50 protein-coding genes and 7 pseudogenes (2 of these 57 running past the window's edge) are annotated in these 57,671 nt (G+C 34.1%); 22 read left to right on the forward strand and 35 right to left on the reverse strand.

Annotated features, from left to right (window positions below):
- Positions 1-1,587: the 3' portion of an alpha-amylase family glycosyl hydrolase gene (locus BSU00_RS03665; RefSeq protein WP_158254388.1), read on the forward strand. Its footprint begins 933 nt before the window's first position; only the last 1,587 of its 2,520 coding nucleotides appear in the window; its start codon lies off the left edge, out of view; its stop codon occupies positions 1,585-1,587.
- A gap of 63 nt (positions 1,588-1,650) precedes the next feature.
- On the opposite strand, the gene BSU00_RS03670 is transcribed toward BSU00_RS03665, so the two are convergent.
- The 5 genes and pseudogenes from BSU00_RS03670 to BSU00_RS03690 all read right to left on the reverse strand — a co-directional run bounded on the left by BSU00_RS03670 (position 1,651) and on the right by BSU00_RS03690 (position 6,885).
- Positions 1,651-2,799: a flavohemoglobin expression-modulating QEGLA motif protein gene (locus BSU00_RS03670; protein ID WP_105003159.1), complete on the reverse strand. Its 1,149-nt coding sequence runs from the start codon at positions 2,797-2,799 to the stop codon at positions 1,651-1,653.
- A gap of 7 nt (positions 2,800-2,806) precedes the next feature.
- Complete coding sequence (locus tag BSU00_RS03675) at positions 2,807-3,649, reverse strand: N-formylglutamate amidohydrolase (protein ID WP_105003160.1); 843 nt, start codon at positions 3,647-3,649, stop codon at positions 2,807-2,809.
- 11 nt (positions 3,650-3,660) lie between these two features.
- Positions 3,661-4,497 (reverse strand): sulfurtransferase, encoded by an 837-nt coding sequence (locus BSU00_RS03680; RefSeq protein ID WP_105003161.1) that lies wholly within the window; start codon positions 4,495-4,497, stop codon positions 3,661-3,663.
- A pseudogene (gene gshB / locus BSU00_RS03685) lies at positions 4,487-5,517 on the reverse strand (glutathione synthase). The gene BSU00_RS03680 and the pseudogene gshB overlap by 11 nt, the downstream one beginning before the upstream one ends.
- Before the next feature lie 42 nt (positions 5,518-5,559).
- Entirely contained in the window at positions 5,560-6,885 is a 1,326-nt protein-coding gene (locus BSU00_RS03690) for a dicarboxylate/amino acid:cation symporter (RefSeq protein WP_105003162.1), read from the reverse strand.
- A gap of 128 nt (positions 6,886-7,013) precedes the next feature.
- Between BSU00_RS03690 and BSU00_RS03695 the strand changes: the two genes are divergently transcribed.
- On the forward strand, positions 7,014-7,661 hold the full coding sequence (locus tag BSU00_RS03695) for a DUF937 domain-containing protein (RefSeq protein ID WP_105003163.1): 648 nt from the start codon (positions 7,014-7,016) through the stop codon (positions 7,659-7,661).
- A gap of 73 nt (positions 7,662-7,734) precedes the next feature.
- On the opposite strand, the gene fabG is transcribed toward BSU00_RS03695, so the two are convergent.
- The 8 genes and pseudogenes from fabG to BSU00_RS03735 form a co-directional block, all read right to left on the reverse strand.
- Positions 7,735-8,481: a 3-oxoacyl-[acyl-carrier-protein] reductase gene (gene fabG / locus BSU00_RS03700; protein WP_105003164.1), complete on the reverse strand. Its 747-nt coding sequence runs from the start codon at positions 8,479-8,481 to the stop codon at positions 7,735-7,737.
- 128 nt (positions 8,482-8,609) lie between these two features.
- Positions 8,610-9,485, reverse strand: a complete 876-nt coding sequence (gene sucD / locus BSU00_RS03705) for a succinate--CoA ligase subunit alpha (protein ID WP_105003165.1) — start codon at positions 9,483-9,485, stop codon at positions 8,610-8,612.
- A gap of 71 nt (positions 9,486-9,556) precedes the next feature.
- Positions 9,557-10,477 carry a UDP-3-O-(3-hydroxymyristoyl)glucosamine N-acyltransferase gene (locus BSU00_RS03710; protein WP_105003166.1) on the reverse strand — a complete coding sequence of 307 codons (921 nt, stop codon included), beginning with the start codon at positions 10,475-10,477 and terminating at the stop codon, positions 9,557-9,559.
- 32 nt (positions 10,478-10,509) lie between these two features.
- A pseudogene (gene efp / locus BSU00_RS03715) lies at positions 10,510-11,075 on the reverse strand (elongation factor P).
- 10 nt (positions 11,076-11,085) lie between these two features.
- A pseudogene (lpxA, locus tag BSU00_RS03720) lies at positions 11,086-11,870 on the reverse strand (acyl-ACP--UDP-N-acetylglucosamine O-acyltransferase).
- Between the two features lies 1 nt (position 11,871).
- Positions 11,872-13,263 (reverse strand): bifunctional UDP-3-O-[3-hydroxymyristoyl] N-acetylglucosamine deacetylase/3-hydroxyacyl-ACP dehydratase, encoded by a 1,392-nt coding sequence (locus tag BSU00_RS03725; RefSeq protein WP_105003167.1) that lies wholly within the window; start codon positions 13,261-13,263, stop codon positions 11,872-11,874.
- 1 nt (position 13,264) lies between these two features.
- Positions 13,265-14,296 (reverse strand): UDP-3-O-(3-hydroxymyristoyl)glucosamine N-acyltransferase, encoded by a 1,032-nt coding sequence (gene lpxD, locus BSU00_RS03730; protein WP_105003168.1) that lies wholly within the window; start codon positions 14,294-14,296, stop codon positions 13,265-13,267.
- A 67-nt stretch (positions 14,297-14,363) separates the two neighbouring features.
- Entirely contained in the window at positions 14,364-15,590 is a 1,227-nt protein-coding gene (locus BSU00_RS03735) for an HD domain-containing protein (RefSeq protein ID WP_105003169.1), read from the reverse strand.
- 149 nt (positions 15,591-15,739) lie between these two features.
- On the opposite strand from BSU00_RS03735, the gene BSU00_RS03740 reads away from it, so the two are divergent.
- From BSU00_RS03740 to BSU00_RS03755, 4 genes are all read left to right on the forward strand, one after another.
- Entirely contained in the window at positions 15,740-17,287 is a 1,548-nt protein-coding gene (locus BSU00_RS03740; RefSeq protein ID WP_105003170.1) for a bifunctional response regulator/alkaline phosphatase family protein, read from the forward strand.
- A gap of 101 nt (positions 17,288-17,388) precedes the next feature.
- Positions 17,389-17,808: a tRNA (adenosine(37)-N6)-threonylcarbamoyltransferase complex ATPase subunit type 1 TsaE gene (tsaE, locus tag BSU00_RS03745; RefSeq protein ID WP_105003171.1), complete on the forward strand. Its 420-nt coding sequence runs from the start codon at positions 17,389-17,391 to the stop codon at positions 17,806-17,808.
- Positions 17,808-19,007, forward strand: a complete 1,200-nt coding sequence (locus tag BSU00_RS03750) for an alanine dehydrogenase (RefSeq protein ID WP_105003172.1) — start codon at positions 17,808-17,810, stop codon at positions 19,005-19,007. The genes tsaE and BSU00_RS03750 overlap by 1 nt, the downstream gene beginning before the upstream one ends.
- Positions 19,008-19,115: 108 nt before the next feature.
- Positions 19,116-19,490 carry a DUF4258 domain-containing protein gene (locus tag BSU00_RS03755; RefSeq protein WP_105003173.1) on the forward strand — a complete coding sequence of 125 codons (375 nt, stop codon included), beginning with the start codon at positions 19,116-19,118 and terminating at the stop codon, positions 19,488-19,490.
- Here the strand turns inward: BSU00_RS03755 and BSU00_RS03760 are convergent.
- Positions 19,487-20,670, reverse strand: a pseudogene (locus tag BSU00_RS03760) (asparagine synthetase B). The gene BSU00_RS03755 and the pseudogene BSU00_RS03760 sit on opposite strands and share 4 nt — an antisense overlap.
- 142 nt (positions 20,671-20,812) lie before the next feature.
- Positions 20,813-22,339 carry a replicative DNA helicase gene (gene dnaB / locus BSU00_RS03765; RefSeq protein WP_105003174.1) on the reverse strand — a complete coding sequence of 509 codons (1,527 nt, stop codon included), beginning with the start codon at positions 22,337-22,339 and terminating at the stop codon, positions 20,813-20,815.
- Positions 22,340-22,465: 126 nt separating this feature from the next.
- Between dnaB and BSU00_RS03770 the strand changes: the two genes are divergently transcribed.
- From BSU00_RS03770 to pepT, 3 genes are all read left to right on the forward strand, one after another.
- Positions 22,466-23,527: a DUF3810 domain-containing protein gene (locus BSU00_RS03770; protein ID WP_105003411.1), complete on the forward strand. Its 1,062-nt coding sequence runs from the start codon at positions 22,466-22,468 to the stop codon at positions 23,525-23,527.
- Positions 23,528-23,536: 9 nt separating this feature from the next.
- The gene (locus BSU00_RS03775) at positions 23,537-24,109 is read left to right on the forward strand and encodes a hypothetical protein (RefSeq protein ID WP_105003175.1); all 573 of its coding nucleotides are present in this window, start codon (positions 23,537-23,539) and stop codon (positions 24,107-24,109) included.
- A gap of 105 nt (positions 24,110-24,214) precedes the next feature.
- On the forward strand, positions 24,215-25,450 hold the full coding sequence (gene pepT / locus BSU00_RS03780; RefSeq protein WP_105003176.1) for a peptidase T: 1,236 nt from the start codon (positions 24,215-24,217) through the stop codon (positions 25,448-25,450).
- A 55-nt stretch (positions 25,451-25,505) separates the two neighbouring features.
- Here the strand turns inward: pepT and BSU00_RS03785 are convergent, their stop codons facing one another.
- The 3 genes from BSU00_RS03785 to BSU00_RS03795 are packed head-to-tail and all read right to left on the reverse strand — an operon-like array spanning position 25,506 to position 27,901.
- Complete coding sequence (locus BSU00_RS03785) at positions 25,506-26,558, reverse strand: hypothetical protein (protein WP_105003177.1); 1,053 nt, start codon at positions 26,556-26,558, stop codon at positions 25,506-25,508.
- Between the two features lie 37 nt (positions 26,559-26,595).
- Positions 26,596-27,354 (reverse strand): hypothetical protein, encoded by a 759-nt coding sequence (locus BSU00_RS03790; protein ID WP_105003178.1) that lies wholly within the window; start codon positions 27,352-27,354, stop codon positions 26,596-26,598.
- Positions 27,341-27,901 carry an RNA polymerase sigma factor gene (locus BSU00_RS03795; RefSeq protein ID WP_105003179.1) on the reverse strand — a complete coding sequence of 187 codons (561 nt, stop codon included), beginning with the start codon at positions 27,899-27,901 and terminating at the stop codon, positions 27,341-27,343. The genes BSU00_RS03790 and BSU00_RS03795 overlap by 14 nt, the downstream gene beginning before the upstream one ends.
- Positions 27,902-28,214: 313 nt before the next feature.
- On the opposite strand from BSU00_RS03795, the gene BSU00_RS03800 reads away from it, so the two are divergent.
- A complete protein-coding gene (locus tag BSU00_RS03800) occupies positions 28,215-29,141 on the forward strand; it encodes a lysophospholipid acyltransferase family protein (protein ID WP_105003180.1) in 927 nt (308 codons plus the stop codon).
- A gap of 20 nt (positions 29,142-29,161) precedes the next feature.
- On the opposite strand, the gene BSU00_RS03805 is transcribed toward BSU00_RS03800, so the two are convergent.
- The 12 genes and pseudogenes from BSU00_RS03805 to BSU00_RS03860 form a co-directional block, all read right to left on the reverse strand.
- Entirely contained in the window at positions 29,162-29,779 is a 618-nt protein-coding gene (locus BSU00_RS03805) for a porin family protein (RefSeq protein ID WP_105003181.1), read from the reverse strand.
- 50 nt (positions 29,780-29,829) lie between these two features.
- Positions 29,830-30,780, reverse strand: a complete 951-nt coding sequence (locus tag BSU00_RS03810) for a transketolase family protein (protein WP_105003182.1) — start codon at positions 30,778-30,780, stop codon at positions 29,830-29,832.
- 52 nt (positions 30,781-30,832) lie between these two features.
- Entirely contained in the window at positions 30,833-31,405 is a 573-nt protein-coding gene (locus tag BSU00_RS03815; RefSeq protein WP_105003183.1) for a Maf family nucleotide pyrophosphatase, read from the reverse strand.
- A complete protein-coding gene (locus BSU00_RS03820) occupies positions 31,395-32,123 on the reverse strand; it encodes a hypothetical protein (protein ID WP_146104782.1) in 729 nt (242 codons plus the stop codon). The genes BSU00_RS03815 and BSU00_RS03820 overlap by 11 nt, the downstream gene beginning before the upstream one ends.
- 167 nt (positions 32,124-32,290) lie before the next feature.
- Positions 32,291-32,749, reverse strand: coding sequence for an SsrA-binding protein SmpB (gene smpB / locus BSU00_RS03825; protein ID WP_105003185.1), 459 nt, complete (start codon positions 32,747-32,749; stop codon positions 32,291-32,293).
- A 147-nt stretch (positions 32,750-32,896) separates the two neighbouring features.
- Positions 32,897-34,149: pseudogene (locus tag BSU00_RS03830) on the reverse strand (aminotransferase class I/II-fold pyridoxal phosphate-dependent enzyme).
- A gap of 71 nt (positions 34,150-34,220) precedes the next feature.
- A pseudogene (locus BSU00_RS03835) lies at positions 34,221-37,672 on the reverse strand (pyruvate carboxylase).
- Positions 37,673-37,857: 185 nt separating this feature from the next.
- Positions 37,858-40,011, reverse strand: coding sequence for a xanthine dehydrogenase family protein molybdopterin-binding subunit (locus BSU00_RS03840; protein WP_105003186.1), 2,154 nt, complete (start codon positions 40,009-40,011; stop codon positions 37,858-37,860).
- A 10-nt stretch (positions 40,012-40,021) separates the two neighbouring features.
- The gene (locus BSU00_RS03845) at positions 40,022-40,483 is read right to left on the reverse strand and encodes a (2Fe-2S)-binding protein (protein ID WP_105003187.1); all 462 of its coding nucleotides are present in this window, start codon (positions 40,481-40,483) and stop codon (positions 40,022-40,024) included.
- 90 nt (positions 40,484-40,573) lie between these two features.
- Positions 40,574-40,966: a glyoxalase gene (locus BSU00_RS03850; protein ID WP_105003188.1), complete on the reverse strand. Its 393-nt coding sequence runs from the start codon at positions 40,964-40,966 to the stop codon at positions 40,574-40,576.
- Positions 40,956-41,906 carry a phosphoribosylaminoimidazolesuccinocarboxamide synthase gene (locus BSU00_RS03855; protein ID WP_105003189.1) on the reverse strand — a complete coding sequence of 317 codons (951 nt, stop codon included), beginning with the start codon at positions 41,904-41,906 and terminating at the stop codon, positions 40,956-40,958. Before BSU00_RS03855 ends, BSU00_RS03850 begins: the two co-directional genes overlap by 11 nt.
- 129 nt (positions 41,907-42,035) lie before the next feature.
- Complete coding sequence (locus BSU00_RS03860; RefSeq protein ID WP_105003190.1) at positions 42,036-42,989, reverse strand: PhoH family protein; 954 nt, start codon at positions 42,987-42,989, stop codon at positions 42,036-42,038.
- 118 nt (positions 42,990-43,107) lie between these two features.
- On the opposite strand from BSU00_RS03860, the gene BSU00_RS03865 reads away from it, so the two are divergent.
- The 5 genes from BSU00_RS03865 to gldG are packed head-to-tail and all read left to right on the forward strand — an operon-like array spanning position 43,108 to position 47,160.
- Positions 43,108-43,971, forward strand: a complete 864-nt coding sequence (locus tag BSU00_RS03865; RefSeq protein ID WP_105003191.1) for an S-adenosyl-l-methionine hydroxide adenosyltransferase family protein — start codon at positions 43,108-43,110, stop codon at positions 43,969-43,971.
- 5 nt (positions 43,972-43,976) lie between these two features.
- Complete coding sequence (locus BSU00_RS03870) at positions 43,977-44,273, forward strand: putative quinol monooxygenase (RefSeq protein ID WP_105003192.1); 297 nt, start codon at positions 43,977-43,979, stop codon at positions 44,271-44,273.
- Positions 44,273-44,800 carry a GNAT family N-acetyltransferase gene (locus tag BSU00_RS03875; protein WP_105003193.1) on the forward strand — a complete coding sequence of 176 codons (528 nt, stop codon included), beginning with the start codon at positions 44,273-44,275 and terminating at the stop codon, positions 44,798-44,800. Before BSU00_RS03870 ends, BSU00_RS03875 begins: the two co-directional genes overlap by 1 nt.
- A gap of 7 nt (positions 44,801-44,807) precedes the next feature.
- Complete coding sequence (gene gldF / locus BSU00_RS03880; RefSeq protein ID WP_105003194.1) at positions 44,808-45,527, forward strand: gliding motility-associated ABC transporter permease subunit GldF; 720 nt, start codon at positions 44,808-44,810, stop codon at positions 45,525-45,527.
- Complete coding sequence (gene gldG, locus BSU00_RS03885; RefSeq protein ID WP_105003195.1) at positions 45,520-47,160, forward strand: gliding motility-associated ABC transporter substrate-binding protein GldG; 1,641 nt, start codon at positions 45,520-45,522, stop codon at positions 47,158-47,160. Before gldF ends, gldG begins: the two co-directional genes overlap by 8 nt.
- Here gldG and BSU00_RS03890 read toward each other — a convergent pair.
- On the reverse strand, positions 47,157-47,822 hold the full coding sequence (locus tag BSU00_RS03890) for an MIP family channel protein (RefSeq protein WP_105003196.1): 666 nt from the start codon (positions 47,820-47,822) through the stop codon (positions 47,157-47,159). The genes gldG and BSU00_RS03890 overlap by 4 nt on opposite strands.
- Positions 47,823-48,010: 188 nt before the next feature.
- On the opposite strand from BSU00_RS03890, the gene BSU00_RS03895 reads away from it, so the two are divergent.
- Positions 48,011-48,760, forward strand: coding sequence for a DUF2911 domain-containing protein (locus BSU00_RS03895; RefSeq protein WP_105003197.1), 750 nt, complete (start codon positions 48,011-48,013; stop codon positions 48,758-48,760).
- 59 nt (positions 48,761-48,819) lie between these two features.
- Here BSU00_RS03895 and BSU00_RS03900 read toward each other — a convergent pair whose 3' ends face one another.
- The 4 genes from BSU00_RS03900 to BSU00_RS03915 all read right to left on the reverse strand — a co-directional run bounded on the left by BSU00_RS03900 (position 48,820) and on the right by BSU00_RS03915 (position 52,445).
- Positions 48,820-49,275 (reverse strand): GNAT family N-acetyltransferase, encoded by a 456-nt coding sequence (locus BSU00_RS03900; RefSeq protein WP_105003198.1) that lies wholly within the window; start codon positions 49,273-49,275, stop codon positions 48,820-48,822.
- Positions 49,276-49,385: 110 nt separating this feature from the next.
- Positions 49,386-51,116 (reverse strand): sodium:solute symporter, encoded by a 1,731-nt coding sequence (locus BSU00_RS03905; RefSeq protein ID WP_105003199.1) that lies wholly within the window; start codon positions 51,114-51,116, stop codon positions 49,386-49,388.
- Positions 51,117-51,236: 120 nt separating this feature from the next.
- On the reverse strand, positions 51,237-51,920 hold the full coding sequence (locus tag BSU00_RS03910) for a DUF6503 family protein (protein WP_146104783.1): 684 nt from the start codon (positions 51,918-51,920) through the stop codon (positions 51,237-51,239).
- A 174-nt stretch (positions 51,921-52,094) separates the two neighbouring features.
- The gene (locus BSU00_RS03915; protein ID WP_105003201.1) at positions 52,095-52,445 is read right to left on the reverse strand and encodes a 4Fe-4S dicluster domain-containing protein; all 351 of its coding nucleotides are present in this window, start codon (positions 52,443-52,445) and stop codon (positions 52,095-52,097) included.
- A 70-nt stretch (positions 52,446-52,515) separates the two neighbouring features.
- On the opposite strand from BSU00_RS03915, the gene BSU00_RS03920 reads away from it, so the two are divergent.
- From BSU00_RS03920 to BSU00_RS03945, 6 genes and pseudogenes are all read left to right on the forward strand, one after another.
- Positions 52,516-53,577, forward strand: coding sequence for an acyl-CoA reductase (locus BSU00_RS03920; RefSeq protein WP_105003202.1), 1,062 nt, complete (start codon positions 52,516-52,518; stop codon positions 53,575-53,577).
- Positions 53,578-53,622: 45 nt separating this feature from the next.
- Positions 53,623-54,687 (forward strand): 3-phosphoserine/phosphohydroxythreonine transaminase, encoded by a 1,065-nt coding sequence (gene serC / locus BSU00_RS03925; RefSeq protein ID WP_105003203.1) that lies wholly within the window; start codon positions 53,623-53,625, stop codon positions 54,685-54,687.
- 43 nt (positions 54,688-54,730) lie between these two features.
- The gene (locus BSU00_RS03930) at positions 54,731-55,687 is read left to right on the forward strand and encodes an NAD(P)-dependent oxidoreductase (protein ID WP_105003204.1); all 957 of its coding nucleotides are present in this window, start codon (positions 54,731-54,733) and stop codon (positions 55,685-55,687) included.
- Between the two features lie 6 nt (positions 55,688-55,693).
- On the forward strand, positions 55,694-56,935 hold the full coding sequence (locus BSU00_RS03935) for a DUF1015 domain-containing protein (protein ID WP_105003205.1): 1,242 nt from the start codon (positions 55,694-55,696) through the stop codon (positions 56,933-56,935).
- Between the two features lie 11 nt (positions 56,936-56,946).
- Entirely contained in the window at positions 56,947-57,606 is a 660-nt protein-coding gene (locus BSU00_RS03940; protein ID WP_105003206.1) for a YggS family pyridoxal phosphate-dependent enzyme, read from the forward strand.
- A 33-nt stretch (positions 57,607-57,639) separates the two neighbouring features.
- Positions 57,640-57,671 (forward strand): annotated as a pseudogene (locus BSU00_RS03945) (exonuclease domain-containing protein) (it continues 1,068 nt past the right edge of the window).

Genomic DNA, 57,671 nt, shown 5'->3' on the forward strand with positions numbered 1-57,671 from the left:
TATGAAGCGGTTATTAGTAAATTAGATTACCTTGAAGATTTAGGGGTAAATGCGATTGAGTTAATGCCTGTAAATGAATTCGAAGGAAATGACAGCTGGGGGTATAATGTTTCGCACTTTTTTGCCCTAGATAAAGCCTATGGAACTAAAAACAAGCTCAAAGAACTAATCGATAAATGCCACCAGCGAGGTATTGCCGTATTGCTGGATGTTGTATATAATCATTCCTACAGTCAGTGCCCTTTGGTTCAGATGTACGAATATGATACCAACAATGGCTCTACGACTAACAATCCTTTTTACAACGATGAACATAACTTTGAAAATGAGGCACTGCAATTTGGATTTGATTTCAATCATGAATCTGCGTACACGCAACAGTATTTTAAAGATGTGATGTCGTATTGGATTAATGAATTTAAAATTGATGGATTCCGCCTCGACTTTACCAAAGGGTTTACCAATACTTTTTACCCAAATAGTGGTGACCAATGGGGCAATGGATACAATCAAGATAGAATCGATATTCTAAAAAATTATGCAACTCATGTATGGGAAAATCACGGTAGTGATTTTTATATGATATTAGAACATTTAGCAGATAACTCCGAAGAAAAAGAGCTTGCTAATGCTGGTATGTTATTGTGGGGTAATTTAAATTACAACTACAATCAAAATACCATGGGATTTTCAAATGACACCGACATAGCATGGGGGTATTACGAAGAAAGAGGCTATGATGAAAATAATCTAGTTACCTATATGGAGAGCCATGATGAGGAGCGTTTAATGTATAAAAACTTAGAATTTGGGAATACGCAAGGGAGTTATTCGGTTAAAGATCTTAATACAGCATTACAGCGACAAGAATTAGCAGGGCTATTTTTCTTCTCTATTCCTGGTCCAAAAATGATTTGGCAATTTGGAGAATTAGGATATGATATTAGCATCGATCAAAATGGTCGTACGGGAAGAAAGCCAGTAAAATGGGATTATTATGATGTAGAAGCACGAAAAAGCATCTATGACGTATGGTCTCAAATAATTTCTTTGCGAAAAGAAAATGAGGTGTTTGCTACAAATGATGTGACCTTAAACGTGAATAATTTGGTAAAAAGAATAAATTTAAACCATAGTACAAATAATGTAGTGTTAGTTGGTAATTTTGATGTTACACCAAAAAGTGTAGATCCTAATTATCCAAAAACAGGAACTTGGTACGATTATTTCGAAAATACAACAATTACCGTTTCAAACCCTAATACTTCGATTACTTTACAGCCAGGTGAATATAAACTGCTTAGTTCGGAACCATTCGATAACGCACTCTCAATTAGCACAGTAACTACAGATTCTAATTCCGTAACATTATACCCAATACCGAGTAATGACTATGTTTACTTAGCTTCAAAAAAGCAAATAGAAAGTATCGAAATTTTTGATACTACAGGAAAACTAGTACTGCAGCTAGCGAACTACAGTTCGGATAACCCGATACCTATCTCTACCTTAACGAACGGGTTGTACATTGTTAAAATACGTACGGAACAACAAGAACAAATTCTTAAAAAGTTATTAGTTAACTAAATACAAAAGCCCTGCTGTTCAGCAGGGTTTACTCTTGATTTTTAAGCTTGTTATTTTAACTTGTTATTTCAAATTGTCAAGAATGAAGTTTATGGTTTCATTGGTATTTTTATTTTTCGTAAAAGAATCTGTCAAAAATTTCGGTTTAACCGCATAAGATTCCTGTATTAAATACTCTATATCCTTAACATATTTTATATCGACTTTACCGGTGAGTAGTAGACTTAAATCTTTCTCTGCCTTATGATAATCATATACTTTTTTTAAACCCGTTAAATATAAATAATCTTTTGTTAATCCACCACCTCTGTGCACCCGAGTGGTAATATAAAAAGCTTTTTCTTTATCTAAATCGTAAAAATTATGTAACAGTCTAAAGGTACGGGAGAAAGAATATCCCTTTGCCAAACTATCTACCGCTATCACCCGATAGGCTAGTTCTTTTAATCTCTTGATGGTTAAATTTCCGGACATATATTCACTAAATACCGCCAAACCTTCTTGGGTTTCTACATTATTTGGAAATCCATGTGAGAATATTTTTAAAGGATGTCTAAGACCATTCATGGTAGTAACCATATGTACTCCAATTTCATGATTGGTCAGAATTCCCATTTCATTTTCTGAAAAAATATGGTTGCTATTTAGCACTAATGACTGGCTATGATTTAAAACCATTGCAATAGCGCCCATTGCAGAAGACTCCTCGATAGTGAATGAAAAAGAATATCTTTCACTATATGCTTTAAATATTTCAATTGCTTCTTTAGTAGAATATTTTGGTTTAAAAAGTAAAGATTCCTTTGGTTCTTCCTCAAAATGCAATATAAATCTTGCGTTTTCTACATCTTGCTCCGTAGGTGTTCCAAAGGAATGTAAACTGTTGTAATAAAATTGCTCTCCTTCTCCGATCGTTTCTATACATCGAACAACTCCAGAATAGAAGTAAATAATATCTTGGTATAAATTGCGAATCCTCTCGTCTTCAATGAACTCTATTTTATTCGAAAAAAACTTTCTGTGTATTTTAAATTTATCAAAATCTCGCAGAGGATATATAAAAGAAGGATCTTTCAAATATTTTGAAGCAAAAAACTTTTGTTTTTCCTCCTCAATATTCAAAGGATTAACATAGTTTAAAAGTTCTACTTTTTTTATCAGTTTATCAATCCTTTTGTCAATCTTTATAAGCTTCTTACTCCATTTTTCCATTCATTAATTATTTTTCAATGTTGGGTCTGTGATGTGCATAAAAAGTATCCGCATGATGTTTAATTGCATGAGATAAATATTGTTCAATACTACTGGTCACCTCCGGAAATATAACTCGTGATAATTCATCACAGTAAATTTTAGCCACTTCGGTGGCTAGTACTAAGGTATTGTTGAAATTACTAGTAATAAACTTTAAAAAATATCCATTTCCATAAAACGTATCATTTATTTTTGCTGTAGATTTTATAGCATTCGGAAGTGGAGTTTTTTCTAATGCAGATCGCCATGCTTCAATTATATTTTTATACCGGTCTTTGTCAATATTTTTAGTCCCTATATTCCATGTTGGAACCTCTCTTCCCCATCTTTTCCAGTTATAAGAATGCATATCATAAACAACACAAGTACCAAATTTTTTCTCGAGAGTTTCCAGCAGTGTATGTACTACTTTATAGAAGTTATTGTGCTTGATTAAACTAGAGTTAATCTCATTTTCTGACAAATTAGACTTCCATAATGATTTTCCCCATGCATCCGTATAGATTGCGGAATCTGGCGATCGATTTAAATCGTATTCAAAACGTGAGTCTAAACCACCTATTACAATTGGATGCCCTCCAATCATTTGTTTCGTAGCAGGATCTTCCTCGTACCATCGTTCATAGTCAGTATGCAAACAATTATCCCATAAATCCTTTCTAAATTGGTGTCCGTCGTGAATAGCAGCACAGACATATGGAACATATTTTTCAATTTTTAAGGTAAACGAATAATCTTCGGAGACTGCCTCAAAAATCTCTTGATTTTGAATTTTTAAAAGAATTCCTGCAATATCTAACCGCTTCATAAAATTAATTTTTAGCTTTCAATAGGTAAGTCTTTGTTACTTGCCCATTCCGTCCAAGAGCCGTCGTAAACACTATAATTTTCTATTCCTACGACTGAGGCTCCCAATGCAAGAATACAGGCAGTAATTCCAGAGCCACAGGAGAAAATGACTGGCTCTGAGGGAGAAGAATAATTAGAAAAAAGTGTTTGTAATTCTACCTCCGTTTTCATTTTACCGTTTACAAGTAGTTCTGTGTATGGAAGGTTTATAGAAGTTGGAATATGACCACCTCTAAGACCGGGTCTTGGCTCGGGTATAGTAGCATTAAATCTGCCTTCTGCTCTCGCATCCAAAATATTCTTTCCTTTCTTAATAGCCTCTAAAACATTGTTGGTGTTTGAAATTTTATTCGAATCAATGCTAATTTTGAAATTCCCTTTCAAATACGAATTAATTAACGTGCTAACTTCTGGAAAAAATAATTTTTGCCAAGCCAGAAATCCCCCATCTAAAACAGCTATATTTTTAAAACCAAAAACTTGAAACATCCACCATACTCTTGGAGAAGCATAAATACCATCATTCTCATAGACAATAATGCAACTATCTTGATTGATACCTAGTTTCTGAACCTCCCTTTGGAATTGTATAGAGGATGGTATTGTATTTGGAAATGGAGCATTATTGTTTGAGAAAACATTTTTTACGTCAAAAATACGTGAATTAGGAATATAACTTTCTTTATGATTAGTATCACTTGTGCCAACCTTTTGCAGTACCGCCTTTAAAACTATTAAATTAGAGGCATCTATATTTTGTCTTAAAAATTCTGCATCTACTAGTGGTTTAGTAACATTAAGCTTCATCTACTTTTCGCTTTAAATCTGTCATTCTTCTAAAAGCTGCATTTTTTTCAAGGACTTTACTTTCTAAAAAATCAATAACTTTTTCTTGGAGTTTCGTTTTGGAAACCTTGTTGATGTAGGTTATACCACCAGGACTCATTACATTTACCTCTACTAATTTACCTCCAATGACATCAATGCCTACAAAATATAAACCATCCTTTACCAACTTAGGGCCAATCTTTTTACACAATAATTTTTCAGCGGTGGTTAATTTGTGTCTTTCAACCCTGCCTCCTGCTGTAATATTACTCCTGTGATCTTGCTCACCAGGAATTCGTTTCATTGCTCCTATTGGTAAACCGTTCAACAATAAAATTCGTACATCGCCTTTCTCTGCCCCTTCAATATATTCCTGTAAAATTACATAATCTGAGGAGCCATCACTTTTTTCAATATAAAAATCTAGTAAGGAATTAATGTTACTCATTGCAGATTTTTCTATTAAAATTACCCCGGAACCTCCGTAACCATTTAACGGTTTCAAAATCATTTTATCTGAGTTTGACTCCTTTATTGTATCGATTAAATATTTTTTGTTTTTAGACACATGCGTTATTGGAATAATTTCATTATTTGGGTCCTCGAATACTGCGGTATAAAGTTTATTGTTTGCCTCACGCATTCCTTGAACTGAATTTATAATAAAGACATCATCTTTTACAGAATCAAGAAAGTTTAACATTAAGGGGTCTAAAGGTGGATTTCCACGCATGAAAATAGCATCAAAACCAGCCAAGGGAAGCATTTCTTCTCGAAGTGTGGTTTTTTATAAAAAGATTTTATACTAGAAGGAACTCTTTCAAGACGATTTAAAATAGAACAAAATGCATTTGTAACACTATTTCTAATAGTTAAATTAGAAGGTGTACAAATGGCAACACCATGCCCGCGTTTGGCACATTCATGAATAAGTGTTAGGGTTGAGTCTTTTTCTGGAATTATTTCCTCCCATGGGTACATTAAAAAACAAATATTCATAGTTATATTTTAGTAATTACAATATAAATTTAAATAAAAAAATCATCTTACCTCTTCTAAATTATCATTCCAGTTTTTAGGTTTTGGCGTGCCTAATTTCCCTACAGATTTGGCGACTAAAGTGGATACCGTAGCATCTCCTGTCACATTGATAACTGTTCTACACATATCTAAAGGCCTATCTACCGCAAAAATTAAGGCTAGTCCAATGGCGAGTTTATCGGAAGGAAAACCGACTGCCTCCAAAACTATGACTAACATAACCATACCTGCACCAGGGACTGCAGCAGAACCAATAGAGGCCAATAAAGCGGTTAAAATAATAGTTAATTGATCCCCAAAAGTCAGATCAAAACTCAAAGCTTGTGCTATAAAAACAGCCGCTACTCCTTGATACAAACTCGTTCCGTCCATATTAATAGTAGCCCCTACAGGCAAAACAAAACTAGAAACCTCTTTATCCACACCAACATGCTCTTCTACGCGTTCCATGGTTACGGGTAAAGTGGCAGCACTAGAACTAGTAGAAAATGCTAACAATTGTGCAGGACTAATCTGCTTGAGAAACCAAATAGGATTCTTTTTGGTAAAAACACTTACTAAAATCATATAGAATACAATTAGTAATAATAATCCACCAATAACTGTAGAGGCATATTTTAACAAAGCCAATAATAAGTCAGGATCATTGGAAGATACAACAACGTTAGCCAACAAAGCGAAAACAGCATAAGGAGCGGATAACATAATTAGATCAACCATTTTTAAAATAACCTCATTAAGAGAATCAAAAAAATCTTTTAATGGCTTTGATTTTTTCTCTCCAACCAATAGCATGGAAATACCAAGGAAAATAGTAAAGAAAATAACTTGAAGCATAGACTTGTTGCTTCCCATTGCTTTAATGGCATTATTTGGAACCATATCTACCAAAAACTGTAAGGGAGCACTAGACTGCTGTTTGTTTGCTTCGGCTAATTTCGCCTGAACGCCGCCACTATTTGCATACGTTTCTGTTAATCTTGTTATTGTTTCTTCAGAAATTCCTTTACCAGGTTGCACAACATTTACTAAAAAAAGTCCTATGGTAATTGCAACGACTGTAGTTCCCACGTAAATAACAATAGTGCGCAGTCCTATGTTCCTGAATTTTGAAATATTTTTTAAATCGGAGATTCCTTTTACCAAAGATGCAACAATTAAAGGAACCGCAATTAGTTTTAATAGTTTAACAAAAATGGTTCCAAAAGGTTTAATCCAATCTAAAACAAAGGTAGAACCACCCTCTAGAAATGTCATTCCTAAACCAAAAATAATACCAGCAACCATACCGATAAGTATTTGCCAATGCAACGCTAATTTTTTCATATATATTGTTATCGTTTCAAAAGCATAAATGTATTAATAATAATTAAAATATTTTGGTTAAAATTTCGTAATTTAGGCAGGCTTTTAAAAAAGCTTACATGTAAAAAAATAAAAAAAATTTAAAAAAAATGGCAGGAATTCTAGACTTATTAACTAGCAACATGGGAAAATCGATTATTTCCGGTGTGGCAGGATCAACAGGACAATCGACAGATATTACCAATAATGTATTAACTATGGCAATGCCTGTCTTGACAAAAGCAATGCAAAGAAATGCAGCATCTCCTTCCGGTGCAGAAAGCCTAATGGGAGCTCTTTCAAACAAGCATAATGGTGGAATTTTAGATAACCTAGGAGACTTATTTGAGGGCGGTGTTAATGAAGAGGTATTACAAGACGGAGGTAAAATATTAAATCATGTTTTAGGTAGCAAACAACAAGGTGTGGAGCAAATTATTGGACAAAAAGCAGGGATTGATGCTGGTTCTGTTACTACTATTTTACAAACTGCAGCACCGCTATTAATGGGGATGCTTGGAAAACAAACAAGAGATCAAGGAATAAGTAATTCCGGTGATTTAACCAATATGCTTGGTGGATTACTAGGTGGTAACTCTACACAAAATGAACAGAACTTTTTAGACCAAATCTTAGATGCTGATGGAGATGGCAGTGTTATTGATGACGTTGCCGGAATGGTACTTGGAGGATCACAGAAAGGGGCCTCAGGTGGTCTATTAGGAGGATTGCTCGGCGGCCTATTTGGTAAGAAATAAAAAGAAAAGTCTTTAAATAAAAAAGAAGCTGCAATGCAGCTTCTTTTTTGTTCTATCGATACAATTCGCTAGTTTATGTTAGCATTCCTCCATCTACAGAAAGTGTTTGTCCGGTTATATATGCACTCATATCTGACGCCAAAAAGACGCAAGCGTTTGCGATGTCTTTAGGGCTTCCGCCTCTTTTTAGGGGAATTTCGTTGCGCCACCCCTCCACTACTTTTTCATCGAGTTTAGCCGTCATTTCAGTTTCTATAAATCCAGGTGCAACCACGTTACTTCTAATATTTCTAGAACCTAATTCTAAGGCCACAGATTTAGAAAAACCTAAAATACCTGCTTTGGATGCAGCATAATTTGCTTGACCTGCATTACCTTTTAACCCTACCACAGAACTCATATTAATAATAGATCCTGCTCTTTGTTTCATCATAGGACGAATAACAGCTTTCGTCAAGTTGAAAACCGATTTTAAATTCACTTGAATAACTTTATCAAAATCATCTTCTGAAATACGCATCAATAAGTTATCTTTTGTAATACCTGCATTATTTACGAGAATATCTATAGTTCCAAATTCTTCTAAGACAGATTTTGCCAAATCTTGAGCAGCATCAAATTCTGCAGCATTCGATTGGTATCCTTTTGCTTTAACGCCTAAGTTGTTTAATTCATTTTCAAGAGATTTCGCAGCCTCTACAGATGAACTATACGTAAAAGCTACATTACAGCCTTGCGCTGCAAACTCTACTGCAATTCCTCTTCCGATTCCTCTGGTAGCACCGGTAATAATTGCTGTTTTATTTTCTAAAAGTTTCATGTTTTAGTTGTTTTAACCTTAAGCAAATATACTATTAATGTAGATGTGGTAAAACTTCAACTTAAAAATTAATTCACAAAAAAGCGCTGTAGTAATTACAACGCTTTTTTTATGTTATTTGTTAAATATTAAGACAATACTTTGGCTACCATTTCTCCAATTTTTGCAGGAGATTCTACAACATGTACACCATTTTCTGCTAATATTTTCATCTTAGCTTGCGCCGTATCGTCTGCTCCGCCAACAATCGCTCCAGCGTGTCCCATGGTTCTCCCTGCCGGTGCAGTTTGTCCTGCTATAAAACCAACTACTGGCTTTCGATTACCATCGGCTTTAATCCACCTTGCTGCTTCTGCCTCGAGATTTCCTCCAATTTCACCAATCATAACGATAGCCTCAGTTTCATCATCATTCATTAACAATTCAACAGCTTCTTTCGTAGTAGTTCCAATGATTGGATCTCCACCAATACCAATGGCTGTTGTAATTCCGTATCCTTGTTTAACAACTTGATCAGCTGCTTCGTAAGTTAAAGTACCTGATTTTGATACAATTCCGACTTTACCTTTCTTAAATATAAATCCTGGCATAATTCCTACCTTGGCTTCATCAGGAGTAATAACTCCAGGACAATTAGGACCTACTAACGTACAATTATCTTTGGCATCAATATATGCTTTAACCTTAACCATATCTGCTGTAGGAATACCTTCCGTAATACAAATTATAACCTTGATACCTGCTTCTGCTGATTCCATAATTGCATCCGCAGCAAAAGCTGGTGGTACAAAAATTATAGAAGTATCAGCTCCTGCTTTTTGAACTGCTTCGTCTACAGAATTAAATACTGGTTTCCCTAAATGTTCTTGGCCTCCTTTTCCTGGAGTTACACCTCCAACAATATTGGTACCGTATTCGATCATTTGGCCTGCGTGAAATGTACCTTCACCACCAGTAAAACCTTGTACTATAATTTTTGAATCTTTATTTACTAAAACACTCATTGGTTTGCTTTTTTATTTTTAAGATGGAACAAAAATAATCTTTTAATTGTGTTTGTACAATTAATTTTAAGTTACTTTTTATCCAACTTTGTTATGTTTTTTAAATGTATTACTTCCCTCAGTTTTTGTCTGTATTCAATGGCAGGAGTTCCAAAATAAATGCCTTTTTCAACAGAACGTGTTACTCCAGCTTGCCCCATTAAAACAGCTCCTTTTTTTACCGTAACGTCACTATTAATGCCTACCTGACCCCATATGGTAACTTCATCTTCTATAATGGTACAACCCGCAATTCCTGTTTGGGCTGCGATGAGACATTTTTTTCCAATAACAGTGTCGTGTCCAACATGCACTTGATTGTCTAATTTGGATCCAGCACCTATAATAGTAGCTCCTGAAACACCTCTATCGATCGTGCATGAAGCACCAAGATCTACATTATCTTCAATAATCACCATCCCGCCAGAAAGTAATCGATCAAAGCCTTCAGCTCTATTTTTATAGTAAAAGGCATCTGTTCCAAGTACCGTATTGGCATGTATAATTACATTATTACCGATACGACAATTATTGTGAATCACCACATTTGGATGGATAACACAATGATTTCCTATATGAACGTTTTCCCCAATAAAAACATTAGGTTGTATAACAGTATCTTCTCCGATTAAAGCCCTCGATGAAATAGTTTCCTCCGCGGGTGTAAAAGGATTAAATTTTTGTGTTAATGCATTGAAATCTCTAAAAGGATCTTCTGAAATTAATAATGATTTTCCCTCCGGACACGCTACTCTTTTGTTAATTAAAATGGTAGTAGCATTTGATTGTAAGGCTTTATCATAGTATTTTGGATGATCAACAAAAACAATATCTCCTTTTTCAACAACATGAATTTCATTCATGCCAAGTATTGGAAAACTTGGCTCTCCAACATAATCTACATGTAAAAATGTAGCTATTTCTTCCAGAGTATGTGGTTTATCAAATTTCATAATAAATTCCTACTTAGGGTAAATTACTGAATTTAACCCTTAATACGCTCTGAATAAGCGCCTTTATCCGTATCTATTTTGATTTTGTCTCCTTCATTGATAAACAAAGGAACATTAATACGTGCTCCGGTTTCAACGGTCGCTGGTTTTGTTGCATTGGTGGCGGTATTGCTTTAACACCCGGTTCTGTGTGTGTTACCTCTAAAATAACGTGTGAGGGCATTTCTACAGATAAAGGAGAGGCATCCTCAGTGTTGATTAATACCGTTACAATTTCTCCTTCTTTCATTAAATCGGGAGCATCTAAAACAGATTTTTGAAGTGTAATCTGATTGTAATCTTCGGTATTCATAAAATGAAAATCTTCACCTTCTGCATACAGAAATTGAAATTTATGTGTTTCTACACGAACATCTTCAATTTTATGTCCTGCAGAAAAGGTATTGTCAATTACTTTCCCTGTGGTAACACTTTTTAGTTTTGTACGAACAAAAGCAGGACCCTTTCCTGGTTTAACGTGTAAAAACTCTATGATTTTGAAAATATCATGATTGTATCTTATACACAATCCCTTTTTTATATCTGATGTATTCGCCATAATTATACGTTTAATTTGCTTTAAAATATCCTTTCATAATTCCCCTATGAGAGTCTTTTACAAATTGTAAAATCTCATCTCTCTCTGGGGTTGCCTCCATTTCGGCTTCAATAATTTCTATTGCCTGTGTATTATTGTAGTTCTTTTGGTATAAAATTCTAAATATATTCTGAATCTCTCTAATTTTTTCAGTAGTGAACCCTCTTCTTCGAAGTCCTACAGATTTATTCCCACATATGACAATGGCTCTCTTGCTGCTTTGACAAAAGGTGGTACATCTTTTCTTACTAAAGATCCTCCGGTTACAAAAGCATGCTTCCCCACAGAGACAAACTGATGTACTGCAACCATACCTGCTAAAACCACATCATCGCCAATAGTTACATGACCTGCCAAAGTAGTATTATTGGAAAAAATACAATTATTTCCAACGATACAATCATGCGCCACATGACTGTATGCCATTATCAAACAATTGTCACCTATCACTGTTCTCATCCTATCGGAAGTACCTCTATTTATTGTTACACATTCACGGATAGTAACATTATTTCCGATTAATACTGTAGTTTCTTCATCGTTAAACTTTAAATCTTGCGGGATAGCAGATATAACAGCACCAGGAAATATACGACAATTTTCGCCTATTCTTGCCCCTTCCATGATGGTCACATTAGATCCAATCCAAGTACCTTTACCTATTTCAACATTTGCGTGTATGGTAGTAAAAGGTTCAATTACCACATTTCGTGCTATTTTTGCTTGTGGATGAACATATGCTAAAGGTTGATTCATATTATTTTACTTTTGAAATTTGGGCCATTAATTCTGCCTCACAGACTAGTTTGCCATTGGCATATGCATATGCTTGCATATGACATATACCTCTTCGTATCGGTGTAATTAATTCCGCCTTGAAAATTAGGGTATCTCCTGGTAGAACTTTTTGTTTAAATTTAACATTATCCATCTTCATGAAATAGGTTAAATAATTTTCAGGGTCCGGAACCGTACTAAGTACTAATATACCTCCACACTGCGCCATAGCTTCCACTTGCAAAACGCCAGGCATAACAGGAGCGCCTGGAAAATGACCTACGAAAAAATCTTCATTCATGGTCACGTTTTTCATCCCAACCACGTGTTTATCGCTTAGTTCAAGTACTCTATCTACTAGCAAAAAAGGTGGTCGATGTGGAAGAATATTCATGATTTGATGAATATCCAATAAAGGTTGTTGGTTTAAATCGTAAGTAGGAACGTTATTCCTTTTTTCTTGCTTTATTATTTTTGCCAATTTTTTAGCAAATAAAGAATTCACTAAATGGCCGGGTTTATTGGCAATTACTTTTCCTTTAATTCGCGTTCCCACCAAAGCCAAGTCACCAATTACGTCTAGCAATTTGTGTCGTGCTGCCTCATTAGCCCAATGTAAGGTTAAATTATCTAAAATACCATTAGGCTTCACCGCAATATTATCTTTTTTAAACGCTTTTTTTAGCTTCGTCATCGTATCGCTAGATAATTCCTTATCCACATATACTATGGCATTATTTAGATCGCCTCCTTTGATCAGATCGTTTTCTAAAAGCATTTCTATTTCATGCAAAAAACTAAATGTTCTCGCTGCTGCAATTTCTTCCTTAAAGTCAGTAATTGTATTTAAGGTTGCGTTTTGAGTTCCTAAGATTTTAGTTCCAAAATCAACCATAGTAGTTACTTGGTATTCTTCTGCAGGCATCAAAATAATTTCACTACCTGTAGCTTCATCTTTGTAGGATATTATCTCTTTTACTTCGTAAACTTCAGCAACTGCATCTTGTTCGGTAACACCTGCTTCTTCTAATGCCTCAATAAAAAATTTAGAAGAGCCATCCATAATAGGAGGCTCAGAGGCATCTATTTCGATTATTAAATTATCAATTCCTAGGCCAACAGCTGCGGCAAGAACGTGTTCCGAAGTATTAATTTGAACTCCGTTTTTTTCTAAATTTGTACCTCGTTGTGTTGTGGTAACATACTCTGCTTTAGCCTGAATGGTAGGCTTTCCTTCTAAATCGACTCTAACAAATGAAAACCCATTGTTTACAGGAGCTGGTTTAAAATGCATTGTTACTTTATTACCGGTGTGTAAACCAACACCAGATAATGTTGTTTCTTTTTGAATGGTTGTTTGTTTTTGACTCATTTTATTTTGTTTGAGTATTCAAATCTTTTTCAATTTTATGTATACTTTTTGCTAGATCGGGCAATTTTTTGAAATAAACGTATGATTTATTGTAGTCGTTGTAGCCAAAAGCTGGAGATCCTTGCACTACTTCATCGTCCTTTAAACTCCTACCGATGCCAGATTGAGCTTGTATTTTAACATTGTTACCAATGGTTATGTGCCCTACGATTCCTACCTGCCCGCCAATCATACAATTTTCTCCTATCTTTGTAGAACCTGCGATTCCTGTCTGCGAAGCAATTACAGTATGTTTACCTATTTCAACATTGTGGGCTATTTGAATTTGGTTATCCAACTTTACCCCTTCTCTAATTATGGTTGAACCCAGTGTGGCTCTATCTATAGTTGAATTAGATCCGATATCTACATTGTTTTCAATTATCACATTTCCTATTTGTGGAACAGCCTTGTACTCCCCTTTTTCATTTGGAACAAAACCGAAACCATCGGAACCAATAATGCATCCTGAATGTATTTTGCAATTGCTTCCTATTTGTGACTCTGAATATATTTTAACACCCGAGTAAAGGATACAATTGTCTCCAATAGTCACATTATCTCCGATGTAAGTACTTGGAAAAATTTTAACATTTTTTCCGATAGTTACATTTTCACCGATGTAGGCATAGGCACCTATGTACTCTTCCTCTCCAATACTTGCAGATGCTGCAATGTGATGCGGTGTTTCTCTACCTAACTTATTGTTTTTAACTTGGTTGTAAAATTCCAATAATTTCGAAAAAGCCTTGTAGGCATCCTTAACTTTAATAAGTGTAGTAGCAACCTCTTTTTCTGGTTGAAAATCCTTATTGACTATAGTTATAGAAGCTTGGGTAGTATATAAAAAAGATTGGTATTTAGAATTGGATAAAAAGGTTAACGAACCCGATTCACCTTCCTCGATTTTTGATAATTTAGACACTTCAACTTCAGGATTTCCCAAAATTTCTCCATCTAAGATTTCAGCGATTTGTTTTGCTTTAAATTTCATTATTCGCAAAAGTAATTATTTTTGTTTAATTACGTTTTATATCCTAATTGTTTTTGGGATAATCCCTTTAGAACTTATCTTTTGGATAACACAAAAAATACTTAACAACTGGTTGTGCTAGTGCCTTTACATTTAATTGATCCGAAGCAGTTGCAATATCAATTAATGCCTCCTTTTTTGTATAAATTTTTATGGGCTTACTGGTGTGATAGGCCTGGTTTTGTATGGTGTTATTAAAGACAAAATAAGAAAGTTCTTCCTCGGATAAGTGTAGTTTATTCTGAACATTTTTTTGAATACCTGTAATATAATCTTTTGAAAACGGTGTATCTTGTATTTCAATTCTTAACAATTTTCTATCTATTAACATGTTAGATAATTTAGACAGGATAAAATCTTCATGATCTGTCCATCCTTTAATCGCCATTAACACATCGTAATCGTCTAGCTTGGAAAATTTGTGTAATATTTCATCAGAGAAATTCTCCGGAGTTATTGGGTGGTATAAAAAGTACTGAAGAGCTTTGCTTGCACTTACTGTTACACCTCTCGAGGCTAGAAACTTGGCTCTTTTTAATACCGAAACTAAAATGTTTTCAGCAACTAATCCTGTTTTGTGTAAATATACTTGCCAATACATTAACCTTCGAGCAATAATAAATTTTTCTACCGAATAAATACCCTTTTGCTCTATAACCAGCTCATCATTCACTACATTCATCATTGCTATGAGTCTATCGGAAGAAATATTTCCTTCTGCAACACCAGTATAAAAACTATCTCTTTTTAAATAGTCCAAGCGATCTATGTCTAGCTGACTAGTTATTAACTGATTTAAAAATCTCCTGTGGTATTTACCCTCAAAAACTTCTATAGCTAACGTTAACTGTCCTGCAAACTCTTCATTGAGTGCTTTCATGAAAAGCAGAGAAATTTCTTCGTGTGAAATTCCGCTTACAATACTGTGTTCTAAAGCATGCGAATAGGCACCATGCCCTATGTCGTGCAATAAAATTGCGATGTACAAAGCATTGGATTCCTCCTCTGAAATTAACACATTTTTAGACCGTAAAACCTGAACGGCTTTTTGCATTAGATGTAAACACCCAATTGCATGGTGAAATCTTGTATGATTTGCCCCCGGGTACACTAAATTAGACATGCCCATCTGGGTTACTCTACGAAGCCTTTGAAAATACGGATGTTCGATAATATCGAAAATTAAAGTATTTGGAATTGCTATGAATCCATAAATTGGATCATTTAAAATTTTTAATTTATTGGTTTTCTCCATGGTTTGCGTATGGGTCTATGGCAATATAAAACAAAAGATTCATATAATTTTTAGGGAAAAGAATTTACCGTTAATTATTTAACGTATTTTTAGCTATGCTTTAAACAACAAATTTAAAAACTAACGTTAGTTTTAAAGAAAACGAAATTATGCAAAATATAGATATACTTTGGGTTGATGATGAAATAGATTTACTAAAACCACATATTATTTTCTTAGAACAAAAAAAGTACAAAGTTACCACCTCGAATAATGGCACAGACGCCATTGAATTGGTACATGAAAACAACTTTGATATTGTATTCTTAGATGAAAATATGCCAGGGATATCTGGATTAGAAACCCTATCTGAAATAAAAAAAATAAACACCAATTTACCCGTGGTTATGATTACCAAGAGTGAGGAAGAATTTATAATGGAAGAGGCCATTGGTGCAAAAATTGCAGATTATCTCATAAAACCAGTAAATCCAAATCAAATTTTATTGAGCCTTAAGAAAAACTTAGATACCTCTCGTCTTATATCGGAAAAAACTACCGCGAATTACCAACAAGAGTTCAGAAAAATTGCAATGGATTTAGCAATGGTAAACACCTATGAAGACTGGATCGATATCTACAAAAATTTGATCCATTGGGAGTTAGAATTGGAGAATATAAACGATACAGGAATGCTAGAAATTCTAGAATCTCAAAAAACAGAGGCAAATTCTCAGTTTTTTAAATTCATTAAAAAAAATTATCAAGATTGGCTTACTGCTAGAGATAAACCTACCTTTTCGCATACGTTATTCAAAGATTACATCGTACCAAATATCGATACCGAAAACGGTACCTTATGGGTAGTAATTGATAACTTGAGATACGATCAATACCGTGTGTTAGAACCAGTGTTAAATACTTATTACAAAAAACAAGAAGAACTCTCTTACTTGAGTATACTTCCAACAGCGACACAATATGCTCGAAATGCAATATTTTCTGGATTAATGCCTTCTGAGATGGAAAAAATGCATCCAAATTTCTGGAAAAACGATACCGATGAAGGTGGTAAAAACTTGTTTGAATCTGGATTTTTAAGTGCACAAATAAAGCGTTTGGGGATGCAGATAAATCATAAATACTACAAGATAACTTCCCTTAAAAACGGCAAGGATTTGGCTGATAATTACAATGCTACCAAACAAAATGATCTAACCGTTATAGTGTATAATTTTGTAGATATGATTTCTCACGCAAAAACAGAAATGGAAGTAATCAAAGAACTTGCAAGTGATGATAAAGCTTACCGATCACTTACCGTTAGTTGGTTTAAAAATTCTCCCTTGTATGAAATTATTCAGAAGGCACAAAAATTAGGGCAAAAACTTATTCTTACCACAGACCACGGTACTATAAACGCCAAGACGCCCACAAAAGTCATTGGTGATAAAAATATCAGTGCAAATTTAAGGTATAAGACTGGAAGAAGTTTAACTTATGAAGAAAAAGATGTTTTTGCCATCCGAAAACCAAAAGACATCTTTTTGCCTTCCATTTCCATAAACAGCCCTTTTATTTTTGCTAAGGAAGATTTATTTTTTGCCTACCCTAACAACTACAATCACTTTGTCAAGTACTATAAAAACACCTATCAGCATGGAGGTGTTTCTTTAGAAGAAATGATTATTCCCTGCGCTATTTATAGCCCAAAATAATATTGTTGGTATAAAACTTACCTATCTTTATAACGTTATTAAAAAAGTTTTCGTGAAAGTAATTTTCAAAAAAATAAGAAAGTTACTTATTTTTGTACTCTATGAATAAAAACTATTCTCTAGAATTACTTTCCGACATTGCTAAAGAAATAATACAAGAATCTGAGAGCAAGATACTACTGTTTTATGGTGAAATGGGAGCTGGTAAAACTACGCTAGTAAAGGAGATTTGTAAAGTTCTAAATTGTATAGATACTGCTAGTTCTCCTACTTTTTCTTTAGTTAATGAATACAAAACTACGGATAACGAATCCGTGTATCACTTTGATTTTTATAGAATTGAAGATGAAGAGGAAGCCCTAGACATAGGAATAGAGGATTATTTATACAGCGATAACTGGTGTCTTATTGAGTGGCCTGATAATGTTAAAAATTTATTACCTTTAGGTGCGACTCGTTTAGAAATTTCTATTTTAGATAGCAGTACGCGAAATATTCAATTAAATCAAATCCATTCCTAATGAGCTCTATATCCTCTCCTTTTACTAAAGAACAATTAATTCCGCAACCGGAAATGCTTGAAATCAAAAAGCAAAGAGGAGAACTTTTTATAGGAATTCCGAAAGAAACTCATTTTGAAGAAAAGAGAATTAGTTTAACTCCTGATACTGTCTCAGCGTTAGTAGCGCATGGGCATAGAATAGTGGTTGAAACGGGAGCTGGCGAGGGTGCAAAGTATAGCGACAAGGAATATTCGGATGCAGGTGCTAAAATTTCTTATGATGTAAAAGAAGCATTTGCATGTACTATTGTTTTGAAAGTAGAACCACCCTCATTAGATGAAATAAAAATGCTTTCTCCACAAGCCGTTTTAATTTCAGCACTACAGTTAAAGACGCAAGAAAAGAAATACTTTGAAGCATTAGCAAAAAAGAGGATCACTGCAATTGCTTTTGATTATATTAAAGACGAGCACGGTGTTTACCCTATAGTAAAATCTTTAAGTGAAATTGCAGGAATTGCCTCGATGCAAATTGCTGCAGAACTAATGACTACTGCAAATAAAGGTAATGGCCTACTTTTAGGAAATATTGGAGGAGTACCTCCTAGTGATATCGTAATTATAGGTGCAGGAACGGTTGGTGAATTTGCTGCTAAAACAGCGGTTGGCATTGGTGCTAGAGTTAAAATATTTGATAATTCTATAACTAGATTACGAAAACTTCAAAACCATATTCACGCACCAATATACACATCCACCATACAACCAAAAACACTAGCAAAAGCACTGAGGAGATGTGATGTGGCGATCGGAGCACTTCGTGGCGTGGATAGATCTCCTGTAGTGGTAACCAAAGGTATGATTGAACAAATGAAAGACGGTGCAATTATCGTAGATGTAGGTATCGACAGAGGAGGTTGCTTTGAAACTTCTAAGGTAACTACACATAGCTGCCCTACATTTACTCATAATGGGGTTATTCACTATTGCGTTCCTAATATTCCATCGCGATATGCAAGAACCGCATCCTTTGCTATCAGTAATATTTTCACACCGTATTTATTAGATATAGCAGAAGAAGGAGGGTTTGAAAACGCAGCTCGCTTTGATAAAAGCTTAAGAAATGGCATGTATTTTTACCATGGAATTCTTACGAATAAAACGGTAGCAGATTGGTTTGATCTGCCGTATCGCGACATAAATTTATTATTTCTTTAAAAGATAATCTGCCCATACAACTAAAACTTACGAAACTATTATTTTAAATAGTACTTATATAACTTTAACACTGTTTTATTTTTATTTTTGTAACACTAAAGCTTTATTATGGGATTACTAAAACGTTTTGGATATTATTTAATTGGGCTAGCGCTCGGCAGTGTTGCTGTGCTTTACTTTTGGAAGAACAAAAATGTTTCTTTTGATTATGGTATGGACGCCAGAACCTTAAAAACAATTCGAATAAAGAAAAGAGTATACTCTAAAGAAGCCATGAAATTTATGCACTTAAATAAATTAGACTCTTCACATATTAACAGCATATTAAAACGTGGAGATGTCGATTTTGGTAAAAGCAAACCAAGGCTCAAACCTTGTGCAGAATATTATGTAACAGGAAATGACTCCCTTTCTAGCATTAGTCTTTACATTATACGATGTGATTCCTTGGCAACTGTTGAGAAAATAACGAGAATAAATTAAGTTTTTTGTTTTTTCTTTTTTGCAGCAGGAAATAATACGTTGTTTAAGATTAATCGATATCCCGGAGAAGTTGGATGTAGGTCTAATTCTGTTTTCGGGTCTCCTACCCGATGTTGGTAATCTTCTGGGTCATGCCCTCCGTAAAATGTAAACATTCCCTTACCTTTTGTACCGTGTATATATCGCGCCTCGCCATTGATTTTACTGTCTCCTAATATCATAACAGTCGACTTAATAGTATTTTTCGCAAAAGAGGTAGTTTGCCCCATAAAACCCTTTACGAGTTGCGTATGATTTTGTGTAAGCATCGTTGGAACTTGATCCCATTTAGCTGAGAACTCCTTTAACGAAAAATAATCTGTTTCTTTATTAATTTTTCGCTTTCGTGTCATGTCAATAGACGAAAATTCATAAACCACCGGATTTCGTATTAATTCAAAATCTTTAAAAGCGAAGGTTTTGTTAAAATCAATTTTAGATTGGTAATTTGGCTCCGATGGATCTCCGTCGAACATAGTTTCGCATATGTCTATGCCATCGGCTGCTAAAGCGATGTCGAAACTATCTGTTGCAGAACACATAGCAAACATAAAACCGCCTCCTATTACATAATCGCGAATCTTTCTAGCTACCGCACCTTTTTCGGTAGCTACTTTGTTATACCCAAGTTCCTTTGCTAAGGCCTCTGCTTCTTTTTTTGTTGAATGTACCAGGGTGCAGTTCGGTAATGCCCATAAAATCTTCCGTATTGTCCGGTAAAATCTTCGTGGTGCAAGTGCAACCACTCATAAAGTAATAACTCATCATTTAATACTTCCTTATCGTAAACAACATCAAAGGGAATTTCGGCATAGGTCAATACCATAGTAACCGCATCGTCCCAAGGCATTTTATCTTTGGGAGAATATACCGCAATTTTGGGTGCCTTTTCTAAAACTATAGCTTCTTGATTTTTAGATGGTGCGGAAATAGATTCTAATATTATTTGCGCTTTTACCTCTGAAATTATTTGATAGGAAACGCCACGAATTTTACATTCTTGTTCGATGGCTTCATTATTTTCCAATAAAAATGCACCGCCATCATAATTTAATAGCCATTTTGACTTCAATCCATTTTCTAGGGCAAAATAAACAATACCATAGGCTTTTAAATGGTTTTGTTGATTGTCATGACTCATGGGGATGTACAAAAAACTAGCCCATAAGGAATTAGAAACTAAGAAAAAAAGAAATATATAAATGAATTTATTCATAATGCATTTATAAAAGTACACAATTGAACCAAGTAATCCTTCTAATTACAATTTATTTTATAAACATTTAAAATGGAACGTCATCCATTCCGTTGGTCTCAGAAGTTCCGAAAGCATCTTCAGGAGAAGGAAAATTACTAGATGTTATTTCATCGTTAAACCCCTGATTCATACTCGACTGAAATTCACTACTAAAACTCTCTTCCAAATCAGAAAATTTAGCTAGGTGTCCGGTAAACTTTAAACGAATATTATCTAAACCTCCATTCCTGTGTTTTGCTACAATAAATTCTCCCTGCCCTTCACATGGTGTGTGATCGTCATCGTCCCATTCCGTCATACCGTAATACTCTGGTCGGAATATAAACGATACAATATCTGCATCCTGCTCAATTGCACCTGATTCACGAAGATCGGATAGTAATGGACGTTTACTCCCTCCTCTTGTTTCTACAGAACGAGAAAGCTGAGAAAGTGCAATAACAGGAATATTTAATTCCTTTCCTAAAGCTTTTAAATTTCGTGAAATGGTAGAAATTTCTTGTTCCCGATTGCCACCTGTTCCACCAGCTGTCATTAATTGCAAATAGTCAATCACTAATATTTTCACATCGTGTTGCGAAACTAATCTTCTTGCTTTTGCTCTTAAATCAAATATAGAAAGGGCTGGAGTATCATCGATAAAGATTGGAGCATCGGATAATTTTTTAACTTTCACGTTTAACTGCTCCCATTCATGCGGTTCTAAGTTACCTTTTCTCAATTTCTCGGAGGTTAGTCCTGTTTCCGAAGAAATCATTCTGGTTATTAGCTGCACAGAAGACATTTCTAAGGAAAATATTGCAACTGCATGGTTAAAATCAATAGCCATATTCTTTGCCATTGAAATCACAAATGCTGTTTTACCCATACCCGGACGGGCTGCAATAATAATTAAATCGGAAGGCTGCCAACCAGAGGTTAAAGCATCTAATTTAGAAAATCCTGTCGCCAATCCAGACATCCCTTCTTTGGTAGATATTTCTTGAATTTTAGTAATCGATTGCTGCACTAAAGAATCTGCTTTCTCTGCTCCTTTTTTAAGGTTTCCCTGGGTTACCTCAAAAAGTTTACTTTCTGCATCATCCAATAGGTCGAAAACGTCAATAGTTTCATCATAGGCATTTTCAATAATTTCAGAGGAAATGGTAATTAAAGTTCGTTGAATGTATTTCTCTAAAATAATCCTAGAATGGAACTCAATGTGTGCAGAGGAAGCTACTTTCTGTGTTAGTCCTATTAAATAAAAATCACCTCCCACAATATCTAACTTGCCTTCTTTTTTTAACTGATTCGATACCGACAATAAATCTATGGGTTCTGAATTCTGAAAAAGAGAATAAATAGCATGGTATATTTCTTGATGTCTTTTATCATAAAAAGCTTCAGGATGCAATATGTCAATCACTGTATCGATCCCCTTTTTATCTATCATCATTGCCCCTAAAACAGCTTCTTCAAGATCTAAAGCTTGGGGTGGTAATTTCCCTTTTTCTAGGTTTATAATTCTTGCCTTGTCTATCTTAGCACCTCTAACTGATTGTAGTTTTCCCATAGAACAAAAGTAAATTTTTAAGATGAAATTTTTAGTTTGAAAGACAACTTTTCTTTTTGAACAAATTTAACAACTAAATTGTTATTAACTTGTTAATAACCATCGATGTTTCTTATTTTTGAGGTAATGAATAGTTTTAAAAGAAATCTCCTGATAGCACTTTTGTTGCCCATTCAAATTCTAATCGTAAGATGTATAGGAACAAAAACTGCGTGGATTGAACACTATTACAGCAATGGTATTTACATTCCAATTTCAAAGACACTTCGATTTCTATTTGGTTGGATTCCTTTCTCCGTAGGAGATGTTTTGGGGCTTATATTATTATTTCTACTTCTTAAAAATATATGCAATTTAATAGCATCACGTTTTAAAAATATACTTCCAAAGACAATAAATTTCATTGCTGTATTATCTCTGTTACATTTTGTTTTTTACTTGTTTTGGGGCTTAAACTACTTTCGAGAACCGTTGTATAAAAGTCTAGAATTCTCTAAAAGTAAATATAGTACTGAACAATTATTTAAGGTTACGAAAAAGATTGCAACAAATTTTAATGAAGTACATCAAGAAATTACCAATAACGATTCTGTAGCAGTAAAAATTCCGATCTCTAGAAATTTGATTTATAAATTGGCTCCTCAAGGATTTGAAAACTTGGTAAAAATATACCCCCAACTTAGCTATTCTAATCCTTCGGTAAAAAGTTCTCTCGTAAGTCTTTTCCAATCCTATAATGGTACATCGGGTTATTTTAACCCCATTAGTGGAGAGGCACAAGTGAACCATCAAATTCCAATAACAAGTTATCCTGCTACTACCTGTCATGAAATCGCTCATCAAATTGGGTGGGCTGCGGAGAATGAAGCAAATTTCATAGGATTTTTAGCGTGTATCCACCACGACAATTTGTATTTTAAATACGCAGGGTATCGAATGGCTTTTCAGTATTGTATTGGTGAATTGCAAAAAAGAGATGCAAACTTGGCTACACAAATAAAGCGCCAGATAAACAGGGGAATATTCAAAGACTACAAAAATACCTACTCGCATTGGAAAAAATACGAGAATCCAATTGAACCTTATATAAAAAAGGGATATAATTCTTATCTAAAGGCCAATAACCAATCCAAGGGAATTAAATCTTATAATTATGTAGTAGATTTATTAATAGCCTACTACAACTAAACCATTTTTATGAAATATTTACTTGTACCATTTCTAGTTTTATTTTTAATATCCTGTACAAATGAGAAGCAACTAAAACTTCAAAATGATTTTGAATGCAATACAAACATAGTGCTTTGTAATCTTGAAAAGACAACCGATTACAAAGACTATTTTACGCTACATTTACCAAAAAAATGGAAAGTGAATTTATATTTTGATAATGGGCAAAGTTCTATATATGCAGCAGATACTACAGTAAATTTATCCAAATCAACCTTGATAGACGCCGCAGTCGTATATGCACCTATTGCGATAGACAGTACTTTTAAAAGTACCATAACCAATGACAACTCCTTTTTTGGTCTAAAAGAGTTACAAACGGATGAATTACAATACTTAAAAAAAAATTCGTATTACAGTCTAGCTAAAGGTGTAAAAGGTAAATTCAACTATCATATACTCAATGTGTTTACACCTTTAAATTCCGAAAAATTCCTAAGAATAAAAACTGAAATCTACGGAGATAGCCTTGTGGAGGAAAGACTTTGTTTCGCCACAGCCTTACTTAACAAGGTAGAATTACTTAAGTTTAACGAGTAACTAAACTATGTGATTTGGTAGCTTTTTTCTAATTTAGAATACCATGAGAATATAAGTTTTAAATTCCATTAGGTATGTGTATTTTTGAACTTTAAACTTACAGGTATGAATACAGAACACATAATAAACCGTTTTATAAAATATGTAACCGTAGACACAGAAAGTGACCCCAACAACCCAAACTTTCCGAGTTCAGAAAACCAATGGGATTTAGCCAGAATTTTAGAAAAAGAACTTAAAGAAATTGGTATGGAAGATGTCGAACTAGATGAAAACTGTTATATAATGGCTACCCTTCCAAGTACTATTAGTCATGAAGTTCCTACGATTGGGTTTGTAGCACACATGGATACCAGCCCAGATTTTACAGGGGCCAATGTAAAGCCACAAATTCATAAAAATTACGACGGAAAGGATATTGTCTTAAACAAAGAAGAAAATATTGTCTTGTCTCCAAATTATTTTGAAGATCTATTACAATACAAAGGACAAACTATCATAACCACCGATGGAACAACACTTTTAGGTGCAGATGACAAAGCCGGGGTAACAGAGATTGTCTCTGCTATGGAATATTTGATACAGCATCCTGAAATTAAACACGGTAAAATTCGTATTTGCTTTACTCCTGATGAAGAGGTAGGAAAAGGCGCCCATAAATTTGACGTTGCAAAGTTTGGGGCAGATTGGGCATATACCATGGATGGAAGTCAAATAGGTGAATTAGAATACGAAAACTTTAATGCTGCTGGTGCCAAAGTAACTATTAACGGTAAGATAGTACACCCTGGTTATGCTAAAGGAAAGATGATAAATTCGATGACTATAGCGAGTGAATTTATAAATGCATTACCAAAAAATGAAGTTCCTGAAAAGACAACAGGATACGAAGGGTTCTACCATTTGCATGACCTGCAAGGTTCGGTTGAAAAAACAACGTTACAATATATCATTAGAGATCATGATATGAATCTATTTAACGAAAGAAAAGACAAGTTTGCTGCCATTGCTAAACGCATTAATGACTCGTATGAGAAAGAGATTATAGAAGTGGAAATTAAAGACCAATATTTCAACATGAAAGAAAAAGTAACTCCGGTAATGCATATTGTAGATATAGCTGAGGAGGTTATGATAGAAATGGGCATTACACCTTTAATAAAACCAATTCGTGGAGGAACAGATGGTTCGCAACTTTCTTTTATGGGCCTACCGTGTCCTAATATATTTGCTGGTGGCCATAATTTTCATGGAAGATATGAATATGTTCCAGCAGAAAGTATGGTAAAGGCTAGCAAGGTAATTGTTGGTATTGCTCAAAAAGTAGCTACAAAATTTTAATAAAGTAAATTAGTACACTCTAAATTTACATTAGAGTGTACTTAACTAGTTTGAATTAATTAATGTCCCATCGAATTCCTAAGGATAAATTACGAGTTTCAGAATTTCTAAATAATTTATTTAAATCATATTTTACGTAAAACCCTAATCCACGATAGGCAGCATAAGTACTTAAACCATAGTTTAGCGTATTCATGTTAAAATCGGCCTTTTGAAGTTCTTCTACAGCAAATGCTTGATCCGATTCATATTCTAAATATTGTCTAGTACCCAATTTAAATCCCCAAAACCCACCAAAACCGAGACGCCATGAGCGATGTGTTCTGTCATAAACTTCTCCATTGCTATTTGAGTTCTTGGAAAAATCAAATTCTACATGCATTGGAAATAGCATTTGTACATGTCTTAATCTACTTTCTTCCAGTGGTAAAGGATACTTTTCTAAAACAGTTTGATCTTCATAAGATACGTGGTACTGGTTGTTTTTTGGTCTTAAGTTATTCCAAAGAAAAGAAATCCCATATTTGAAATATGTTGCAGAGGGTCTTTTAGAAAAACGTGTTTTGAATGTAAATCCGACCTCATAAAAATGAGATTGCCAAAATTTATAAGCACTAGTATTTAACGATTCTATATCATTATCCATTAAAACGTTATTTAATCCCATCGCCAAAACAAATTGTGTTGTTGTTCGTTTATCGTGATGTATTCTATTTTTTTTCTTTCTATTTCCTTCGAAAATGGTGATATCGCTATCAAAAATTTGAACTTTAAAGGCATCCGGTTCCTCACTGATGATTTTACCATCCATTTTATCTTGCACCAACTGTTGCAACTTATCTTGCTCCTTACTTACTTTAATTTCTATTTGTTTTGCATGATAACTAGCAATTTCCATTTTTAATGCATCCGCTTGTGTTACATTAATTTGCTTAGATTGCAGTTTTAAATCGATTTCTTTAATGGCAATTTTTAAAGAATCTTTATGAGCAATAGTAATTTGATCAATTTCATTAGAAATTTTAGAAACCTCGTCTTCAAAGTTTTTTTGTTGTGAAAATAGCGCAGTTGTACTCAACAACACTAGTATTAGTAGTATCCTCGTCATAATAATTTAATTTAATTTTTTGTGTTTTTAGGTTGGATTATTTGTTTCTTTCTGCTATTGCAATTGCGATATCCGAGATTTTTAGTTTAACAGTGTGCATAAAATTTCCTTCTAACGTTTCTTGTAAGATGTCATTCTCCACCGCTGCCAAAATAAGTTCAGGTGAAATAGTCAAATTTGCTTTATCTAGTTCAACGCGAATTGAGTCCATTAAAACTTCTCTATTGAGTTTATGCGCGGTATAATAAGCCATCACCTCTTCTCTATCATGGGTTACCGCGAATAATAAAGCTTTTGGATCTACCTGTATAGAGTTCTTATTTTCTTTTGTTTCTAATGTTTCTATAGGAGTTGGTATGACTTCTTTATTGGGTTTTATAGAAGACGAGGCCAAATTCTCTGTAGGTAAATTAGATGGCAACGTCTCTTCAAGAATAGTTTTTGGAATAATATTGGATTTGTTTGCTAAGGCTATCGATTTTACTGGCTCGGTTTTAGATGGTTTAACTATTATTTCCTTTTCGATAGTAACGTCGGAGGTGTCTTTTTTACTAATTGTAGTTTCTGCGATTTTAGAAGGCACTCTATGGATATTTAAAGTGTAAAAATATATAGATAACCCCGCAAGAACTAGTATGCTCGCTGCAGCATAATACTGCAGCTTAGTTCGTGTTACTTTTACCTTTTTCTTTTCCTCTAATTGTACCGCTATACGATCCCAAGAAGAGTTTGATGGCTTAATCTCTCTTGTTGCTAATGCCTCTCTTATTATCGAATCAATATTATCTTCCTTCATGTTCCAACTGGTTTAATTTAGTATATTTTTTTTGTAACCATTTTCTTGCCTTAAACAACTGAGACTTAGACGTGCTCTCTGAAATTTGTAGTCTTTTAGCTATTTCAGCATGTTTATACCCTTCTATAGCATATAAATTAAAAACTAATTTATATCCATCAGGTAGGGTATCAATCAGAGCTTGGATATCTGCAACGTGTGTGTTCTCCATATTGTAAGTTGCTAATTCTCCAAAAGCATAATCGTCATCGGTAAACTCAAACACTACCTTTTTTCTCAGGTAGGTTAAACAAGTATTTACCATAATTCTACGAATCCATCCTTCAAAACTTCCTGTTCTTCGAAAGGTATGCAGATTTAGAAATACTTTTAAAAATCCAGCGGACATCATGTCCTCTGCATGAAAATCATCCTTTACATATTGCCTACAAACTCCCAGCATTTTTGGAGAATACAAATCAAAAATTTCTCTTTGAGCCTCTCTGTCCTGCTGCATCGATTTATCTATTAATTTTAAAAGATGGTTATGTAGTTCTATTACTTTCAATCTATCCTTTATTAAGGTTGTTCAAATATATAGACTAATTCATCACTAAAATGGTTGCCTACCATAAAAAAACTTTACAATAAATCTTATTGTAAAGTCTTTCCTAAAATTAAAATATGTAATACGGGGGGTATTATATGACTTAAAAATAACTAATTGCCATAAAAAAAAGCATAGGAAAAGCACTGAAATATAAAAAAAATCATCCTTTAGTTTTCTATAACCACATATTTAAACACATTTAAATAATACTTTACTTACCCTTTTTATCTTGTGAATTATTGTTCGATATTTGTCATCATAAATTCAAAATATGCATTTTATATCCTACTATCTTGTATTTCCATTGGTGTGGCTTATTTCAAGACTACCGATGAAAATTTTATATTTAATTTCAGACCTTTTATTTCTAATTGTGTATTATGGAATTGGATATCGTAAAAAAACCGTTTTAAGCAATCTCAAATTGGCCTTTCCGGAAAAAGAGGATAGGGAAATTAAAAAAATAGCCAAAGAATTTTTCAAACATTTTACAGATTTATTAATAGAAAGTGTTAAAACTTTTTCTATTAGTGAAAAAGAGATATTAAAAAGATACCAGTATAAAAATCCTGAAGTGGTTAATGCCCTTGCAGAAAAGGGAAGAAGTATAGTTTTAGTTGGAGCACATCAAGCAAATTGGGAGTGGTCCTTTAATTTGTCATTCGTCTTAAATATTGATGTTTACGGGGCGTATACGAAACTTCAAAATCCTTATTTTGAAAATAAAATTAAGCAAGTAAGAACAAAGTTTGGAGTTAAAGGTGTGAAAACATCCGAAACAGTTAAGAAAATTCACACAAACCATCAAAATAACAAACAGGCCTTGTATCTACTACTAAGCGATCAATCTCCGATGTTACATAAAACGCATTATTGGAGTGAATTTATGGGAGTAAATGTTCCAATACATACCGGTGCTGAAATGCTAGCAAAAAAATATGATTTTTCGGTTGTCAACTATACGACAAAAAAAATTAAAAGAGGATATTACGAAACAGAATTTACACTTCTTTGTGAGGAACCTAAAGAAATTGAAAATTACGATATAACAGACCAATACTTAGCAATAACCGAGAGAGCAATACGGGAACAACCAAGTTTCTATTTGTGGTCGCATAAGCGTTTTAAGCATGCCAATAAGTATCGAGAATGGTTAGAAAAAAATAGTAAAAAAAATAGTAAAAAAAAGCCGCGTTAAACGCGACTTGTATTGTTTGTTTAGAACCTGTAAGATAGACCTACTATAATTTGATTAATTCTAGTATCAAAATCTACAGAAGTTCCATTATTAATAAAAGAAGACTCAACATCTGAAAAAGCTCTTTCCCAACGGACGTCCAAACCAAGCTTACCTAATTCAACTCCTCCACCTAACTGAAGACCTACTGTTAAACCGTCAGCTTCTGTTTTAATATCGTCAAAATTATTAATTTCTAAATCTCCATCAATTATATACTGAAAAGAAGGACCTCCAAAAATATGAGCAATACCTAATATTTTCTTTCCTAATAACACAGGGATGTCGATAGTTTGAAAATTGTAAGAAGCACTTGTATTAGATCCCTCTAATTGAAAGCTTGTATAGTCTGTCTTAAGTGAAGTATATATTAATTCGGGTCTTATGTACAATCCTACTATAGGAAGCTTAAAACGGGTCCAAACTCCAAAATGATATCCGGTTTTACTTTTAGCACCATCTGCAATATCTTCTGTTACATATTGAAAAGAATCCGAATTATAATTTAATCCTCCTTTTACACCAAAATGAATTTGTGCTTGTGTTGTCTGAAAAGCTGCTATCGAAAAAAGTACAGCAATAAATAATAGTTTCTTCATTTTTATTAATTTAAATTTAGTTTGTCTCTAAAAAAGATAGGTAAATATAGTTACTTTCTTTTAATTACCTTTTCCACAGCTGCAATAATAGCTTTATCATCTAAACCGTACTTAGCCATCAATTCAGCAGGAGTAGCGGATTCTCCAAAAGTGTCATTTACAGCTACAAATTCTTGAGGTGTTGGGTTATTCGTTGCTAAACAACGTGCAACACTCTCTCCTAGCCCACCGTATTTGTTATGTTCTTCCGCTGTAACGATACAACCTGTTTTTGCAACAGATTTCAAAATAATTTCTTCATCTAAAGGCTTGATGGTGTGAATATTAATTACTTCAGCACTAATTCCTTTATCCTCTAATTGTTCTGCTGCCTGTAATGCTTCCCAAACCAAATGTCCTGTAGCAACAATGGTAACATCGGTTCCCTCTGTAAGCTGTATTCCTTTTCCAACCTCAAAAGGTTGGTCATTCATAAAAACAGGAACTTTAGGCCTACCAAAACGCAAATATACTGGGCCATGGTGTTGTGCAATAGCTAACGTAGCTGCCTTGGTTTGGCTATAATCACAAGTATTGATTACAGTCATTCCTGGTAACATTTTCATCAATCCAATATCTTCAAGGATTTGATGAGTTGCGCCATCTTCACCTAGAGTAATTCCTGCATGTGAGGCACAAATTTTCACATTTTTGTCGGAATATGCGATAGATTGACGAATTTGATCATATACACGTCCTGTTGAAAAATTAGCAAAAGTACCCGTGAAAGGTATTTTATTACCAATTGTTAATCCTGCTGCTATTCCCATCATATTAGCCTCTGCAATCCCAACCTGATAAAATCGCTCGGGATGATTTTTCGCGAACTCATTCATTTTTAAAGACCCTGTTAGGTCTGCACATAAAGCAACAACATCAGGATTTGTTTTTCCCAACTCGGTTAACCCATCTCCAAAACCGGAACGAGTATCTTTTTTTTCAGTGTATGTATATTTCTTCATTAGTATGTGTTGTAAATATGGGTCAAAAATAGTTTTTTAAAAATTATTTAAGTTATAAATTTTGTAATTCTTTATAAAGTTTGTGAACGGGTAACCCCATAACGGTAAAATAACTACCTTCAATTTTAGTTATTCCAATTTTTCCAATCCATTCCTGAATGCCATAAGACCCTGCCTTATCAAATGGTTTAAAAGTAGTAACATAATATTCCATCTCCTGTTTTGACAACTTCTTAAAATAAACAGTTACGGTATCGTGAAATATTTTTTTGAAATCACTTCCTGTTAAGCATACAGAGGTAATTACCTTATGCGAAGTGCCGGATAACATACAAAGCATGTCTATTGCATCCTCATAAGACTTGGGCTTTCCTAATGCCTGATCATTCACCCATACAATAGTATCGGAGGTAATTACGATTTCATTTTTACGCAAAGTATTTTCGAAAGGCTTGGATTTTAAATCGGAAAGATAATCGGTGATTTGATGCCCTTTAAGGGCATCAGGATACACTTCCTCTACCTCTTTTATCTCTAGGGTAAAATCTAAACCAAGATCTTTTAATAGTTGTTGTCTTCTAGGAGAACTAGATGCCAATATGAATTTATACGAACTAAACCACATTTTTAAAGTAATAAGCTATTATTGGAACACTAAATATTGCTAAAGCATAGGCTACATACGATTTTTTCAAAAGTTTTTGGTAGTCACTGTTTGAATTAGCGGCTAAGAGATGATATATAAAATAGAGCTCCGGCAAAATACCGGTTAAGAAAACAGTCGTAAATATATATTTATTAGAACTAAAAAGTATCGCTAACGATAGAACGGCTAGACATCCTATAATAGATATAAAAAAAATAATTGATTTTACTCTTTTTCTTCCAAATAGTATTGGGATGGTTTTATGATTTAAACGATAATCTTTATCAATATTAATTATATCCATTAGCAAGGAATTGACAATAGTCGCAATAAATCCAATAGAGACATAAAATACCACGAGTAACTGTATTTTAAAAAACAAATTCCATTCCGACTCATTTAAACCGACTGGAGTATCCATCCACCATACCGTTAAAAAACAAAAAGCTTTTATGAATGAGGTTATCATATTCGTGGATAACGATTTTTTACCTCCAAAAAAATAAAAGTATATGAACAAAAAAAATACCAATGCAATACCGATAAAACTATAATAAGCTCTATCAACTACGAAAGAAACCAATACCCAGAGCGTTAAACCAAAAAATATCGAAAAATACGCCGTTTTTCGTAATTTTTGCCAGGGATATTCTTTTCCCCTATTTTCATGACTTACTGAAAATTTTATTGTGTTCATTCCCGCCAGAATAAGTACGACAGAAATTGTAAGTATAAAAAAATTAGGAAAGGAAAAAATGGTCTCAAAACCTTGGTAATAGAGCAAACATGTTTTTAGCAAAAATTGAATTGCGATAAAATAGAGTAAATTTTTCCATTTAATTATGTCTAAAAACATAAACCGCATTAGTTAAAATTCTTTTTAATTCTAGCTAAATTCTTTTGATTGTCTCGATCTTTCATCGTTTGTCTTTTATCGTGTAATTTTTTACCCTTTGCTAGGGCAATTTCTAGTTTAGCCCATCCATTAGCATTTATAAAAAGTTTTAGAGGCACTATAGAGTTCCCCTTAACATCTACCTCTTTAGCGAGTTTTTTCAGCTCTCGTTTTTGCAATAGTAGTCTGCGTTCACTTTTAGGCTTGTGGTTGAAATGATTTCCATATATGTATTCCTCAATATACATATTCACTACAAAAAGTTCTCCTTTATCATTAAATTCACAAAAACTCTCTGTTATCCTAGCTTTACTTTGTCTAATGGATTTAATTTCAGTACCTGTAAGTTGTATGCCTGCAGTATACTTATCTAGTATCTCGTATTCGAAACGAGCTTTTTTATTTTGTATGTTGATGTTTTTCTGCATATTGATTTGCAAATATATTATAAAAAATAAGTCTTTAACAGTAAAAACTTAATGCTTTAATGCTAACGGAAATTTACGGAATGTTTAGAAAAAAATAGACCCTGTATCAGTACAGAGTCTATTGGATATTTATAAGAAAACTAAAGGCTATTGCGTCATTAGTAGTTCTGCTGCTTTTTTGTAGGTTCCATTCTCAAGCTTCTCTCGAATTGCAGTAAAAGCTTCAATTGTTTCCTTTACATCTTCGATAGTATGTCTTGCAGTTGGAATCAATCGCAAAATTATTAAACCTTTAGGAATAACGGGATACACAACAATAGAACAAAACACACCATAGCTCTCTCGTAAATCATGTACCATTGCCATAGCCTCTGGAATTTCTCCTTTTAGGTACACAGGTGTTATACATGTCTGGGTAGTTCCCAAATCGAATCCAGCATTTCTCAATCCGGATTGCAATGCATTGGTTACCTCCCATAATTTGTCTTTTAACTCTGGCATTTTGCGAATCATATCCAGGCGTTTTAATGCCCCCTTAACCATTGGCATTGGTAATGATTTCGCAAACATTTGTGAACGCATGTTGTATTTAAGATATTGAATAATATCTTTATCTCCTGCAAAGAAAGCACCAATTCCTGCCATTGATTTTGCAAATGTTGCAAAATAAACGTCAATTTCGTCTTGAACTCCTTGTTCATATCCTGTACACGTCCGCCTTCACCAAGTGTTCCGAATCCATGGGCATCATCTACTAACAATCTGAAATTGTATTTCTTTTTTAAAGCAACGATTTCTGCAATTCTTCCTTGTTCGCCTCGCATTCCAAATACTCCTTCAGAGACCAATAAGATACCTCCTCCAGTTTTTTCAGCCATTTTAGTGGCTCTCATGAGATTTTTTTCACAACTCTCGATATCGTTGTGGCGATATACAAAGCGTTTTCCTGCATGCAAACGCACACCGTCTATAATACAGGCATGTGTATCTACATCGTATACAATTATATCATCTTTAGATACCAAGGCATCAATAGCAGATACCATCCCTTGGTAACCAAAATTCACAAGATAAGAAGCTTCCTTACCTACAAATTCGGCACATTCTTCTTCTAATTGTTCGTGATAATTCGTGTGACCAGACATCATACGAGCCCCCATTGGATAAGCCATTCCGTGTTCAGATGCTGAATCACCATCTATTTTCAAAACCTCTGGATGGTTTGCTAACCCTAAATAATCATTGATACTCCAAGTAATAACTTTCTTTCCATTGAAAGACATACGATTAGAAATTGGCCCTTCTAACTTAGGAAAAACATAATATCCTTCGGCTTTATCTGCCCATTTTCCTAAAGGTCCTTTATCTCCTTTGATTCTTTCAAATAAATCTTTTACCATGTTTACTTTTTGTTTTTGAATGTGCAAAATTAAGTTTTTTTATAACGATATCAAAACCCAATAATATAGCATTATTGTAACGCTAATACCAAATCATTTGCATCGACAAGTGTCCCTGCCTCTAGTTCTACATTTTGAACAATACCGGAAGCCACTGCGGTAACAGTTGTTTCCATTTTCATTGCCTCAATAATAAAAAGAGGTTGGTTTTCTTTTATTGCATCACCGTTTTTAACTAAAACCGCAGATAATAAACCTTGTAATGGCGCTCCTATTTGCTTATCGTCGTTCGCTTCAGCTTTACGCTTTTCTATTTTTTCAACAGAAACAGAAGTGTCTTTTATAAGAACATTTCTCATTTGTCCGTTTATCTTGAAAAACACCGATACAAATCCATCTTCATTTGGTTCCGTTTTTTGAATCAAAGAAACTAACACTCGTTTACCTGGTTCTATATCAATCATAATTTCTTCTCCCACCTCTAAACCAAAAAAGAAATTTTTGGTTGGGATGTGCATTAGATTTCCGTATTTGATATGATTATTATAAGCCTCTACAAATACTTTCGGGTATAATTTATACGATAAAAAATCTGTTATTTCCAGTTCTCTTCCCATCCCTTTTTTGAATTCATTTTTGAATTTTTTGAATTCTAGTTCAAAATCAATGGGTGCAAGATGTGCATTTGGTCTTTCAGTGTATGGTACTTCATTTTTTAGTACGATCTTTTGAAGCTTTGCAGGAAATCCACCAACTGGCTGTCCTAAATCACCTTTGAAAAAACTAATAACCGATTGCGGAAAAGAAATTGTATCTCCTTTCTCCATTACATCATTTACCGTGAGGTTGTTACTAATCATGTACTGCGCCATATCGCCTACTACTTTCGAACTCGGAGTTACTTTTACAATATCTCCAAACATTTTATTTACCTCTCCGTACATTTTGGTAACATCTGCAAATTTATCTTCTAAACCAAGAGCTTTAGACTGTCCAATTAAGTTGGAATATTGTCCTCCGGGTATTTCATGCGTATACACTTGACCTGTTCCTGCCTTCAAACCAGATTCAAAAGGGTAGTAGTATTCGCGTACTATTTTCCAATAATTTGAATACTCTGCAAGTTTTTCAAGATTAAGTTTATTCTCTCGTTCATTGAAGAGAAGCATTTCTGCCATGGAATTAAAATTAGGCTGTGAAGTTAACCCTGATAAACCACCTAAAGCTACATCTACTACATCCACGCCAGCCTCTATTGCTTTTAGATAGGTAGCAGACTGTACAGAAGAAGTGTCGTGCGTGTGCAAGTGTATTGGAATATTAATTTCTGATTTTAAAGCAGAAATCAGTTCATAGGCTGCTTGTGGCTTTAAAAGACCAGCCATGTCTTTAACCCCAAGAATATGAGCACCAGCATTTTCAATATCTTTTGCTAATTGCAAGTAGTAGTTTAAGTTGTATTTTGTTTTAGAAGGATTTAGGATGTCTCCAGTGTAGCAAATAGATGCCTCGGCTAATCCTTTCGTTTTATTTCTTACGTGTTGAATACATGGCGCTATGGATTTCATCCAGTTTAAAGAGTCAAAAATTCTAAAAACATCTACACCAGTCTCCCAGGATTTCTCTACAAATTTTTCTATCAGATTATCAGGATATGCTGTATATCCAACACCATTAGACCCGCGAATTAACATTTGTAGTAATACATTAGGCATTGCTTTTCGTAACAGTGCGAGACGTTCCCATGGATTTTCTTGAAGAAAACGTAAACAAACATCAAAGGTAGCCCCACCCCAGACTTCCATACTAAATATCTCCGGATGATTTTTAGCATAGCCTTCCGCAACTTTTAGCATATCCGTAGTTCGCATTCGGGTGGCTAATAAACTTTGATGCGCATCTCGCATAGTAGTATCTGTGAAATGAATTTTCTTTTCATTTTTTAACCATTGTGCAAACTTTTCAGGTCCTAACTCTGTAAGTAAATCTTTGGTACCTTTTGGATAACTTTCTAGCTTGGGATAATCAGGAATTTTTGGGGTAGTAAACTGGTGATTAGGATTTACTTTCTTAACATCTGGATTACCATTTACAACGACCTCACCGAGGAAATTGATAAGCTTATTCGCTCTGTTCTTAGGTTCTTTAAAATCAAATAATGAAGGTTCATCCTTGATAAAATTAACCGTTACTTTTCCTTCTCTAAAGGTTGGATGTTTTAGAATATTTTGTAAGAAAGCTATATTGGTTTTTACTCCTCTTACTCTAAATTCAATAAGAGCTCGTACCATTTTTCTACATGCTCCGTCTAAGGTTCTACTTCTCGCGGACACTTTAACGAGCATCGAATCGAAAAATGGTGATATTTTTACTCCCTGATAAATACTACCGGCATCCAGTCGAATACCAAAACCAGAGGCACTTCTATAGGTAGTTACAGTTCCATAATCTGGTTTAAAGTCATTTGCTGGGTCTTCGGTAGTTACCCTACATTGTAAGGCGAATCCGGTCACTTTAACAGCCTCCTGATTGGTGATCTTAATTTGCTTATCTGCTAACCTGTAACCTCCAGCTATGAATAATTGGGTTTTTACTAAGTCGATATTAGTTACCATTTCAGTAACTGTATGCTCTACTTGAATACGAGGATTCACCTCGATGAAATAAATACTATTATCTTCGTCTACTAAAAATTCAACGGTACCAATATTATTATAATCTACGGCCTTGCAAATGTCAATTGCATATTTGTAAAGATTATTTTTAACCTCCTCAGGTAATCCTAGAGAGGGCGCTATCTCAATTACTTTTTGGTAACGTCGTTGCACAGAACAATCTCTTTCGTATAAATGAACGATATTTCCATGAGTATCTGCTACAATTTGAATTTCAATATGCTTCGGATTTTCGACGTATTTTTCTAAAAATACCGTATCGTCACCAAAAGCATTTAAGGATTCTCTTCTAGCCTCCGGGAATGCTTTTTTTAACTCCACATCGTTCCTAATCACACGCATCCCTCTACCTCCACCACCTGAGGCAGCTTTAAGCATTATAGGATATCCTATATTTTTGCTTCTTGAAGCGCAATTTCAATGGAGTGCAAATCTTCCTTACTACTTTCTATTATTGGAACATTGTTGGCCACTGCAACTTCTTTCGCTGTTATTTTGTCTCCAAGTGATTTTAAAACAGAAACTTTAGGACCAATAAAAATTATACCATTTTCCTCACATCGTTTGGCAAAATTTGCATTTTCAGATAAAAATCCGTAACCTGGATGAATTGCATCTACATTGTTTTCTAAAGCCACTTTAATAATGGCTTCTATATCTAGATAAGGTTTTAAAGGATCGTTGTCATCTCCAATTTGATAACATTCATCTGCTTTATACCTGTGCAGAGAATAGCGGTCTTCATAGGTATACACACCAACAGTTTTTATACCTATCTCAACACATGCTCGGAAAACTCTAATAGCAATCTCTCCACGATTTGCCACGAGTACTTTGTTAATTTTCATTACTTGTTATTTAGTTTATGTTTTTTGATTTTGTTTCCCCAAATTTACTTTTTTTTTTAACATTTTATTATGAAATTAATAATTTGATTATAGTTTCAAAACAAAAAAAAACTAATTATTACTAATATGAATAAAAATTAACATTTTGCTAAATATTATAAATCAAAATTAGAAATCTATCCCTTTTACAGATTCAAATTCGCTGCAATTTCCGGCATAAATGGTTGATTGTATAGTCTTTTTTGAAAAGCCTTAAATATAGCATTTGAAACTGCTCCTCCGGCTGGAGGCAGCCCTGGTTCTCCCAAACCTGTTGGCGATAATTCATTGGATACAAAATGTACATCTACCTCAGGTGTTTCTTTCATTCGAATCAAGCGATAAGTATCAAAATTTTTAGCGGAGGGTGTACCTTTATCAAAAGTAAAATCACCATACATCGCGTGTCCTATTCCATCTATCACACCACCTTGTATTTGATTGATTGCACCGGTAGGATTTACAACAATTCCACAATCGACGGCGGCAATGACTCGTTTTACTACCGGCAAACCATTTTCTACTGCAATTTCTGCGACTTCTGCGACATGTGTGTTATGACTGTAATAGGCTGCAAAGCCCTGATAAATTCCTTTTTCAGGATTTCCCCAATTTGCCTTTTCTACCGCTAACTGTATTGTTTTCTCCATTCTTTCTCCGGAATATTCAATGTTCTTGTCGGTAGTATTTTTTACATTTTGGAGTAATTCAAGACGCAAATCAACCGGATCTTTATCCATTTCAAAAGCGAGCTCATCGAAAAAACTTTGTTCAGCAAAGGCCAGGAAATTGGTATATGGAGCTCGCCATGCACCTGTAGTGATAGCGCTTTCATAATTTTGCGTGGAAACTTTATAGTTTGGAATGCATCCTGCAGGAAAAAAATTTGGAATCGCATTGTACATATTTCCATTAATAGCTGCCTCTTTTAAATGATACCCGGTAACGCGTCCCTCTTTAATGGATGCTTTTATTCTGTATTTAATTGCTGGTCTGTAAATCCCATCGGTCATATCATCCTCACGAGAAAAAACAACTTTAATTGGCTTTTTTAATAAATTAGAAATCTCTGCAGCCTCTAAAGCAAAATCTCCATACAACCTTCTACCGAATCCTCCACCCATTCTGGTCATTTCTAACTCTATTTCCTCCTCCTTTCTTTGTAGCAACTCTGCAACTCTACCGGCTGTCCATTGCGGTGTTTGAATAGGTCCAACTAAATGAATCTTTTCGCTTGTTACATTGGCATAAAAATTCATTGGCTCCATACAATTGTGTGGTAAAAAAGGAGAATGATACGTTCGTTCAACAATTTTATCAGCTTCTCTAAATGCTTTATTTACATTTCCATCTTCTCTTCTGGTTTTTAATGCATTGCCGTCCAATATACCCATCAAAACCTCATCATGATCTGCAGTACTTTCTAACTTTTCAGTACTTTTCCAAACAGCATTTAATGCTTTTTGACCTTTCATAGCAGCCCAGGTATTAGACGCAGTTACCGCAATCTTATCACCGAATTGCACCACATCAATTACTCCAGATATTTTTTTTGTTGCTGCCGCATCAAAACTAGCCAAAGATTTCCCAAAAGCTGGAGGTCGAAGTATACAAGCATAGAGCATTCCTTCTACTTTAAAATCAAGACCATATAGGGGTTTCCCTGTTACAATTTTGCTCGCATCTACATTTATTTTATCCGTACCTATAATAGTGTACTCCGAAGGTTTTTTTAAAGTGACATTTTCTGGAACCTCCAGTGTTTTTGCTTTAGTAACAATTGCTCCATAATCGAGCTCTTCTCCTTTTGAATTTGTAACCACTCCTTGCGCTGCTCTGCAGGAAGAAGGATCTACCCCCCACTCTAGTGCGGCTGCGTTGATGAGCATTTGTTTTGCTGTTGCTCCTGTTTGTCGTAGTGCATCCCATCCAAAACGAATCGATTGACTCCCTCCTGCCACTTGTCTGGTGTACTCTTTTTTGTTGTATTTGGCTTGAACAACTAATACTTTTTCCCAAGGCACATCTAACTCTTCAGCAATAAGCATTGGCATGGATGTCTTTACACCTTGTCCTATCTCAGGATTTGGAGAATAAATAGAAACATAGCCATCTTTTGCAATTTTAATAAAGGCATTAAAATCGTTAAAATTTAATTTTTCGATATCAATTGCAGGAGTTGCATTTGGTTTACAGGCATTGAATAAATTGAAACCTATCATTATACCACCTCCTGCAATGGCCGAAGTTTTCAAAAAACCTCTCCTACTAAATTTATTCGAATTTGATGTTGTTTTCATGCTATACTATTTAAGACATTTTTTTGGCCGCCAATGCAACTGCTTTTTCAATTCTGTTATACGAAGCACACCTGCACAAATTTCCGTGCATGGCAGCTCTAATTTCTTCATTTGTTGGATTAGGATTATCCTTTAAGAAAGAAGCTGCTGTCATTATTTGTCCTGCCTGACAGTATCCACATTGAGACACATCAAGCTCTTTCCAGGCTTTTTGCAATGGATGATTCCCATCTTTCGACAGACCTTCAATGGTGGTAATTTCTTCTTGGCCTAGGATAGAAACAGATAACTGACAACTTCGCATAGCAATACCATCAAGATGGATAGTACAAGCTCCGCATTGCGCAATTCCACAACCAAATTTTGTACCAACCATATCCAAATGATCTCGTAAAACCCATAATAATGGTGTATCTGCATCCGCCTCAAAGGAAACCAATTTACCATTGATTTTTAGTGAATAGTTCGGCATTGTAGTATATTTTTTTGTTACGTTGAGTGAAATTTACAAAAAAATATAGTACTTGAAATTGGAAGAAACTATTTTAAGATACTTTTAATGTTATTCGCATGAATTTGACAGTAGAATCAATTCTTCTTTACTATCTAAAATACGCTGCTTAAGCATCCCTATTATTCTTTTGTTAAATTCAGAAGGATTCTCGCTGTACTCGTCGTATTCTTGTAGGGTAAATTGACCAATTACGATGCCTAAATATTGATTTCTAAAGGGAATATTTTTAGATAATATAGTAGTTAATTTAATCGATAATTGCGCAGAAGTAAAGTTAGTAAGTTCTATTTTATGTTTTGAGATTTCTCTCAAGATTAAACGAAGAATTAAATCGTGTTGTAATTTTAAAATTGGCCTTAGCGTTGTATTCTGAAAATTCTCGTCCGGACCCGTAGCATCTAACTCTAACTGCGGACGAATCGTTAATTTCCTATCTTTCATTTAAAAATTTAGTAACATTAGACTCTATGCGATGCAATACATCCGTTGTATTTGCTTTCACAAAAGTTTCTCCGGTAATCTGTTCATAAAGTTCAATATAGCGATTAGAAATCTCCAAAATTTTCGCATCATTCATTACCGGTATTTCTTGCCCTTCTTTTCCCTGAAATCCATTTTCAATTAACCATTGCCTAACAAATTCTTTAGAGAGCTGCTTTTGTTTTTGTTTTTTATCCTGACGTTGCTGGTATCCTTCACTATAAAAATATCTTGAGGAATCTGGCGTATGAATTTCATCTATTAAAACAATTTCTCCGTCTTTCGTTTTTCCAAATTCATATTTGGTGTCTACTAATAAAAGACCTCGTTCTTTTGCTATAGCTGTTCCTCTTTTAAAGAGTAATCGGGTGTAATTTTCTAATACTTCATAGTCTTCTTTTGATACAATTCCCTTAGCGAGAATTTCCTCTCTAGAAATATCTTCATCGTGGTCTCCATTGTCTGCCTTGGTTGAGGGTGTAATTATAGGCTCTGGGAATTTATCGTTTTCCTCCATCCCCTCTGGCATAGCAACGCCACAAAGCATTCTTTTCCCGAGCTTGTATTCTCTAGCGGCATGTCCTGAGAGATACCCCCTAATAACCATTTCCACTTTGAAAGGGGAACACAACTTACCAACAGCTACATTTTCATCAGGATTTGCTAGCAACCAATTCGGAACGATATCTTCCGTATCTTTCATCATTTTAGTTGCGATTTGATTTAAAATTTGCCCTTTAAACGGTATTTGACGTGGCATTATTACATCAAAGGCAGATAATCGATCAGAAGCTATCATAACCAATAAATCGTCATTGATATTATATACCTCTCGTACCTTTCCTTTATACACCGATTTTTGTTTGGGAAAATTAAAACTAGTCTCGTTGATTGTATTCATGTTACCTGTTCTTGTGTTGTAGTCTGCAAATGTAATTTTTTTTGCGTAACCAAACTTGATTTTTCGCAAACATCTACTGGATTATCTATATTTAATTGTCTTACTTTGTTTCGTAAAAAACTTTATAGATCAGTCGGTCTCAATACTTTTGTAAGCTTTAATAATTTTCTTAACCAAACTGTGCCTAATAACATCTTTATCATCTAAATAAACGTATCCTATACCTTCAATATCTTTAAGTGCCAATAAGGATTCTTTTAATCCTGAAACTTGTTTTCGAGGAAGATCTATTTGTCCTGGATCACCAGTTATGATGAATTTAGCATGCCGTCCCATTCGAGTTAAGAACATTTTCATTTGTGCGTGCGTGGTATTTTGAGCCTCGTCTAAAATAACAAAGGCATTGTCTAAGGTTCTTCCTCGCATAAAGGCCAACGGTGCTATTTGAATGGTTCCGTTTTCTAGATAAGACTGCAGTTTTTCATAAGGAATCATGTCTCGAAGGGCATCGTATAAAGGTTGCATATACGGATCTAGTTTTTCCTTTAAATCTCCTGGTAAAAACCCTAAATTTTCTCCAGATTCTACGGCAGGTCGTGTTAATACAATTCTTCGAACTTCCTTTTCTTTCAATGCTTTAACGGCTAAAGCTACTGCTGTATATGTTTTTCCTGTACCAGCAGGACCTACGGCGTATAACATATCATTTTTTTGCATTAACGAAACCATTTTACGTTGGTTTTCTGTTTGTGCTTTTATAAGTTTTCCGTTAACACCATGCACAAGAACTCCTTCATTTTGCTTTCCTCTTCGCAGTTCCTCCTCTTTGCCTGTAGAAGTTAAAATACGCTCAATACTATTTTCATCTAACTTGTTGTACTTGTTGAAATACTTTATGAGCATTTCTACTCGCTTTTCAAATTCGTCAAGAATATCGGCTTCTCCGTATATTTTAAGCGTATTTCCTCTGGCTACAATTTTTATTTTGGGAAAATATGTTTTTAGTTGGGTTATGGTACTATTTTGGGCACCAAAAAAATCGTTTGGATTAATTTCTGTCAATTCAATAATACGTTCGTTCAAATGCTGTGTGTTTTAATTATTCCTTATAAAAATAATGATTATTTTTAATGAAATGTTTAGTTTTGCTTACATTTTAGATACAATTTTTCAACAATATAATTAACACCTTTCTAAATTAATGCCGCTCATTACCTTAACTACTGATTTTGGAACGAAAGACCACTTTGTAGGTGCAGTGAAAGGAGCAATTTATTCAGAATTATCGGAGGTTACTATAGTAGATATTACACACAATATTTCTCCATTTAACATTACAGAAACTGCGTATATTCTTAAAAATTCGTATCGAAGTTTCCCGGAAAACACAATTCACATCATTGGAGTTGATTCAGAATTAAGCCCAGAAAACAAGCATATCGCTATTGCACTCGATAAGCAATATTTTATCTGTCCTGACAATGGTATTATTTCAATGATTGCTTCCGAGATTAAGCCTTCAAAAATTGTCGAGATTAATATTCATGAGCACATCAATTCAAGTTTTCCTGTATTGGATATTTTTGTAAAAGTTGCTTCACACATTGCACGAGGTGGCAATTTAAATATCATTGGTAAGGAAATTAGCGATTTCAAAAAATTAGTAGAAATTCAACCAAAAGTAAACCAAGATCAAAGCATTATTAAAGGAGGCGTTATTTATATCGATAATTACGGTAATGTTATTACGAATATCAATGAGAAATTGTTCCATGCTATAGGAAAAGGAAGAAACTTTACGATTACTGCAAAAAGAAATCAATTCGATAAGGTTTACAAAAAATACAATGAAATTATTGATTTTTCGGTTAGCACAGAAAAAAGGCAATATGATGGGGATAAGTTGGCGCTATTTAATGCCGCTGGTTTCTTAGAGATTGCCATATACAGAAGTAATTTAGATACGGTTGGAGGAGCGTCAACTCTATTGGCTTTAAATTACAGAGATACTATTACTATTGAATTTGAAGAAATAGTAAAACCTGAATTTATAACTATACCTTAAGTAATATGTTTATTCGCATTGTAAAACTCAGTTTTCAACCCGATAAGATCGACACGTTTGTACAAAATTTTAATAGCAAAAAACGAGACATTCGAAATTCACCTGGATGTCGTTTGTTAGAATTATATCAAGACAGAAATAATCCAGAAGTTTTTTTCACATACAGTTATTGGGAAACAGAAAATGATTTGGAAAATTACAGAAGTTCAGAACTTTTCAAAACCGTATGGGCAGAAACAAAAGTAATGTTTAATGACAAACCACAAGCTTGGAGTGTAGACAAGCTTGCAGCAATGCCTTAATGAACTTAAAATTTCAAAATCTTCCTAACCTAAGAACAAATAGAGTGCTTTTAAGAGCCATATCAAATCGGGATACGGATGCAGTCTTTGCGTTAAGAACAGATAGAGAGGTAAATCAATACCTAGATAGAAAAATACCGACGACACACGAACAGATAAGAACTTTCATCGCCAAAACTAAGGCTTTAGTAGCCTCAAAAAAAGCTATTTATTGGGTATTGGAAACAGAGGATGAGATGATAGGATCTATTGGATTAAGAAATTACAAACCAGAAGATCTTTCTGCTGAAATAGGGTATGAACTTCTTCCGACATATATGGGTATCGGTATTATGAGCGAGGTTTTACAAGAGATACTCAGCTATGCCTTTGAAGAACTTAGTTTACAAGCCATAATAGCTTTAACCCATAAAAATAATCAGAAATCTATACAATTACTTCGTAAATTTGGTTTTCGGATTCAAGTAAAAGTAAATACTAAAACCTGTTTCAATTCGTATATATTAAACAAACCTAAACCACAGTAAAATATTTATGTTTTCTATTTTTAAAAAAGAATGTAACACTTTTTTTTCGTCTTCAATTGCATATCTTGTAATTGGTGTCTTTCTTCTCGTAAACGGTTTGTATTTATGGGTTTTCGATAACGATTTAAACCTTTTAAATGCAGGTTTTGCCGATTTAAATAATTATTTTTTCTTAGCACCTTGGTTATTTAGCTTTTTAATTTCTGCTATTACGATGCGAAGTTTTGCCGATGAATACAAAAATGGAACCATGGAAATTTTACGAACAAAACCAATTACTAATTGGGAGATTGTGTTAGGTAAGTTTTTTGCGACTGTCGTTCTTGTTGTTATTGCGTTACTACCCACTTTGGTCTATATTTACAGTATATATATTCTAGGAGCTCCAGTTGGAAATATAGATATCGGAAGTACTCTTGGATCTTATCTTGGCTTATTTTTTCTAATTGCTAGTTTTTCTGCAATTGGCCTATTTGCTTCTACACTCTCTACCAATCAAATTGTAGCATTCATAATTGGGAATTTACTAATCTTTACAGTATTTATCGGTTTAGAAACAATTGGAAAAACCATCGGTAAGAAGGGGTATTTTTTACAAAACCTCGGCGCTTTTTATCATTACGATAGTTTCCATAAAGGGGTATTAGATACTAGAGATCTTTTGTATTTCGTATCCCTAACCTACGTATTTTTATTTCTAACCAAACAAAAATTGAAAAATGACTAAAAACATACAGCAGTTAATTTTGGTCTTGCTAATTCTATTAGTTGTAAACGTTACCGGAAGTAAATATTACAAGAGATTTGATCTTACCAAAGACAAACGTTACACTTTATCAAGTATTAGTAACACCATTCTCGACAACCTGGAAAACACCATTTTTATAAACGTATATTTAGAAGGAGATTTTCCAGCAGAGTTCAAACGATTACAAATCGAAACCCAACAATTTTTAAGAGAATTAAAAGCGAAAAACGCCTCTATATACTATCGTTTCATAAATCCAGACGATCTTCGAGAAACTTTAATTCGAAAAGGAATGTTTCCCAGTAGACTAACCGTAGAAGAAGATGGTAAACTTTCGGAAGCTATAATATTTCCATGGGCAGAAATTCAGTATGGTAAAAAAAGAGAATTGGTTTCCTTATTACCAGATACTGTCTTAAAAACGCAAGAAGAACAACTTCAAAATGCTATTGAAAAACTGGAGTATTCCTTTATAAATGGCATACATGCCATTACTAAAAATAGCAAGAAAAAAATAGCCGTTCTCTCTGGAAATGGAGAGTTAGAGGATATTTACCTATACAGCTTTTTATCTAAAATTAAAAGTAAGTATAACCTGGCAAAATTTACCTTAGACAGTGTAGCTAATAATCCTCAAAAAACATTAGCTGACCTAAAAAAATACGACCTTACGGTTATTGCAAAGCCACAAACTCGCTTTAGCGAGGAAGAAAAATACGTCTTAGATCAATATATCATTAACGGAGGAAACAGTCTTTGGATGATCGATAATAACTATGCAGATATCGATAGTCTATACAATGAAGGGGTCATGATGGCTGCGCCAAGAGATTTAAACCTGACCGATTTGCTATTTAGTTATCAAATTAGAATCAACAATAAATTAGTGCAAGATTTATATAGTGCAAAAATTCCATTAGCAACGGGAAATATCGGGAACCAAACGCAATTTCAATATTTAAATTGGTTTTTTAACCCATTGGTGAACGGTAATCCGAATCATCCGATTACTAGCAATATAGCACCAGTAAAGCTTGAGTTTACGACACAAATAGACATCTTAAAAGGAGACTTACAAAAAACTCCATTGCTAGTATCTTCAGAATTGACTAAAAAAATTGGCACACCTAGCATCATAGAATTACAAAGCATAGCCAAAGCCCCTAAAGAAGAAGTATTTACTAATGGTCCGCAATTATTTGCTGTACTTTTAGAAGGGAGCTTTAGCTCTGCATACGAAAACAGGACAAAACCATTTGCTATCACACAACAAACCCCCAATAAACCAGCAAAAATGATCATTATTGCGGATGGAGATATCGCAAAAAATCAGCTACTAAAAGGGGAACCCTATGATTTATCTAAAGACAAATGGACGGGTGCTACCTATGGCAACAAAGAATTTCTAGAAAATGCCGTAGATTATTTACTCGACGATGAAGGTATTATTGAACTGCGAAATAAATCGATTCAAATAAATTTACTAGACAAGCAAAAGGCTTTCGAAGATAAAAAGTTTTGGCAACTCGTAAATGTTATCTTGCCCCTTTTAGCATTAGTAGGTTTCGGTATGTCTTTTACTTATTATAGAAAAAAGAAATACAGTGCTTAGCACTGTGCATCGCAACATTGCTCTTCTTTTACCAATTTACAAGATATTACTGCCAGTATTGCCCCAATAATTGGTGCTGTGAGATACAACCACAAATGCTCATAATGCCCGGAGAAAACTGCTGGTGCAATTGACCTAGCAGGATTCATGGAGGCTTTAGTTACAGGGCCTGCAAACATTGCTTCTAAAAGCACCACTCCACCAATTGCAATTCCGGCCATCACTCCAACTTCTTTACTTCCTGTTGAGACATTAATGATCGTTAGCATTAGAAAAAATGTTAACAGTAATTCTACTATAAAAGCTCTCCAGGGAACTATAGAAGGTATAGTTGCTCCGTAAAATTCGCTAGTCGGAAACAGAATAAACAACATCAAACTAGCAAACATTGCTCCGGTAATTTGTGCAATTATATAGGCAGGCACTTCTTTCCATGGAAACTTTTTTGCGTAAGCAAAGGCAATTGTTACTGCTGGATTAAAGTGCGCTCCGGATATTTCTCCAAAAGCATAAATCATAGCCATTACAATTAAACCCCAGGTGATTGCAACACCGGTATGATTTAAATCTACACCACCAGTGATTTCGTTTACTGTCATTGCTCCGGTACCACAAAAAATTAGTGTGAAAGTCCCTATTGCCTCCGAAATGTATTTTTTCATACGAGCAAATATACTGCATACTATTTTAAGATTTTGTTAACAATAAGTGTATTTTTTAGCTGTAATTTTAGCGTACAATTATTAAACAATTTTCACATGAAAAAATATTTTTAAGTTTACTTGGTATAGCGTTTAGTTTACAAGCAAACGCACAAATTGAAACACCTGCAGCTAGTCCTTTATCTAAAATGGAGCAAAAAGTTGGTTTAACCGATGTTACCGTGACGTATTCTAGGCCGGGAATGAAAGGAAGAAAAATTTTTGGAGATTTAGTTCCCTTTGGGAAACTTTGGAGAACAGGAGCAAACGAAAACACCAAAGTAACTTTTAGTGATGATGTGATCATTGCTGGTAAAACACTAAAAAAAGGAACCTATGCTATTTTTTCAAAACCTAATGCAGGATCATGGGATATAATGTTTTACAATGACGCAAGTAATTGGGGAACTCCAAGAAATTGGAACGATGCAAACGTTGCCTTAACTACTACTGTAAAAACACAAACCTTACCAGCAAATGTAGAAACATTTACCATATCATTTGGAGATTTAACTAGTAATTCCGCAGTTTTAGGAATTATGTGGGAAAAAACATATGTTGGTATCAAATTTAACACACCAACAGACAAGGCTGTAGAGGAGAGTATCGCCAGAACCATGAACGGACCATCGGCTAACGATTACTATGCATCAGCAGTATACTACCTAACAGAAGATAAAGATATAAACAAAGCTAAAGAATGGATCAATAAAGCTGTAGATATGACAAAAGACCAACCTCGTTTTTGGTACTTACGTCAGCAGTCTTTAATTCTTGCAAAAGCAGGAGACAAAAAAGGTGCCATTGCTGCAGCGAAAGCATCACTTTCTGGTGCTGAAAAAAGAGGAAATGCAGATTATGTTAAAATGAACAAAGAATTTTTGGCTAAAATGCAATAAATTATTGTTACCGAACAAAAAACTCCTAGTTCTAGCTAGGAGTTTTTTATGGAACATACTTAAATTGTAGTTCTCATTTTAATTAAGTGTTTTTGAAATCCAACTTTTTCATAGGCTTTTATCGCTTGAGAATTTTCGGTATATACATCTAATCTAACCTCATTTATACCCCTAGAGCGTATCCAATCGAATAAACTATCCATTATACGTTTATTTATGCCTTTACCTCGTTTTTCAGGAATCACATACATGAATCCTACATATGCTAGAACCGAAAATTTGAAATATACCTTTGGTTGGTGAATACTGGCATAGCCTGAAGCAATGAGTTTTTTGTTTTCTGTAGCCACTAAAATACATACATCAGTAGCGAGAATCATATTTTTAATATTATAGTAGACGATATCTTCATCTTTTAAAGTAGCGTCGAAGGGTCTTTCCGCCTTTATTAAAGCTTGTTCAAACTCTAATAAAACGGGTAAATCATTTAAAGTGGCTTCTCTAATCTGTATCAACTAACGACTCTTTTTTGGTATTAAAAAAACCTAATACTACAAATGTAACTATAAGGTATAACACATAAAATACATCGAGAGAACTTCCATTGAACAAATCGTACACGATTTTAAAAAATTCCCAGAGAAATAAAAAGCAATGTAATTTTATTTTTAACATCTAACTGCTTAAAAGTGAATAGCAAAGCTAAATACAGTACTGAAATACAGCCGATAAAGTTTAACCATAAATAACTAATAACAGGTTTTAAACCTTGTTGTTCGAGGTTGTAAATTCCAAAGTAAAAGATGAAAAAAATCAAAACCTGAGTTATCAAAGCACTTGTAAAAACAGTGTTCCCTTTTATTTTTTTAAAGAAAAATGCCAATAAAAATATTCCTAGTACATTTCCATAAAAAATAGAACCAATAATATTCACCAGTTGAATCAAATTATCAAATAAATTAGCAATACAGGCAACAGCAATTGCAAGAATTCCCCATGCCAAAGTGAAAAATTTTGACACGTTAACATAATACGCATCACTATGGGAGCTTGCGACGTTTCTTTTGTATAAATCTATGGTTGTGGTTGAGGCTAATGCATTCAATTCAGAAGCTGTAGAAGACATTGCCGCAGAGAGTATAACTGCAAGTAAAAGCCCCACTAATCCTTTAGGTAAATAGTTTAATATAAATTGTATAAATACGTAATCTTTATCATTAGTTTCGACAGAATTATCTGCTTTTGAAATTAAAACTTTAGCCTCTTTTTTTAATACTTTATCTCGTTCATTTAGTTCTTGCAAAAGTTCTGTATTGCTGGAATTTAATCCCTGAAAAAGGATGGCCTTTTTTTGCGACTCAATATCCTTGTGTTGTGTTTCTAAGGCTTTATAATCAGAAGCATATTTAGAGTTCAGAACAACTTCTTGTGCCTTTGGGTTGAAGTTTAGGGGTGCACTATTAAATTGGTAAAAAACAAAAACCATCACACCTACTAATAAGATGAAAAATTGCATTGGAACTTTAAGTAATCCGTTAAATATTAGTCCTAATTGACTCTCTTTGGCAGATTTCCCAGATAAATATCGTTGCACCTGACTTTGATCGGTACCGAAATAGGATAACATTAAAAATGTCCCTCCTAAAATCCCAGTCCAAACAGTATAGCGATTATCTAGATCTAAGGAAAAATCTAAAACATTCATTTTATCACTGGCACCTGCAATTTCGAGAGCTTTGGTAAACGTAATATCATCGGGAAGATATTGCAGTATAAGATAAAATGCAATAAACATTCCTGAAAATATAACTCCCATTTGTTGTTTTTGTGTTACACTTACCGCTTTAGTTCCTCCAGATACCGTATACACGATTACCAAAAGTCCTATAACCACATTTAAAGTTATCAAATCCCAACCTAAAACGGCGGACAAAATAATAGCAGGAGCAAAAATCGTAATACCTGCGGCTAGTCCTCGCTGTATAAGAAATAAAATAGCAGTTAAAGTTCTGGTTTTTTTATCAAATCTAGTCTCTAAATATTCATAAGCTGTATAGACATTAAGTTTGTGGTATATAGGAATAAAAACCATACAAATTACCACCATAGCAATTGGAAGTCCAAAATAAAATTGAACAAATCCCATACCGCTGTGAAATGCTTGTCCGGGAGTAGATAAAAAGGTAATAGCGCTTGCTTGGGTAGCCATTACAGATAAACCAATGGTCCACCAATTTGTCTCATTACCTCCTTTAATAAAATCTTTTACATTCTTACTTCCACGTGTTTTCCATGCCCCATAAAAAACTATAAACAGCAGGGTTATGGAAAGTATAATCCAGTCTATTGTATGCATTTAATTGCTAAATTTATTCATTAATAAATAAAATAGAACGATATATACTACGTTCGCTAAGAGTACCATTGTGTACTCACGTTTCCATTTTGTTTTATTGGACGTCATATTGTTTAATTTTTACTCTTCATAAAAGATATCCGACAATGAATTTTCTTGTAACGAGATTGTAGAAAAAAGAACTGGATTACCTTTTGCGCTTACAGGGTTACCTAAGCTATCTTTGGTGAACCAAGAGATGCTTTTGGGTAACAAAATCCCCTTTTCTTCTTGCCATGTATCGTATTTTATCAAGTTAAAATTATTAGATACTTTCTTTGAAAAATAAGTTACGGAATAACCTAGCCATTCCATTTGTTTAGTTTCTGGGTGAAAATATAAAAAATAATTATCATCTGGTGAAGCCCCGACATCTTGATTGTACGAAATTTTAATGCCCGGAAATGAAATTCCATTGTATTCTAAAGGTTTTGCTTCCGTATATGTGATACCCTCATCTGCCAAAACAAAAGGCATAGCAAAAAAATAAAAATATAAATTATAATAAAAGTTGGGATCTGACGTAAAGGAAGAAGCACTCTTTTGTTGAAACCAAACCTTCTTCCCATTAAAACCAATAGTGAAATCTTTAGAGGTAATGCGAGTTTTTCGAGAATGCAAATCTACCACGTGCTTTTCGTCATCTACAGAAAAACGAACCGTAGAAAATGTATGCCATAGATGCATACCTCCGTGGGTATTGATGACTTTACTTAAATCCTTAGAAATACTAGGTCTAGTATGTTTTTTTGTTGTAGGAAGCAAACCATTATCAGAATTTTTACAGGATAACCAAAAAAATATAATGAGAAGTACGAATAGCCATTTTGGTACCATAACGATGCATTAGAGTTTCTACATTGGACGAAATATAAAAACATACTTACAAAAAAATCCTGAGTGTTGCTCAGGATTACTCTAATAAAATTATTTAATTTTTTATTCGTGGTGTAAAAATCGTTGTTTGGCCAACAGTGCTTCTTCCGTTTCCACATTATTTTCATCGGGAACACAGCAATCTACCGGACATACTGCGGCGCATTGCGGTTCTTCATGAAATCCCTTACACTCGGTACATTTATCGGCAACAATAAAGTATATTTCATCAGAAATTGGTTCATTCTCCTCTTCTGCATTAATGCTTTTTCCATCTGGTAATACTACATTACCCTCTAAATCAGTACCATCTGCGTATTTCCAATCTTCAGCTCCTTCATAAATAGCAGTGTTAGGACATTCGGGCTCACAAGCACCGCAGTTTATGCATTCGTCTGTTATAATTATTGCCATGATAAATATCTTTCTGTTTCGTAACTTTGCAATGCAAAAATAGTTCCAATTTAATTTAGAACCAATATAAATGGATAGTATACAAAGAAGTACGAACGCTTTTATTCAACTGGGAAAATTCTTAAGCCAATTTAGTACAGATGGCATACAAAAAGATAATTCCATACCCTTTAATGACCTATTTTTTGATGGTTTTAAACACCAAATTAAAATAGCAGAAGAATCTAACTCTTGGTTCACCAAAAATAACATTTTGTTCGCACTACAAAATTGGTCGCAAGCACTAACGGAACAAAATATAAATCAATGGATCCAAGGTGCAAATATTGGAAAAAACAAACGTAAAAAAATAGCGATAATCATGGCAGGTAATATTCCATTGGTAGGCTTCCATGATTTTATATCTGTACTAATGGCAGGGCATGCAGTAGTGGTAAAACAATCTTCAAATGACAAGCATTTATTACCTTTTCTAGCCAAATATTTAGAATATGTATTACCAGAATGGAAAGGACAAATAACATTCACTGAAAACACTTTGCAAAACTACGATGCCGTTATTGCTACAGGAAGTAACAATACCGCTAGATATTTTGACTATTATTTTAAAGACAAACCTAATATAATTCGAAAAAATAGAAATTCTGTAGCAGTATTAAGTGGTAAAGAATCGGCAGAGGATCTCGAGCAGTTAGGAAACGATATTTTCACCTATTTTGGTTTAGGATGTAGGTCTGTGTCTAAGTTGTTTGTTCCGAAAGAATACAATTTTGATTCCTTTTTTAAAGGGATGTATTCGAAACGCGATATAATAAACAACGCTAAATATGCCAATAATTACGACTATAACAAAGCGGTTTATTTAATGAGTGAATTCGATATATTAGAAAATGGTTTTCTTATGATAAAGGAGGATCAAAGCTATGCCTCCCCTATTGCAACTGTATTTTATGAATATTATGAAAACGATGAAGCACTAAAAGAAAAATTAAAAAAAGATCAAGAAAAAATTCAATGTTTGGTAGCGAAAAACTTTTCTACCCAACAAATTTCATTTGGAAAAACGCAAGCACCCAATTTGTGGGATTATGCAGATGGAATTAACACCCTAGATTTTCTGGGAAATCTGTAAGGTATTTTTAGTATAATTCGCATCTTTGTAATTAAATTATAACGAATGAAAAAACATAATTTTAGTGCTGGTCCTTGCATACTCCCTGAAGAAGTTTTTCAAAAGGCAGCTGCAGCGGTGCGCAACTTTAACAATGACAATTTATCGATTCTTGAAATTTCACATCGAAGCAAACCTTTTGTTGCAGTCATTGAAAAAGCAAGAAAATTAGTGTTAGAATTACTTGACTTAAAGGATCAAGGGTATCAAGTTTTATTTTTACAGGGCGGTGCGAGTTCCCAATTTTTACTCACTGCCTATAACCTGCTGCAAAAAAAAGCAGCGTATTTAAATACTGGTACATGGAGTACCAAAGCGATACAAGAGGCAAGGCTTTTTGGAGAATTAATTGAGGTTGCTTCTTCAAAAGATAAAAACTTTACTTACATTCCAAAAAATTATTCCATTCCTAAAGATTCAGATTATTTTCACTGCACTAGTAATAACACCATATACGGGACTCAAATGAAGGTTTTTCCCGAAATTGAAATCCCACTAGTATGCGACATGAGCTCCGATATTTTTTCAAGAAAATTAGATTTTTCTAAGTTTGATTTGATCTATGCAGGTGCGCAAAAAAATATGGGACCTGCGGGTACAACTCTCGTAGTAGTTAAAGAAGATATTTTGGGGAAAGTAACCAGAGAAATTCCTTCTATGCTCAAGTATCAATTACATATCGAAAAAGAAAGCATGTTCAACACCCCACCAGTTTTTGCAGTGTATGTTTCGATGTTAACTTTGGAATGGTTACAGGATTTGGGAGGAATTACCTTCATAGAGAAGGTAAACCAACAAAAAGCTTCTCTGTTATACGGAGAAATCGATAGAAATCCTCTTTTTAAAGGATTGGTTACTAGTGAAGACAGAAGTATTATGAACGCTACCTTTTGTTTAAACGATAAAAGGTTAAACGATAGATTTGATGCCTTGTGGAAAGAAGCAGACATTAACGGCCTCGCAGGACATCGCAGTGTAGGTGGATATAGAGCAAGTATGTACAATGCACTTCCTCTGTACAGTGTTCAAGCACTAGTGGATGTAATGCAAGAACTAGAGAGAAAGGCTTGATTAGTGCCTTGTATGGTATCAATAAAAAAAGAAATTAGATTTTATGCGAATTTTAATTAACGATAAAATTTCCGAGAACGGGATTGCAACCCTTAGAGCTGCTGGTTTTGAGGTAATAGTTACCAAAGTAGCACAAGTACAACTAGAAAATTACATCTGTGAAAACAGCATTGATGCCATCGTTGTGAATCACAATACTGGTGTAACGCAAGAATTGCTAGAGGCATGTCCTAGCATTAAATTAATCGCTTGTACCAGACCCAACATGGATAATATCGATATCGACTATGCTTACGAAAACGGAATTCACGTTGTAAATGCTACCAAAGCAACTACTATTGCTGTTGCCGAATTAGTGTTCGCGCATTTATTTGGAATGGTTCGATTTTTGCACCAGTCTAATAGAGAAATGCCTTTAGAAGGAGATTCGAGATTTGGAGATTTAAAAAAACAATTTTCCGTAGGGCAAGAACTTCGAGGAAAAACACTTGGAATTATTGGTCTGGGGAAAGTAGGAACCGAGGTCGCAAAAATAGCAGTAGGAATTGGCATGCGTGTCATTGCCACACATAGTACAAAAAGTGAAAATCCTGAGGTTACCCTATCTTTTTTTGATGGACAATCCATCACGATACCAATAGCTACCAAAAAAACAGAAGATGTTTTAAAAGCTGCTGATTTTATTTCTATTCACACCCCTTTACTGGATGACTATGTAATTGGTGAAAAACAATTAGCTCTTATGAAAGATAATGTTGGTATTGTTAATACTGCTATTGGTGGAGTGATCGATGAAATTGCTCTTGTAAACGCCATTAAAAAGGGAAAAGTAAAATATGCAGGATTGGATGTTTATGAAAATCAACCAACACCAGAGATACAATTACTGATGAATCCTGAAATTTCGTTAACTCCCAACATAGGCGGCACAACCAAAGAATCCCAAGAGAGAATTGGAGATGAAATAGCAAAACAAATTATCGAATTATTAGCTGAATAATACGCTATGGCAATCGTAAAACCCTTTAGAGCAGTTCGAGCAACCAAAGATAAAGTTGCTTTGGTTTCTTCAAAATCTTTTGAAGTTTATACGCCTGAAGAATTACATGCAAAGTTAACGTACAACCCGTTTTCTTTTCTACATGTAATTAATCCTGGTTATAAGTACCATCACAAAGAAATTTCTGGCGAACAACGCTTTAAAATGGTCCACAATAGGTATTTAGAGTTCAAAGAAGATGAATACCTTATTCAAGATGAAACTCCTGCTTTTTACATTTATAAAAAAGTAACTCCGGTGCATGTATTCATTGGCATAATTGCAGCAACCTCTGTGCATGATTTTCATCAAAATAAAATAAAAAAACACGAGGCTACCTTACGAAGTAGAGAACTTTTATTTGAAGAATATCTCAAAAATACTGGATTCAATGCAGAGCCGGTTCTCCTTACTTATCCGGAGAATCCTATGGTTAATTCCATCCTCGAAAAGTACCAAAAATTGGTACCTGAATATGAATTTACCACCACGGATAAGAACTTGCATACTATTTGGCCGATAACAAATACCAAAGATATCGCTACAGTAACTGAAGCATTTAAAGATGTAAGTACTTTGTACATTGCAGACGGACATCACAGATCAACATCTTCCTGTATCCTAGCTGAAAATTTAGCTAAAAATAATGCTAGCCATACTGGAGAGGAGCCCTATAATTATTTTATGAGTTACTTGTTATCCGAAAATCAATTGTGCATCTATGAGTTTAATCGATTTATAAAAGATTTAAATGGGTTATCGCCAGATGAATTTTTGATAGAACTAGATACTATATTTAAGATTGAAAACAAGGGGGAGGAATTATTTAAACCCTTAAAAAAACACCAATTTTGCATGTATCTTAACGGTAGTTTTTATGCTTTAACACTCCGAAAATCTGCGTATAAATTCACAGATAAATTAAGTAAACTCGATGCGCAAATACTTTTTCAAACGGTATTAAAGCCAATTCTTGGGATTCACGATATTCGAAATAGCTCTAAAATTATATATTCTCAAAATAAATCTGGAGGTTTAGAATTAAAAACCAAAGTCGACGAAGGAACTTTTAAAGTTTCTTTTGGTATGTTAGCTACCAACATAAAAGAACTAAAAGAAATCATTGACGATAATTTAATAATGCCGCCAAAAACAACCTACATTGAGCCTAAATTAAGAAGTGCATTAACTATTTATGAGTTTCTGTAAAATGAATACCGATGATAAAAGATAATCTGAAAAAAATAAAGCAAAATATCCCTGAACATGTAACTTTAGTTGCTGTTTCTAAAACAAAACCTATTCAAGATATCGAAGAAGCCTATGCGGCAGGACAGCGTGTATTTGGCGAAAATAAAATTCAAGAAATGGCTACTAAGTACGAAGCATTACCAAAAGATATACAGTGGCATATGATTGGGCATTTACAGCGAAATAAAGTTAAGTATATGGCGCATTTTGTCTCTTTGATACATGGTGTAGACAATTTTAAAACTCTTGTAGAGATTAACAAACAAGCAAAAAAGCACGATCGAGTTATCCATTGTTTACTGCAAGCAAAAATAGCCAAAGAAGATACAAAGTTTGGTTTGAGTTTTACTGGCATAAAAGATATTTTAAATTCGGAAGAATTCATGGAGTTAGATAATGTTAAGGTAACAGGTCTTATGGGAATGGCTACTTTTACAGATGACACCGTTCAACTAAATGAAGAGTTTAGCAGTCTTTTTAATTTTTTTAAAGAAATGAGTACTAAATTTCCAACGCTAACCACACTTTCCATGGGGATGAGCGGAGACTATCAACAAGCTATTGCCAATGGTAGTTCTATGGTAAGGATAGGTAGTTCTATATTTGGTGTTCGAAATTATATTACTTAAATTTACGCTAAGCCTAATCAAAAAGAGAAAGAATTGTACGCTATATTAGATATCGAAACTACTGG

The organism is Tenacibaculum sp. SG-28, assembly GCF_002954385.1.
Classification (GTDB): Bacteria; Bacteroidota; Bacteroidia; order Flavobacteriales; family Flavobacteriaceae; genus Polaribacter.

Excerpts from the sequence above, each read along its gene's own strand:
- BSU00_RS03810 (WP_105003182.1), bottom strand. The coding sequence starts at position 30,780 with ATGAAGAAATATACATACACTGAAAAAAAAGATACTCGTTCCGGTTTT.
- BSU00_RS03870 (WP_105003192.1), top strand. The coding sequence starts at position 43,977 with ATGTTTATTCGCATTGTAAAACTCAGTTTTCAACCCGATAAGATCGAC.
- BSU00_RS03935 (WP_105003205.1), top strand. The coding sequence starts at position 55,694 with ATGGCAATCGTAAAACCCTTTAGAGCAGTTCGAGCAACCAAAGATAAA.
- BSU00_RS03845 (WP_105003187.1), bottom strand. The coding sequence starts at position 40,483 with ATGCCGAACTATTCACTAAAAATCAATGGTAAATTGGTTTCCTTTGAG.
- smpB (WP_105003185.1), bottom strand. The coding sequence starts at position 32,749 with ATGCAGAAAAACATCAACATACAAAATAAAAAAGCTCGTTTCGAATAC.
- sucD (WP_105003165.1), bottom strand. The coding sequence starts at position 9,485 with ATGAGTGTTTTAGTAAATAAAGATTCAAAAATTATAGTACAAGGTTTT.
- BSU00_RS03670 (WP_105003159.1), bottom strand. The coding sequence starts at position 2,799 with ATGGAAAAATGGAGTAAGAAGCTTATAAAGATTGACAAAAGGATTGAT.
- BSU00_RS03855 (WP_105003189.1), bottom strand. The coding sequence starts at position 41,906 with ATGAATACAATCAACGAGACTAGTTTTAATTTTCCCAAACAAAAATCG.
- BSU00_RS03695 (WP_105003163.1), top strand. The coding sequence starts at position 7,014 with ATGGCAGGAATTCTAGACTTATTAACTAGCAACATGGGAAAATCGATT.
- BSU00_RS03770 (WP_105003411.1), top strand. The coding sequence starts at position 22,466 with ATGAATAGTTTTAAAAGAAATCTCCTGATAGCACTTTTGTTGCCCATT.
- BSU00_RS03895 (WP_105003197.1), top strand. The coding sequence starts at position 48,011 with ATGGAGCAAAAAGTTGGTTTAACCGATGTTACCGTGACGTATTCTAGG.
- BSU00_RS03710 (WP_105003166.1), bottom strand. The coding sequence starts at position 10,477 with ATGAAATTTGATAAACCACATACTCTGGAAGAAATAGCTACATTTTTA.
- BSU00_RS03905 (WP_105003199.1), bottom strand. The coding sequence starts at position 51,116 with ATGCATACAATAGACTGGATTATACTTTCCATAACCCTGCTGTTTATA.
- BSU00_RS03690 (WP_105003162.1), bottom strand. The coding sequence starts at position 6,885 with ATGAAAAAATTAGCGTTGCATTGGCAAATACTTATCGGTATGGTTGCT.
- BSU00_RS03805 (WP_105003181.1), bottom strand. The coding sequence starts at position 29,779 with ATGAAGAAACTATTATTTATTGCTGTACTTTTTTCGATAGCAGCTTTT.
- BSU00_RS03820 (WP_146104782.1), bottom strand. The coding sequence starts at position 32,123 with ATGAACACAATAAAATTTTCAGTAAGTCATGAAAATAGGGGAAAAGAA.
- BSU00_RS03735 (WP_105003169.1), bottom strand. The coding sequence starts at position 15,590 with ATGGAGAAAACCAATAAATTAAAAATTTTAAATGATCCAATTTATGGA.
- BSU00_RS03865 (WP_105003191.1), top strand. The coding sequence starts at position 43,108 with ATGCCGCTCATTACCTTAACTACTGATTTTGGAACGAAAGACCACTTT.
- BSU00_RS03740 (WP_105003170.1), top strand. The coding sequence starts at position 15,740 with ATGCAAAATATAGATATACTTTGGGTTGATGATGAAATAGATTTACTA.
- BSU00_RS03915 (WP_105003201.1), bottom strand. The coding sequence starts at position 52,445 with ATGGCAATAATTATAACAGACGAATGCATAAACTGCGGTGCTTGTGAG.
- BSU00_RS03890 (WP_105003196.1), bottom strand. The coding sequence starts at position 47,822 with ATGAAAAAATACATTTCGGAGGCAATAGGGACTTTCACACTAATTTTT.
- BSU00_RS03790 (WP_105003178.1), bottom strand. The coding sequence starts at position 27,354 with ATGAAGGAAGATAATATTGATTCGATAATAAGAGAGGCATTAGCAACA.
- BSU00_RS03785 (WP_105003177.1), bottom strand. The coding sequence starts at position 26,558 with ATGACGAGGATACTACTAATACTAGTGTTGTTGAGTACAACTGCGCTA.
- BSU00_RS03850 (WP_105003188.1), bottom strand. The coding sequence starts at position 40,966 with ATGAAAGATAGGAAATTAACGATTCGTCCGCAGTTAGAGTTAGATGCT.
- gldG (WP_105003195.1), top strand. The coding sequence starts at position 45,520 with ATGACTAAAAACATACAGCAGTTAATTTTGGTCTTGCTAATTCTATTA.
- BSU00_RS03725 (WP_105003167.1), bottom strand. The coding sequence starts at position 13,263 with ATGAGTCAAAAACAAACAACCATTCAAAAAGAAACAACATTATCTGGT.
- BSU00_RS03840 (WP_105003186.1), bottom strand. The coding sequence starts at position 40,011 with ATGAAAACAACATCAAATTCGAATAAATTTAGTAGGAGAGGTTTTTTG.
- BSU00_RS03680 (WP_105003161.1), bottom strand. The coding sequence starts at position 4,497 with ATGAAGCTTAATGTTACTAAACCACTAGTAGATGCAGAATTTTTAAGA.
- BSU00_RS03815 (WP_105003183.1), bottom strand. The coding sequence starts at position 31,405 with ATGTGGTTTAGTTCGTATAAATTCATATTGGCATCTAGTTCTCCTAGA.
- BSU00_RS03940 (WP_105003206.1), top strand. The coding sequence starts at position 56,947 with ATGATAAAAGATAATCTGAAAAAAATAAAGCAAAATATCCCTGAACAT.
- fabG (WP_105003164.1), bottom strand. The coding sequence starts at position 8,481 with ATGAAACTTTTAGAAAATAAAACAGCAATTATTACCGGTGCTACCAGA.
- pepT (WP_105003176.1), top strand. The coding sequence starts at position 24,215 with ATGAATACAGAACACATAATAAACCGTTTTATAAAATATGTAACCGTA.
- gldF (WP_105003194.1), top strand. The coding sequence starts at position 44,808 with ATGTTTTCTATTTTTAAAAAAGAATGTAACACTTTTTTTTCGTCTTCA.
- BSU00_RS03920 (WP_105003202.1), top strand. The coding sequence starts at position 52,516 with ATGGATAGTATACAAAGAAGTACGAACGCTTTTATTCAACTGGGAAAA.
- lpxD (WP_105003168.1), bottom strand. The coding sequence starts at position 14,296 with ATGAAATTTAAAGCAAAACAAATCGCTGAAATCTTAGATGGAGAAATT.
- BSU00_RS03750 (WP_105003172.1), top strand. The coding sequence starts at position 17,808 with ATGAGCTCTATATCCTCTCCTTTTACTAAAGAACAATTAATTCCGCAA.
- dnaB (WP_105003174.1), bottom strand. The coding sequence starts at position 22,339 with ATGGGAAAACTACAATCAGTTAGAGGTGCTAAGATAGACAAGGCAAGA.
- BSU00_RS03675 (WP_105003160.1), bottom strand. The coding sequence starts at position 3,649 with ATGAAGCGGTTAGATATTGCAGGAATTCTTTTAAAAATTCAAAATCAA.
- serC (WP_105003203.1), top strand. The coding sequence starts at position 53,623 with ATGAAAAAACATAATTTTAGTGCTGGTCCTTGCATACTCCCTGAAGAA.
- BSU00_RS03875 (WP_105003193.1), top strand. The coding sequence starts at position 44,273 with ATGAACTTAAAATTTCAAAATCTTCCTAACCTAAGAACAAATAGAGTG.
- BSU00_RS03930 (WP_105003204.1), top strand. The coding sequence starts at position 54,731 with ATGCGAATTTTAATTAACGATAAAATTTCCGAGAACGGGATTGCAACC.
- BSU00_RS03800 (WP_105003180.1), top strand. The coding sequence starts at position 28,215 with ATGCATTTTATATCCTACTATCTTGTATTTCCATTGGTGTGGCTTATT.
- BSU00_RS03755 (WP_105003173.1), top strand. The coding sequence starts at position 19,116 with ATGGGATTACTAAAACGTTTTGGATATTATTTAATTGGGCTAGCGCTC.
- BSU00_RS03775 (WP_105003175.1), top strand. The coding sequence starts at position 23,537 with ATGAAATATTTACTTGTACCATTTCTAGTTTTATTTTTAATATCCTGT.
- tsaE (WP_105003171.1), top strand. The coding sequence starts at position 17,389 with ATGAATAAAAACTATTCTCTAGAATTACTTTCCGACATTGCTAAAGAA.